Origin of the sequence: uncultured Microscilla sp. (assembly GCF_947493425.1) — a bacterium.
In the GTDB taxonomy this organism is placed as follows: domain Bacteria; phylum Bacteroidota; class Bacteroidia; order Cytophagales; family Microscillaceae; genus Microscilla.
This window is the reverse complement of the sequence record NZ_CANLRP010000002.1, coordinates 1-57,671: the sequence shown is the minus strand read 5'-3', so window position 1 is coordinate 57,671 and position 57,671 is coordinate 1. Positions and strand designations below refer to the sequence as shown.

46 protein-coding genes (1 of these 46 running past the window's edge) are annotated in these 57,671 nt (G+C 39.2%); 21 read left to right on the top strand and 25 right to left on the bottom strand.

Going from position 1 to position 57,671, the window contains the following annotated elements:
* Window positions 1–3,339 carry the 3' portion of a PAS domain S-box protein gene (locus tag Q0954_RS01085; RefSeq protein ID WP_299452526.1) on the top strand. 771 nt of this gene lie to the left of the window's left edge, so the window shows 3,339 of its 4,110 coding nt (coding positions 772–4,110); its start codon lies off the left edge, out of view; its stop codon occupies window positions 3,337–3,339.
* A 128-nt stretch (window positions 3,340–3,467) separates the two neighbouring features.
* Here Q0954_RS01085 and atpG read toward each other — a convergent pair whose 3' ends face one another.
* The 9 genes from atpG to Q0954_RS01045 all read right to left on the bottom strand — a co-directional run bounded on the left by atpG (window position 3,468) and on the right by Q0954_RS01045 (window position 10,773).
* Complete coding sequence (atpG, locus tag Q0954_RS01080; protein WP_299452525.1) at window positions 3,468–4,400, bottom strand: ATP synthase F1 subunit gamma; 933 nt, start codon at window positions 4,398–4,400, stop codon at window positions 3,468–3,470.
* Between the two features lie 69 nt (window positions 4,401–4,469).
* Window positions 4,470–6,068 carry a F0F1 ATP synthase subunit alpha gene (gene atpA, locus Q0954_RS01075; RefSeq protein ID WP_299452524.1) on the bottom strand — a complete coding sequence of 533 codons (1,599 nt, stop codon included), beginning with the start codon at window positions 6,066–6,068 and terminating at the stop codon, window positions 4,470–4,472.
* 24 nt (window positions 6,069–6,092) lie between these two features.
* Entirely contained in the window at window positions 6,093–6,632 is a 540-nt protein-coding gene (atpH, locus tag Q0954_RS01070) for an ATP synthase F1 subunit delta (protein WP_299452522.1), read from the bottom strand.
* Between the two features lie 66 nt (window positions 6,633–6,698).
* The gene (gene atpF / locus Q0954_RS01065) at window positions 6,699–7,193 is read right to left on the bottom strand and encodes a F0F1 ATP synthase subunit B (RefSeq protein WP_299452520.1); all 495 of its coding nucleotides are present in this window, start codon (window positions 7,191–7,193) and stop codon (window positions 6,699–6,701) included.
* 143 nt (window positions 7,194–7,336) lie between these two features.
* Entirely contained in the window at window positions 7,337–7,612 is a 276-nt protein-coding gene (gene atpE / locus Q0954_RS01060) for an ATP synthase F0 subunit C (protein WP_045113507.1), read from the bottom strand.
* A 134-nt stretch (window positions 7,613–7,746) separates the two neighbouring features.
* Window positions 7,747–8,823, bottom strand: coding sequence for a F0F1 ATP synthase subunit A (gene atpB, locus Q0954_RS01055; protein WP_299452517.1), 1,077 nt, complete (start codon window positions 8,821–8,823; stop codon window positions 7,747–7,749).
* 425 nt (window positions 8,824–9,248) lie between these two features.
* A complete protein-coding gene (locus tag Q0954_RS35035) occupies window positions 9,249–9,461 on the bottom strand; it encodes an AtpZ/AtpI family protein (RefSeq protein ID WP_366916702.1) in 213 nt (70 codons plus the stop codon).
* Entirely contained in the window at window positions 9,433–9,879 is a 447-nt protein-coding gene (locus tag Q0954_RS01050) for a polymer-forming cytoskeletal protein (RefSeq protein ID WP_299452515.1), read from the bottom strand. Before Q0954_RS01050 ends, Q0954_RS35035 begins: the two co-directional genes overlap by 29 nt.
* A 24-nt stretch (window positions 9,880–9,903) precedes the next feature.
* Window positions 9,904–10,773: a murein hydrolase activator EnvC gene (locus Q0954_RS01045; protein WP_299452513.1), complete on the bottom strand. Its 870-nt coding sequence runs from the start codon at window positions 10,771–10,773 to the stop codon at window positions 9,904–9,906.
* 456 nt (window positions 10,774–11,229) lie between these two features.
* Between Q0954_RS01045 and Q0954_RS01040 the strand changes: the two genes are divergently transcribed.
* The 4 genes from Q0954_RS01040 to Q0954_RS01025 all read left to right on the top strand — a co-directional run bounded on the left by Q0954_RS01040 (window position 11,230) and on the right by Q0954_RS01025 (window position 17,823).
* A complete protein-coding gene (locus Q0954_RS01040; protein ID WP_299452511.1) occupies window positions 11,230–13,362 on the top strand; it encodes a hypothetical protein in 2,133 nt (710 codons plus the stop codon).
* 197 nt (window positions 13,363–13,559) lie between these two features.
* The gene (locus tag Q0954_RS01035; protein ID WP_299452509.1) at window positions 13,560–15,806 is read left to right on the top strand and encodes a transglycosylase domain-containing protein; all 2,247 of its coding nucleotides are present in this window, start codon (window positions 13,560–13,562) and stop codon (window positions 15,804–15,806) included.
* Between the two features lie 110 nt (window positions 15,807–15,916).
* Complete coding sequence (locus Q0954_RS01030) at window positions 15,917–16,756, top strand: UbiA family prenyltransferase (protein WP_299452507.1); 840 nt, start codon at window positions 15,917–15,919, stop codon at window positions 16,754–16,756.
* A 635-nt stretch (window positions 16,757–17,391) separates the two neighbouring features.
* Complete coding sequence (locus tag Q0954_RS01025; RefSeq protein WP_299452504.1) at window positions 17,392–17,823, top strand: hypothetical protein; 432 nt, start codon at window positions 17,392–17,394, stop codon at window positions 17,821–17,823.
* A 44-nt stretch (window positions 17,824–17,867) separates the two neighbouring features.
* Here Q0954_RS01025 and Q0954_RS01020 read toward each other — a convergent pair whose 3' ends face one another.
* The 4 genes from Q0954_RS01020 to Q0954_RS01005 are packed head-to-tail and all read right to left on the bottom strand — an operon-like array spanning window position 17,868 to window position 21,768.
* Entirely contained in the window at window positions 17,868–18,944 is a 1,077-nt protein-coding gene (locus Q0954_RS01020) for a ChuX/HutX family heme-like substrate-binding protein (RefSeq protein ID WP_299452501.1), read from the bottom strand.
* A 22-nt stretch (window positions 18,945–18,966) separates the two neighbouring features.
* Window positions 18,967–19,803, bottom strand: a complete 837-nt coding sequence (locus Q0954_RS01015) for a heme ABC transporter ATP-binding protein (RefSeq protein ID WP_299452498.1) — start codon at window positions 19,801–19,803, stop codon at window positions 18,967–18,969.
* Window positions 19,803–20,834, bottom strand: coding sequence for an iron ABC transporter permease (locus tag Q0954_RS01010; RefSeq protein WP_299452496.1), 1,032 nt, complete (start codon window positions 20,832–20,834; stop codon window positions 19,803–19,805). Before Q0954_RS01010 ends, Q0954_RS01015 begins: the two co-directional genes overlap by 1 nt.
* On the bottom strand, window positions 20,821–21,768 hold the full coding sequence (locus Q0954_RS01005; protein WP_299452494.1) for a hemin ABC transporter substrate-binding protein: 948 nt from the start codon (window positions 21,766–21,768) through the stop codon (window positions 20,821–20,823). Before Q0954_RS01005 ends, Q0954_RS01010 begins: the two co-directional genes overlap by 14 nt.
* 175 nt (window positions 21,769–21,943) lie before the next feature.
* On the opposite strand from Q0954_RS01005, the gene Q0954_RS01000 reads away from it, so the two are divergent.
* Window positions 21,944–24,052 (top strand): TonB-dependent receptor, encoded by a 2,109-nt coding sequence (locus Q0954_RS01000; protein WP_299452491.1) that lies wholly within the window; start codon window positions 21,944–21,946, stop codon window positions 24,050–24,052.
* A gap of 58 nt (window positions 24,053–24,110) precedes the next feature.
* Window positions 24,111–24,734 (top strand): HmuY family protein, encoded by a 624-nt coding sequence (locus Q0954_RS00995; protein WP_299452488.1) that lies wholly within the window; start codon window positions 24,111–24,113, stop codon window positions 24,732–24,734.
* Between the two features lie 305 nt (window positions 24,735–25,039).
* Here the strand turns inward: Q0954_RS00995 and mnmG are convergent, their stop codons facing one another.
* From mnmG to Q0954_RS00970, 5 genes are all read right to left on the bottom strand, one after another.
* The gene (gene mnmG / locus Q0954_RS00990; protein WP_299452715.1) at window positions 25,040–26,902 is read right to left on the bottom strand and encodes a tRNA uridine-5-carboxymethylaminomethyl(34) synthesis enzyme MnmG; all 1,863 of its coding nucleotides are present in this window, start codon (window positions 26,900–26,902) and stop codon (window positions 25,040–25,042) included.
* 237 nt (window positions 26,903–27,139) lie between these two features.
* Window positions 27,140–27,706 carry an elongation factor P gene (gene efp, locus Q0954_RS00985; RefSeq protein ID WP_299452485.1) on the bottom strand — a complete coding sequence of 189 codons (567 nt, stop codon included), beginning with the start codon at window positions 27,704–27,706 and terminating at the stop codon, window positions 27,140–27,142.
* Window positions 27,707–27,914: 208 nt separating this feature from the next.
* The gene (gene hslU, locus Q0954_RS00980; RefSeq protein ID WP_299452482.1) at window positions 27,915–29,327 is read right to left on the bottom strand and encodes an ATP-dependent protease ATPase subunit HslU; all 1,413 of its coding nucleotides are present in this window, start codon (window positions 29,325–29,327) and stop codon (window positions 27,915–27,917) included.
* A 252-nt stretch (window positions 29,328–29,579) separates the two neighbouring features.
* Window positions 29,580–30,449, bottom strand: a complete 870-nt coding sequence (locus Q0954_RS00975) for a hypothetical protein (RefSeq protein WP_299452479.1) — start codon at window positions 30,447–30,449, stop codon at window positions 29,580–29,582.
* Window positions 30,450–31,736: 1,287 nt separating this feature from the next.
* Window positions 31,737–32,453: a hypothetical protein gene (locus tag Q0954_RS00970; RefSeq protein WP_299452476.1), complete on the bottom strand. Its 717-nt coding sequence runs from the start codon at window positions 32,451–32,453 to the stop codon at window positions 31,737–31,739.
* 404 nt (window positions 32,454–32,857) lie between these two features.
* Between Q0954_RS00970 and Q0954_RS00965 the strand changes: the two genes are divergently transcribed.
* The 3 genes from Q0954_RS00965 (at window position 32,858) to Q0954_RS00955 (ending at window position 35,530) form a co-directional block, all read left to right on the top strand.
* On the top strand, window positions 32,858–33,133 hold the full coding sequence (locus Q0954_RS00965; protein WP_045113505.1) for a co-chaperone GroES: 276 nt from the start codon (window positions 32,858–32,860) through the stop codon (window positions 33,131–33,133).
* 94 nt (window positions 33,134–33,227) lie between these two features.
* Complete coding sequence (groL, locus tag Q0954_RS00960; RefSeq protein WP_299452470.1) at window positions 33,228–34,880, top strand: chaperonin GroEL; 1,653 nt, start codon at window positions 33,228–33,230, stop codon at window positions 34,878–34,880.
* A gap of 194 nt (window positions 34,881–35,074) precedes the next feature.
* The gene (locus tag Q0954_RS00955; RefSeq protein WP_299452468.1) at window positions 35,075–35,530 is read left to right on the top strand and encodes a hypothetical protein; all 456 of its coding nucleotides are present in this window, start codon (window positions 35,075–35,077) and stop codon (window positions 35,528–35,530) included.
* A 4-nt stretch (window positions 35,531–35,534) separates the two neighbouring features.
* Here Q0954_RS00955 and Q0954_RS00950 read toward each other — a convergent pair whose 3' ends face one another.
* Window positions 35,535–36,644 (bottom strand): helix-turn-helix domain-containing protein, encoded by a 1,110-nt coding sequence (locus tag Q0954_RS00950; RefSeq protein ID WP_299452466.1) that lies wholly within the window; start codon window positions 36,642–36,644, stop codon window positions 35,535–35,537.
* A 67-nt stretch (window positions 36,645–36,711) separates the two neighbouring features.
* Window positions 36,712–37,404 (bottom strand): hypothetical protein, encoded by a 693-nt coding sequence (locus Q0954_RS00945; RefSeq protein WP_299452463.1) that lies wholly within the window; start codon window positions 37,402–37,404, stop codon window positions 36,712–36,714.
* A gap of 522 nt (window positions 37,405–37,926) precedes the next feature.
* Between Q0954_RS00945 and Q0954_RS00940 the strand changes: the two genes are divergently transcribed.
* The gene (locus tag Q0954_RS00940) at window positions 37,927–38,625 is read left to right on the top strand and encodes a hypothetical protein (RefSeq protein WP_299452461.1); all 699 of its coding nucleotides are present in this window, start codon (window positions 37,927–37,929) and stop codon (window positions 38,623–38,625) included.
* A gap of 337 nt (window positions 38,626–38,962) precedes the next feature.
* Here the strand turns inward: Q0954_RS00940 and Q0954_RS00935 are convergent, their stop codons facing one another.
* Window positions 38,963–42,454, bottom strand: a complete 3,492-nt coding sequence (locus tag Q0954_RS00935; RefSeq protein WP_299452459.1) for a M43 family zinc metalloprotease — start codon at window positions 42,452–42,454, stop codon at window positions 38,963–38,965.
* A 1,152-nt stretch (window positions 42,455–43,606) separates the two neighbouring features.
* Here Q0954_RS00935 and Q0954_RS00930 point away from each other — a divergent pair.
* Window positions 43,607–44,635 (top strand): hypothetical protein, encoded by a 1,029-nt coding sequence (locus Q0954_RS00930; RefSeq protein WP_299452458.1) that lies wholly within the window; start codon window positions 43,607–43,609, stop codon window positions 44,633–44,635.
* A 67-nt stretch (window positions 44,636–44,702) separates the two neighbouring features.
* Here the strand turns inward: Q0954_RS00930 and Q0954_RS00925 are convergent, their stop codons facing one another.
* Both Q0954_RS00925 and Q0954_RS00920 read right to left on the bottom strand, forming a co-directional pair.
* A complete protein-coding gene (locus tag Q0954_RS00925; RefSeq protein ID WP_299452456.1) occupies window positions 44,703–45,419 on the bottom strand; it encodes a DUF4328 domain-containing protein in 717 nt (238 codons plus the stop codon).
* Window positions 45,420–45,729: 310 nt separating this feature from the next.
* Window positions 45,730–46,545, bottom strand: coding sequence for a 2,3,4,5-tetrahydropyridine-2,6-dicarboxylate N-succinyltransferase (locus Q0954_RS00920; protein ID WP_299452454.1), 816 nt, complete (start codon window positions 46,543–46,545; stop codon window positions 45,730–45,732).
* A gap of 304 nt (window positions 46,546–46,849) precedes the next feature.
* On the opposite strand from Q0954_RS00920, the gene Q0954_RS00915 reads away from it, so the two are divergent.
* Window positions 46,850–47,260 (top strand): hypothetical protein, encoded by a 411-nt coding sequence (locus tag Q0954_RS00915; protein WP_299452452.1) that lies wholly within the window; start codon window positions 46,850–46,852, stop codon window positions 47,258–47,260.
* Between the two features lie 272 nt (window positions 47,261–47,532).
* Window positions 47,533–48,504, top strand: a complete 972-nt coding sequence (pfkA, locus tag Q0954_RS00910; protein ID WP_299452450.1) for a 6-phosphofructokinase — start codon at window positions 47,533–47,535, stop codon at window positions 48,502–48,504.
* Between the two features lie 275 nt (window positions 48,505–48,779).
* Here the strand turns inward: pfkA and Q0954_RS00905 are convergent, their stop codons facing one another.
* A complete protein-coding gene (locus Q0954_RS00905) occupies window positions 48,780–49,718 on the bottom strand; it encodes a bestrophin family protein (RefSeq protein ID WP_299452448.1) in 939 nt (312 codons plus the stop codon).
* 722 nt (window positions 49,719–50,440) lie between these two features.
* Here Q0954_RS00905 and Q0954_RS00900 point away from each other — a divergent pair.
* The 6 genes from Q0954_RS00900 to Q0954_RS00875 all read left to right on the top strand — a co-directional run bounded on the left by Q0954_RS00900 (window position 50,441) and on the right by Q0954_RS00875 (window position 56,059).
* Entirely contained in the window at window positions 50,441–52,087 is a 1,647-nt protein-coding gene (locus Q0954_RS00900) for a GMC oxidoreductase (protein WP_299452447.1), read from the top strand.
* A gap of 180 nt (window positions 52,088–52,267) precedes the next feature.
* The gene (locus tag Q0954_RS00895) at window positions 52,268–52,543 is read left to right on the top strand and encodes a hypothetical protein (RefSeq protein ID WP_299452445.1); all 276 of its coding nucleotides are present in this window, start codon (window positions 52,268–52,270) and stop codon (window positions 52,541–52,543) included.
* Between the two features lie 112 nt (window positions 52,544–52,655).
* Window positions 52,656–53,633, top strand: a complete 978-nt coding sequence (locus Q0954_RS00890; protein WP_299452444.1) for a bestrophin family protein — start codon at window positions 52,656–52,658, stop codon at window positions 53,631–53,633.
* A 194-nt stretch (window positions 53,634–53,827) separates the two neighbouring features.
* Window positions 53,828–54,262: an ABA4-like family protein gene (locus Q0954_RS00885; protein ID WP_299452442.1), complete on the top strand. Its 435-nt coding sequence runs from the start codon at window positions 53,828–53,830 to the stop codon at window positions 54,260–54,262.
* Between the two features lie 194 nt (window positions 54,263–54,456).
* Window positions 54,457–54,693, top strand: coding sequence for a hypothetical protein (locus Q0954_RS00880; protein WP_299452440.1), 237 nt, complete (start codon window positions 54,457–54,459; stop codon window positions 54,691–54,693).
* A gap of 283 nt (window positions 54,694–54,976) precedes the next feature.
* Window positions 54,977–56,059 carry an acyltransferase gene (locus Q0954_RS00875; protein ID WP_299452439.1) on the top strand — a complete coding sequence of 361 codons (1,083 nt, stop codon included), beginning with the start codon at window positions 54,977–54,979 and terminating at the stop codon, window positions 56,057–56,059.
* A 184-nt stretch (window positions 56,060–56,243) separates the two neighbouring features.
* On the opposite strand, the gene Q0954_RS00870 is transcribed toward Q0954_RS00875, so the two are convergent.
* A complete protein-coding gene (locus tag Q0954_RS00870; RefSeq protein WP_299452437.1) occupies window positions 56,244–56,708 on the bottom strand; it encodes a MarR family transcriptional regulator in 465 nt (154 codons plus the stop codon).
* A 708-nt stretch (window positions 56,709–57,416) separates the two neighbouring features.
* Here Q0954_RS00870 and Q0954_RS00865 point away from each other — a divergent pair.
* The coding region (locus Q0954_RS00865) for a hypothetical protein (protein WP_299452436.1) at window positions 57,417–57,671 on the top strand (255 nt) is incomplete at its 3' end.

Sequence of the window (57,671 nt, the reverse complement as noted above, 5' to 3'; positions counted from 1 at the left end):
CTCGACGCACGCAACCACTTCAGGGGATACATCGCGTCAGCGGTAGATATTACAGAACAAAAAATGGCAGAAGAAGAAGCCAAACGTATCCAACTGATCAAGGAGACTAAGACTCGGTTTCAGGAAGCTTTGGAAGGGGTAAACCTGATGGGGATTAGTGTAACCACTGATGGTACAGTGACGATGTGCAATAACTACTGGCAAAAAGTAACGGGGTATGCTAAAGAGGAAATTGTAGGCAAAAATTACTTTGACCTGTTTGTGCAGGAAAGCGAGCGCCCCGAACGATGGAATGAATTTGACAAGACCCTGCAAAACGGGGGTTTTTGGGAAACCTCAGAACGTACCATTCTTACCAAAACTGGTGATGTACGCTATATTCAGTTTAACTCGGTAATACTGAACAATGAAAAAGGAGAACTGGGTGGTTTGACTAAGGTGGGTAAAGACATTACTGAAAACCGCAAAGTAATGAAAGCCCTCAAACAAAGTAATGAGGCGTTGCAGGACTTGTTTGACAATTCTAACGACTTAATTTTTATTTGCTCTATGCGGGGTAAGTTTTTGTTTGTTAACAAGACTTTCAAGAAAAAAACCGGGTATACCAATAAGGAGCTTAAAAAGATGAATATTCTTGATTTACTCCATCAAGACACCAAAAAATCTACCCTTAGCACAGTCAAAAGCATTATACAGGGCGAAACAGTATATAATTTTATCACCATTTTGTCGCACAAAGAAGGGGGTAATTTATATTTAGAAGGCAGCGTTACTTGTCGTTTCGAAGAGGGCAAGCCTACCGCCATGCGAGGTATATTACACGATACCACAGATAAGATACGCGCCGAAAAAGCCCAAACGCTGTACTACAGTATTGCTAACCTGACAGTGCGCAGTAAAAATATGAACCAGTTTTACCAAAGCATTCACCGGGAACTGGGCAATGTGATTCAAGCCAAAAACTTTTATATCAAACTGTATGACTCTGACCATCGCCAAATGAGTTATCACTATTATGTAGATGAGGCTTTCGCCAGCGGAGGGTTAGAAATACGCCAAAACAAAACCGATAAAGGGCTGGCTGAGTATGTGGTGGAGTCTAAAAAAGCTTTGTTTCTTTATGAAGAAGAAATACAGGCATTGGCTGAGGCTGAAGGCTTGATTTTGTCGGGTCCTGCTCCTAAAATATGGATTGGGGTGCCGCTCAAGTTTGAAAATGAGGTAATAGGGTTAATTTCGGTCAAATCTTACCGCGATCGTAACATTTATACCATTAAAGACCTTGAATTGCTCGACTTTGTGTCAGGACAAATTGCACTGGCAATTCAGCGAAAGCGTAATGAAGCCAAGTTGAGTAGCAAAACGGCTCAACTTCAGGCTATTTTTGAGAGCAGTTCACACGTGATGTGGTCTATTAACCGTAATTGGAAGCTTACTTCGTTTAACCATAACTACGCCGAAACCCTGCAACGCCAGTATGGAGTATCGCCTACGCTCAACCGGGGGTTAATTCAATTGAGTGCCAAGCTACGTAAAACCAATAACTATAAGGTATGGCAACAAATGTATGAGAATGCGTTCAAGGGGGAAACTCAGTATTTTGAGATAGAATCGGAAACTCAAGATGGTGAAACCTGGTGGCGCGAAGTGTACCTGAACCCTATCAGGTTAGAAGATGGGCGGATAGAAGAAGTTTCGGCAATATCGCACGACATTACCCAAAAGAAATTGGTAGAGCAAGAGGTGATCAGGGCTAAAGAAATTGCTGAGAAATCGCTCAAAGTAAAAGAACGTTTTCTTGCCAATATGAGCCACGAGATACGCACGCCTATGAACGGAATTATAGGAATGATTGACCTCATGATGGATACTCCACTGGAAAACAAGCAGCAGGAATATATGTACACGATCAAAAAGTCGTCAGAAACCTTGCTCAATATTCTCAACGATATTTTGGACTTGTCGAAACTAGAAGCGGGTAAAATGGCGCTACACCCTAAGCCAATGGACATCCGCTTTATGGTAGAAAAGGTTTACACCTTATTTTTGCAACAAGCCAAAGCCAAAAACAATTTTTTGAGCTATCAGGTAGACCCTAAAATCCCTTATTTTTTGGAGGCTGACGAAACCCGTTTAATTCAGATTATATCTAACCTGATGTCGAACGCCATTAAATTTACCGAAGACGGACAAGTAGCCATCAAGTTTACGCTTGCCTCTAAGGGCGAACTGTCTGTACACTTATTGGTGGAGGTAACTGATAGCGGCTTGGGTATATCGCCCGAAGATCAAAACCGATTGTTTAGTACATTTACTCAACTCGACAACTCTTCGTCTAAGTCTTACTCTGGCACTGGGTTGGGGCTTGCCATTTCTAAGGAACTTTGTCGCCTGATGAATGGAGATATTGGGGTAATTTCGGAGATTGGGCACGGCAGTACTTTTTGGTTTACATTTGAGGCACAACCTACCGATGAAAAACCTGAGGGGTATTTAATGGATGATTGGGATTTTTCGTCTAAAGATCATTTTGGCGATTACCGCCCACGAATTCTTATTGTTGATGACAACATCGTGAACCGTAAGGTAGCCAGTGAGATTCTAAACAATGCCGGGTGTGTTATTTCGCTTGCCGAAAGTGGTTATCAGGCATTAGATAAGGTACAGGCACACAGCTATGACCTCATTTTTATGGATATTCAAATGCCTGGTATGGATGGGGTAGAAACTACCCGCGCAATTAAAGGTTTGGGGATTGAACAGCTTCCTCCTATTGTTGCCATGACTGCCTACTCAATGAAAGAAGATCGAGAACGTTTTATGGAAGAAGGCCTGGACGACTACGTGTCTAAACCTGTCAAAGCCCAGACATTGATCCAAAAAGTGCAAGAGTATATTTTGGGTAAAAGTCATGTACCTCAACATTCGGCTACTCAACTACAAGAAAGTGAAACGATTACGCTAAAACCTGCTGATACAGAAGTAGACGCAGATGCACAACCCATGATTTTGGATATGTCGGTACTGGGACAACTCAAAAAATATGGTGGCAACGATTTGGTCATAGAGTCGCTGCAAGATTTTGAAAATGAAACCGATCAGTTACTCACTGATGCAATGGAGGCTTTTCAGCAAAGCGACTACGAACAGGTACGCAAACATTTGCACACCATCAAGGGTTCGGCAGGTACTTTAGGCATAGTACAAGTAGCCGAATTATCGGAAAGAATGGAAGACCAACTTAAGGCAAAGGATAGGACTGATCTGGAAACTAATTTGCAAAAACTACTGCAATACTTCCGCGATTTTCAGGCAAATTATCAGGAGTTGGTGAAATAGCAGAGACAAGCTTTAAGCAACAAGTTGCAAGTCCTTAGATGCCGATGCGACGAATTAAAAAAACAAAAAAATACCTGGCAGGTTGTAGCAACTTGCCAGGTATAAATATTTAGTAAACAATGCTCGTATTATGCGTTCAACGCTTCGGCACCACCTACAATCTCTAGGATTTCTTTGGTAATGGCCGCTTGACGAGACTTGTTATATGTCAGTTTCAATTCTTTTACTAATTCCTCAGCATTTTCTGTTGCCTGATCCATTGCTGCCATACGGGCACCGTGTTCAGCAGCGTTTGAGTCCAAAATACTACTATACAACTGAATCTTAAGGCTTTTAGGAATCAACTCTTCCATAATTTCTTCTTCCGAAGGTTCGAACAAGTAATCTACAGAACTACTGTTTTTTTCCTTGATCTCAGAAGAATCCTCTATACTGTCAGCCGAAATAGGTAAAAACTGCTTACAACGCACCGCTTGGGTAATCACATTGATAAATTCGTTGTATATAATCTCTACTCTGTCTATTTCGCCAGATTTAAACTGATCCAAAACCACCTCTGCGGTATCTTTGATATTGGCAAAGCTTAGGTTTTGAAATACTTCTACTCTTTCCAGTTCACCTTGAGCATTTCTCTTTTGAGGAAAAATGGTTTTGTACTCACGACGGGCCAAACCTTCGCTTGCTTTTTTACCAATAGTTAAAAAACTCAAGTTACCTTTAGCCAACTGGTCAGCGTATTTATCTTCAGCCAAAGCTACAGCAGCTTTGATAATATTACCGTTAAAAGCTCCACAAAGACCACGATCAGAAGTAATGGCAATGATCAATACTTTCTCTGGTGAGCGATCTTCCATGAACTCACTTGTAAGGTCTTCGCTGCTCATATTCCTGGACAGATTATCGATGATTCCCTTAAGCATAGAAGCATAAGGTCTCATTCCCTCAATCGCGTCCTGCGCACGGCGAAGTTTTGCCGCAGCTACCATCTTCATTGCCTTGGTAATCTGCTGGGTAGACTTTACCGTACTTATTCTGGTTCTGATTTCTTTTAAGTTTGCCATTGTCTTTTCAGAGGTTCATAGAATAAACAAGCCGCTTGCTGCAAACTGCAGTAAGCGGTTGTTAATCAATTATTTATATCTTTTAGCAATCATTTTGGCAGTTTCCTCAAGGGTATCGGTAATTTTTTTCCAATCATCTCCCTTAGGCTTGGTTTTCTTGTTACCCAAAGTTACCATCATTTCTTTATGGTTCAACTGCAATGACTGAAGATATTCTTTTTCAAACTCTTTTACCTTATCAGTAGGCACATCGTTCAACAAACCATTGGTAGAAGCATAAATAATGGCTACTTGCTCTTCTACTCTCACTGGCGAATATTGACCTTGTTTCAATACTTCCAGGTTTTTACGTCCTTTTTCAATGGTCAACTGAGTTGCTGCATCCAGGTCAGAACCAAACTTAGCAAACGCTTCCAGTTCACGGAATTGTGCTTGGTCTAGTTTCAAAGTACCCGCTACTTTTTTCATTGTTTTGATCTGAGCTGCACCACCCACACGAGATACTGAGATACCTACGTTAATGGCAGGGCGAATACCAGAGTTAAACAAGTTAGTTTCAAGGAATATCTGACCATCAGTAATAGAAATCACATTGGTAGGAATATAAGCAGAAACGTCACCTGCCTGCGTTTCAATGATAGGCAATGCAGTCAAAGAACCACCGCCTTTTACCTTACCTTTCAAAGATGGAGGCACATCGTTCATTTGTTGTGCAATGTCATCAGACTCACTTATTTTAGCGGCACGCTCTAGCAAACGACTGTGCAAGTAAAATACGTCACCAGGATAAGCTTCACGCCCTGGAGGACGACGTAGTAGCAAAGACACTTCACGGTATGCTACTGCTTGTTTAGACAAGTCATCATAGATTACCAACGCAGGGCGACCAGTGTCGCGGAAGTACTCACCAATAGCAGCACCAGTAAATGGAGCAAAGAACTGCATAGGAGCAGGGTCAGAAGCAGAAGCAGAAACCACAGTAGTATAGCTCATTGCACCAGCATCGGTCAATGCTTTTACTACTTGTGCTACAGTACTTGCTTTTTGCCCAATGGCAACATAAATACAGTAAACAGGTTCTCCCCTGTCATAAAATTCTTTTTGGTTGATAATGGTGTCAATCGCTACGGCTGTTTTACCAGTTTGGCGGTCACCAATGATCAATTCACGTTGACCACGACCAATAGGAATCATCGAGTCAATCGCTTTGATACCAGTTTGTAGAGGTTCATCTACAGGCTGACGATAAATAACACCAGGGGCTTTTCGTTCCAAGGGCATATCATAAAGCTCGCCTTCTATAGGTCGCTCTCTATCATCAATAGGATTGGCAAGTGTGTCTACTACACGACCAACAATGCCTTCACCTACTTTAATAGATGCAATCTCTTTGGTACGTTTTACGGTGTCGCCTTCTTTAATATCAGAAGAATCACCAAACAATACAACCCCAACGTTATCTTCTTCAAGGTTCAATACCAATCCACGTAGTCCGTTAGCAAACACTACTAATTCTCCCGCCTGAACTTTAGATAGTCCATACACGCGGGCAACACCGTCACCAATCTGCAATACGGTACCTACTTCTTCTAGTTCGGCCTCGGTTTGAAAGTTAGAAAGCTGTTCTCTTAGAATAGCAGAAACTTCATCGGGTCTAATTTGAGCCATAATTAGTATATTTAAAATCGCCTGTTAAGAACGAAAATCTTGTTTTATTTTTTGTAGTTGACTTTTGATAGAGTTATCTAATTGAGTATCGCCAATGCGAATGGTCATGCCTCCAATTAAGCTTTCATCGATTTCCTCTTCAATCTTAATTGTCTTACCAGTTTTTTGCGACAATGCCGCCCTCAACTCTTCTTTCAAAGGATCAGGAAGTGTAAGCGTGCTAGTGACGTATACTTCTTGAATATTTTTATAAATATTGAACTGCTCGCGAAATGCAACACTAATAGAATACAATACTTCTTCGCGGCTACGACGGGCAAGAATCTCAAAAAGAAGTATCATTACATCTGATACCTTACCTTCAAAGATAGCCTTCAATACTGCCAGCTTTTTGTGTGCACGAATAATAGGATTGTGCATGACGGCAAAAAACTGTCGGTTTTCTTCGTTCACTGTCTGGAAAAGCTCCATGTCTTTGTCCACTTGATCCAACGTACCTCTCTCGATGGCCAAATCCATGACAGCCTTGGCATATCGTTGTGCAATTCTGTTATCAGACACCATTATTAATAATTTTGATAGTTTCGCCTAAAAAATTGAATAGAAAATCAAAGAAATAGAATGCGTGAATTAGTTAACCTTTAAGTCGTTAATCAATTCTTGCATCAAGTTTTCTTGTTTATTACTATCTGACAATTCACGTTTTAGTAACGTTTCAGCTACTTGTACCGAAAGTGTACTGATTTGATTTTTGATATCAGCTATGGCAGCTTGTCTTTCTTTATCAATAGCCTGCTTTGCTGCTTCTTCAGCATCACCAATGATCTTAGATGCTTTGGTAGTTGCTTCTTCCAGGTTTTTGTCAGCAATTAGTTTTGCTTCCTTAAGTATCCTGTCTTTTTCTATGCGGGCGGCCTCTTCCATATTGGCTTGAGACTTTTTAAGCTCGTCTACCTCTTTGCGGGCAGTCGCGGCTTCATCCAATGCATTTTGGATAGAATCTTCACGATCTCTCAAAGCCTTCATAATAGGCTTCCAGGCATATCGGCTTAAAATGAAAAGTACTACCAGGAAGGTAATCCCTTGCCAGAATATCAGACCAATGTCGGGCGTAACTAAATTCATTTTTATATAAAAGTTTTAGTAATAGACTTATGTAAATAGCAAAATAGCTTAATTAAATGCACTTTTTATAAAAGCTCAATTGTGTAGAATTAAATAAAACCCACTCGTTGACCTAGCGTCAACAAGTAGGCTTATTTTGTAAATTATCCTTTGAAAGAAATCAACAAACAGATTACAACACCAAAAAGAGCAACACCTTCAATCAAGGCAGCTGCAATAATCATGTTACGTTGAATGTCTCCAGAAGCACTTGGGTTGCGAGCGATACCTTCAACAGCACCACCACCAATACGTCCGATACCAACACCTGCGCCTAACGCTACAAGTCCGGCTCCGATACCAGCACCCATAATTGCCATACCAGATCCCATATCCATCATGAAGATAGATGAAATAATAGATAATAATTGAGCTAACATAATATTGAACTTATGTAATAATGAATAAAAAGAAAATATTAATTAACAGGAGTGCTAACCACTCTTGCATAATTAATGCGTTTAACAGTTTCACCACAAACTGATTTACCAATTTGTTGTGTCACGTAATATTTTTAGTGAGCGTGTGCGTGTGCTTCATCATGGTGATGCTCCTCTACTGCCGTTGAGAAATAAGAAGCAGAAAGCAAGGTAAACACATACGCTTGAATAAATGCTACCAATAACTCCAGAAAGTTCATAAAGGTGGCAAAAGCAGTACTTACTACCCCTACAGCAAGACTTTGGAAAATAAAGATCAAACCAAACAAACTCAACATAATAATGTGACCTGCTGTAATGTTAGCAAACAATCGGATCATTAGAGAGAATGGCTTGGTGAACATTCCTATAATTTCAATAGGAACCAGGATAATGTAAAGTAGTTTGGGTACAGGAGGGGTAAATATGTGTGCCCAGTAGTTTTTGTTAGCACTTAGAGTTGTGATTACAAAAGTAATTACAGAAAGCACCAAAGTTACGGCAATGTTTCCGGTAAGGTTGGCTGCACCAGGCAATAACCCCAACATGTTGTTAAACCAGATAAAGAAAAATACGGTAAGAAGATAAGGAGTAAACCTTTCATACTTAGGTCCAATGTTTTCTTTGGCTATATCATCTCTCACAAAAATGATGATAGGCTCAAAAAATGATTGTATGCCTCTCGGAGCCTTACCTGCTCGTTTTTTATATCCTTTAGAAACACTAAAAAACACGAAAAACAATAAGGCTACACTTACAAACAAAGAAGCTACGTTTTTGGTAATAGAAAAATCCATTACGTGTCCTCCGTTTGCCAGGGCGAAATGTCCATGAGCATATACATATTTGTTGCCTCCGTGCTCAAAGGTTATGGCTCCGTCGTGAGCTTTAGCTCCCTCTTTATGCCCTTCTTTTTTGATGTCCTCATGTTTTCCATCTCCGTGAGGAATGGCAGAAGACATGAAAATATCAAGACCTTTGTCGGTGTATAAGATTACAGGCAATGGGATGGTAAAGCCTTTGAAAAACTCCCAACCATGCGAATCGGCAATGTGGTGAGTGATGAGTTCACTGAAGTCTTTTGCTTCAAACTTGTCATCTCCTCCTCCTTTGGCTTGTGCAAATTGAAAAAGACAAAGAAGTCCAACCAATAATAGCGTTTTTTTAAGCATTTTATTATCTATGATAGTCTCGTTTTTCGTATATATTTAATCCGATCATTCAGATTTTGCGCGCAAATTACCCAACAGGAAATAAATTTCAAAAACAAAGTACAAGAAATAAAAAACAAAGAAGGTTATTACAAACGAGTAAATGCCTTCCATTCTGAGAATAATACAAACAAATACAAATATAACACTTAAAAATAACCTTATACCCATTGATAAAAAGTAGTATACATGGAATGCTTTTTCATCTTTTTTTAGCCCGTAGCTTGTTACAAGCGAGGTTATCAAGGCTATAGCAATAAAAAATCCCCATAAGCCCCACTTGGTAAAATGAAATAAATTAATTTGTTTAATAAATGTATCAGCAATAATAAAAATTGCAATAATTAATGAAGGGATGCCAATCTGTCGTAAATGTTGCTGCATCTTTAACGAGATGTAAGGGTTCGAATTAAAAGAAAAATAGCGACAATTACAGAAGTAAGTGATAAGATGAGTGTCATGATGGGGTTTTCTAACCCCCAGTATTCATCTAACCACCTACCTCCTAAAACTGCCGCCAAAATTAAGGCAAACATTTCAAAAGCAAGTGCTGAATAACGAACGTAATCGTTAGACGACTTGTTTTTGTTTTTGGTCATGAGAAGTTTTCTTAGTACTATCGTTTATTTTTATTTCTTTTACCATGTTGCCCATCTTACAGCTTCCGTTAAATACAGCCCCTGCTTCCACAATCAATTTGTTACAAACAATATCACCATTAATCACTGCTGTAGATTTAAGGGTCAATAAGTCTGCGATCTCAACCAAGCCTTTTACTTCACCTGAGATTTCAGCATTTTGGGCTAAAATACTTCCCTGCAACCCTGATGTTTCTCCAAGTACAACTCTTGATTTACTTTTAATATTACCGACAATCTTACCGTCTAAGCGTACTGGTCCGTAAGTCTCGATATTACCATCTAAAACAGCTCCTTTACCAATGCGGGTTTCTGCATTGCTAAGTTCTGTGATATCTTTTTTGGTTTCTTTGCTAGTGTTATTTCCAAATACAGCCATGAACATGTTATTTTGGGATTTAATTTAAAATGAAACAAATGCTTCGGGGTTAACTGGCGTACCTTTGTACCATAATTCAAAATGCAAATACGGCTTATTTTTTGAATTTTTACCTAAAAGAGCTACTGCTTCTCCTGCTTTCAAAAAACTTCCTACTCTTTTGTTCTGAAACAAAGTAGCACAATGCGTATACACCGAAATGAGATTAGATTGGTGTTGTATTGCTACAACATACCCTTTATCACTTGTCCAAGAAGTCATAATAATTGTGCCATCTGCAATAGAAGACACAGTACTGCCGTGCGTAGACACAATGTCCACCCCGTAATTTTGTTGACGAGGATTATATTTTTTAGAGATTACTCCTTTTAAGGGAGCAAACAAATAGAGTGATTTCAGGCTTTTGATTCCTTGCCCACCCATGAGTGGGTTTCCTGAACCTCCCTCAAATTCTTCACGCAATAACTTATCGTTAGGATCTATATAATCTGGATTGATTGAGTCAGAAACTTTGCGAATGACAGGTATTTTTGATTTGGCACTGTCTTCATTATTAAAATACTTTACCTTCCCTCCTACCACATTTCTAAAGTTTTTGATAAAAAATTCCCGTCCTTGTACCTGGCTTGATATTGAATCGATTTTTTGATTCAAAGTTTTTACACTTCGCACAAACTCAGCTCCATTATCAGTAGTTAAGGTACTTTCACTGAAAAATTTTTGAGAGATGAAAAAGCCCAAAGTAAAGACCAATCCGGAAAATAGCGTAGCAATAAATATAACAATGGAGTAGGTATAAGGGATTTGTTTTTTCTCCTCTAAACTTTCTTCGTTTCTTATAATTAACTTATATCGGGTAGTAAGCCAATTAGACAATGTTTTTTTTACTTTCAATGTGGTATATTTTTGTTACACATCTGGACAAACCCACAAAATCGGTGCAAATTAACGTATTTTTATTGATATTGATCGTTAATTTGCCTAAAAATATGCTGAAATATGGGTTTTTTATGTAATTTTGATACTGTTTTTGGTATTTATAGTACATTCTACTGCAAATACAGGCAATTTATCTGCCAAAAAACACTTAGTTAAACACTTGAAAATCAATGTTTCATATACAAAACCTGTATTAATTAAAATCAACCAAACACAATAGTGTTTTATTTAGGTATTGTAACTTGCCAATATACTATTTTAATTTGGCTTTTTAATCTCCATTTTTTGAAAGCAAAAGCAGTATAGTGGCGTAGGTTTTTACCATATAGTATAAAACTCTTTTTTGTGAGACAGGTTTATTTTAATGTCCTTTCATTTAAAATTAGCCACAAAAAAATAAACTGGAAAATTTTGAAGTATTTTAAAGTCATACCTCTGCTTGCAATCGCAATAGTGGCCATTTTACAAGCCTGTAAGCCTTACCATAATATTACAGCTCATTATAATGCTTATTTTCTTGCCAATGAGCGAATGCAAGAGATAGAAAGAAAACTGTTTCTGAAACGTATCGAAGATTACAATAAGATATTGGATGTGCAGCCTTTTATAGATACCAATACTATGAAGGCACACGATCAGGATATTAAGTATAGTTTAGAGAAAGCTTCTATTATATATCACAAACACGATGAAAGCAACTGGATGGATGATGCCTACCATGTGATTGCTAAAGCCAGGTTTTACGCACGTAACTTTGACCAGGCAATCGTAGGGTTTAAGTTTGTGAATACCCAAAGTGAAGACGATGACCTCCGACATAAATCACTTATATTTCTTATTAGAACTTTTCTACGCACTGATCAGGACAGAAATGCATTGACGGTAATTAATTATTTGAAAAAACAGGCAATGAGTAAACAAAACCTGCGTGATTTTTTGATTATGCGGGCGCACTATTACCGAACAAAACTTAACTATAAAAGAACTGGAAGGTATTTGGTAAAAGCAGTAGATATGATGCGTCGCGGGGAACGTAAAGGACGCATTCATTTTATCATAGGGCAAATATACCAAAGGTTTGAGCAGTACGATAAGGCGTATACTCACTACCGTTCTGTGCTTAGAAACAACCCTCCTTATGAGTTGGCTTTTTATGCCCGACTCAAAATGACCCAGGTATCTAACATAAAAACGGATAAAGACATACGTAAAGCCCGACGTTATTTCAGAAGGCTACTACGTGATGTAAAGAACAAAGAGTACCATGATAAAATTTATTATGAATTGGCGCTTTTTGAGCTACGGCAAGACAGCACCAATCGGGCAGTTACTATGCTCAAAAAGTCTATTGATGCCAGTGCAGGTAATAAGGTACAAAAAGCCTACTCTTACCTTAAACTAGGTGAAGTGCACTATGCCCCACTAGAAAAATATGAACTTGCCAAAAAGTATTATGATAGCTCGATGGTATCACTGCCCAAAAATGTAGAAAACTATAAGATGATTAAGCGAAGGGCGCGTATCTTGGGCGACTTTGTAAAATACCTGAATAGTGTAAGACTGGAAGATAGTCTGCAAAGAATGGCTAAAATGGATACCTTGCAATTGTCGGCTTACCTGGATAAAAACCTGAAAGCTAAAATTGAAAAAGAATACGACGAGGAACAGCGTCTTATACAAGCTGCCAAAGACAAAGCCAAACGAAGCAATAATACCAGCACTTTGAAAGAACTGCAAAGTAATGTATGGTACTTTTATAATCCTCAATTAGTGGCACGAGGCAGGGTAAAGTTTCAACAGAAATGGGGCACAAGGGTACTTGAAGATAACTGGCGCCGGAGCAACAAAGATCCTGAGCCACCTGATTCTTTGTTTATAGGGGGAGACAAAAAGCCTGACAAAGGAAAAATTGTAGCAGACAGAGTAAAAAAGGCTAAAGAAGAACTCTATAAAATTATACCTTTTACTCCAGAAGCTATCAAGGCCTCTAACAAAAAACTGGAGGATGGTTTTTATGAGTTAGGTAAAATTTATAACCTCCATTTGAATGAAAACAAAAAGGCTATTGGGTCATTTGAAGAGTTGCTCCAAAGGTTTTCTAAGACAAAGTATGAGGCAGAGGTACTTTATTTTTTGTATCTCATTAACAAAAACTTACCAAATGCTTCCAGGGCGGAATATTATAAGCAGCAAGTGCTGAAAAAATACCCTAACTCGGTATACAAAAATATGATTATCAACCCTAATTGGTTAAAAGAGGCCAAGAAACACGAAAAAGAAGTAAAAGAGGCTTATAAAAAAGCTTATGAGGCTTATAAAAATCTCCAGTATGAAAAGTCACAGCAAATCATGGATGCTACACTTAAAAAGTATCCACAAAACCTTATTCAGGATAAGTTTTCGTTTCTGAAGGTGCTCATTATTAGTCGCACACAAAATAAAGAAGTAAGGGAAAAAGCCTTGTTAAAGTTTATTAAAGACTATCCGGGTAGCAACCTTAAAAAGTTTGCCAACAACTTGCTTAAAAAGTCTAAAGCAATGTAGCCACTTCCTGTTTCAAAGTAACCTAAGCGGTAAGTTTCAAGTTTGTAATTTTAATACTTGACTTATCGCTTTTTGCCTGAAGCTTGTAGGCTAAAAAAGGTTACTTTTGATTTTTTTTTGTATAAACTTCACTATGATTAATTAACTATATCAAAAATCACTAATTTTGAAACACTAAATTAAAAACAGTCTCAACAATGGGTAAAAAAGACAGACCATTTTACAGAAAAGGATATTGGCGGCTGATTATGCTTATTTGGATCGGTTTTTTGGCAACTATTACCGGAGCCGTTCTTTATTTTACCGCACTAGAGAACGACTTTATGGGATTTTTTGGTCCTATACCAAGTCTGGAAAGCTTAGAAAATCCCAAAACAGAACTTGCCTCTGAAATTTATTCTGCAGATGGCAAACTGATGGGTAAATATTACCGGGAAAACCGAAGCCCGGTAGAATATGAAGAAATTTCTCCCTACATGATCAATGCCCTCATAGCTACTGAAGATATTCGTTATGAGAGTCATTCTGGCATTGACCTCAAAGGTTTGACCCGTGCCATTGTAAGGCTGGGTAAAGATGGGGGGGCAAGTACCATTACCCAACAACTTGCAAAAAACCTTTACCGTACCCGTGGAGCAGCCAGTAAAGGTAAACTTCACGACTACCCATTGGTGGGCACTATTGTATCAAAAACCAAAGAGTGGGTCACTGCCATTAAAATTGAGCGGAATTATACAAAAAAAGAAATTATTACGATGTACCTCAACACCGTAGAGTTTGGTAGTAATGCTTTTGGTATTCAAACTGCTGCCCGTACCTTTTTTGACAAACACCCTAGCCAATTAAATGTGCCTGAATCGGCAGTGTTGGTAGGCTTGTTAAAAGCTCCTACCCGTTATAGTCCCGTATCTAACCCTGAGCGATCGAAAGCCCGCCGAAACACGGTGCTTGAGCAAATGGAGAAATATAAATTTATTACTTCGTCACAAGCAAGTTATTTCAAATCTCAGTCTATTAAGCTTAAATTTGGAGTAGATGACCATGTAGGTGGAATTGCTCCTTATTTTAGAGAAGAAGCCAAAAAGTTTCTGAAAAAATGGGCCAAAGAGTCAGGGCGTGACTTGTATACAGATGGCTTACGCATTTATACTACCATAGATTCTCGTATGCAAGCCTACGCCGAGAAGGTGGTAGAAAAACAAATGAAAGCACAACAAAAAATCTTCTACAAACACTGGGAAAACAGGAATCCGTGGGTAGATGCTTACAATGTGGAGTTACCCAATTTTATTGAAGATTTGGCAAAAACTACTACTCAATACCGTATTTTTAGAAAAAAATATGGAAAAGATACTGCCAGCATCAAGAAAGCAATGAATACTCCTGTAAAAACAAGGGTCTTTTCGTGGGCTGGTGAAAAAGACACCTTATTGAGTCCTATGGATTCTTTACGCTATTACAAACACTTTTTGCATACTGGTTTCATGTCTATGGAACCACAAAGTGGTCACGTAAAAACCTGGGTAGGAGGTATTAATTACAAATATTTCCAGTATGATCACGTAAAACAAGGACGCAGACAACCTGGGTCTACATTTAAACCCATTGTGTATGCCTCTGCCATTGACCTGGGGTATACTCCATGTCACCAATTTGTTGATCAGCCAGTAGTGTTTAATGCCGGAGGAGGCCCTTGGGTAGCACGTAATGCTACTTTATCGTATACGGGTGTGCCCATGACTTTGCGCCGGGCACTAGGGCAATCAATCAACTCAGTTACAGCTGGGCTTACCAAAGCCATTGGGGTAAGAACGATAGTAGAACACGCCAGAGAGTTGGGTATATCGTCTCCATTACGCTCTGTACCTTCGTTGTGTTTAGGATCAAGTGAGGTATCGCTATTTGAGATGTTGGGAGCTTACAGTACTTTTGCCAACAAAGGGAAACATACGGTACCTATATTTATATCGCGCATAGAAGACCGTAACGGAAATGTTGTAAAAGAGTTTATACCCAAGGTAACCAAGGTGTTGGACGAAGAGACTGCTTATATTATGTTGCACATGCTTAAGGCTGCTTTGGAGCCTGGTGGTACATCTACCCGACTATGGAGTTATGGTGTAGCTACTAAAAATGAAATTGGGGGGAAAACAGGAACTACTCAAAATAACTCGGATGCCTGGTTTATTGGTGTAACCAAAGATCTTGTATCGGGTGCTTGGGTTGGTGGCGATAACCGTAGTATTCGTTTTAGGAGCATTGTATATGGACAAGGTGCAGTGCTTGCTTTGCCAATGTGGGGTGAGTATATGAAAAAAGTATACGCCAACAAGGATTTGCCTTACACCCGTGGTTCGTTTGAACGCCCCGATAAAGTAGACATAGAGTTGAATTGTGCCAAGATGCGACAAAAACGAGCGCAGATGTTACTGAATGATGAATAAATAATATACACTATAAATTAATCTCGCCTGCAAGAGTCAAATTCTTGCAGGTTTTTTTGTTTTTATAGCCAACCTGTCGTACTAATGATATACGCGGATACAAGTGAACAATGAAGGCAGTAAAAGACACATTCTATCAATACTTAAAAATACCTAATCGGGGGCTTGAATGGCTCATTTACCACAACTTATACATAGCATTGGGGGCTATAGCGCTTACCTTTACTACCTACCTTTTGCTTGACACATCTTCAACTCAAATCAACTGGGCACTACTTTTATTTATTTTTTGTGCTACCATATTCACTTACAACATAGACCGCGTTCCTTTCTATTTTAATCACTGGTTTACTATCACGCTCCAGTTGGCGGCCACCATCGGAATAATTACCTGTAGCTTTTGGCTTTCCTGGCAGTTGCTTTTATTCATAGTACACTTGGGGTTTATTGCAGTTTTTTATTCTATCCCTAAAGGTTTAGGGTGGTTGTCGTGGCTTTCGTTGCGGCGTATACCTTTACTCAAAATATTTTTGATTGCTTATGGCTGGGCAGCAGTTACGGTGATTCTTCCTGTCATTACATTACACACAGACTGGCAAGCTCCTCAGGTGTTATATCTATTTACCGAAAGGTTTTTATTCATTTTTATTATTACGCTGCCTTTTGATATAGGTGATGTAAAAAATGATCAAAACCATCGTATTCTTACTATTCCCGTATGGTTGGGTATCAAGCGGACTCGTCAAATAGGTTACTTGCTCATTATGGTTTATATGGCTACAGCAATAGGACATTTTCAACAAGTTATATTTGTAATAATGGCAGGTGTGCTGATGTTCAGTTGTGGGGTGTTTTTGAGGCAAGTAAACGCACAAACTCCCCGAATTTACTACAAAAAATATGTAGATGGTGCTATGTTTTTATATTTTGCATTATTTAGTTTTGTATAAGTCCATAGCCCCGACAGGGGCAAGTCCTTAGATGCCGATGCATATCGGTGCTTCAAGCGACAAGTCGCAAGTCCTTAGATACCGATGAATATCGGTGCTACACCCTGTTCCACAAGTAACCACGCTTTTGTATTATACTGATTTTCAGCTATTTACAAAAAGCGTAGTTAGAAGTATTTAGTCGATAGTCCATAGCTGATTCGAGTAAACATTTGCCTTGTTAAGTACTGTAAACCAGTGCTTTATATTGATATTGCTTACTCACTTTATTTTTAAAAGTGTTTCGGTTTTACGCCTAAACACCCAATTAAATAGTTTTTAAATTCATCAATAACTGATAACCAGCAACCGACTTTGACGAAAATCACTGCGGAGTATTGATAAGTAGTAAGCAATTATACTTTGAACGGCAGAATTAACCAAAAAACTGGTTTTTCTAATGGTTGCGCAAAGCGACATAAAATAGAGGTTATATTCTCGGTTTTTTATTCCGTTTACAGCATAGCTATAAGCTACAAGTAAATATAACTCTCTCATAATATGATAGTTATACTTGCATATTAGGTATATTTAATTTTGTCTTGGTACATACTTAAACCCAATTAGTCTTACCCAAAACCAAAACACCTTGAATTATGAAAGAAGATTTTATCAAAAAATTAAACATCATCTGGTTTGCACTCATCTTTGGCCAAATCATTTTTTTATGTGTCATTCTGCTCGTATTTCAAGATGTTGGGGTTGATGAAGGTTCACAAGGTTTGTTTGAATATGTAGCGGTGGGGGCTTTGTTGCCTATGGTAATGATGAGCCAGGTTTTATATAAAAAGCAAATACAAAGAGCACAAGCATCTGAGGTTCCGGAAGAAGAAAAACTCATGATGTATCAGACAGCTACCATTGTTAAAGCAGGGCTCATGGAAGGGGGCAATATTTTTTGTTTAATCGTCTACCTGATTACTGGTGTACAATGGCTACTTATACCTATTGTAGCTGTGTTGGGCTTATTTTTTATGCAACGTCCCTCTGTACAAAAGTATGATCTTGAAGTAGGGAGCAGATTTTAAAGAATAAATACCGGATGACAAGTGGTCATCCGGTATTACCATCTTTATACATTGACACTTTCCTGTAAGGTAGTCTCTTTCTCTACTTCGGCTATAATCTCTTGCCAGGCAGCGAGTTCAGGAATTCCTGGCTTTCGTTTGCCAAACAACTGTACAATTTGGTTCCCTTGAGCATCAAAACATTCCAAAGCAGTGACTACCCCATCTTTAGTAGGCTTGCGTACTACCCACACATCTTTTAAGTGAGGTTCTTTCACGTGTAAGTTAAAATCAGGATCCATTATGTTGAACCAGTCTTGGTGATCCAAGAGTTTTTTTACCGGACCAGTATGAATTTGAATCATTCCTTTGTTACCCACAAATACCATGATAGGCGTATTACGCTCAGCGGCAAGGGTGACTACTTTACGAAAAGCTTGTGGGTTTACTTTTATGGCATAATTTCCGGCAGGAGCTAATCTCAATGCTTGAGTTCTGGTCAATTTATGTTTTCTTATCAACCCAAAAAAATCGTGGGTATCTTCTAAATTAACCCATCCTTCTTGAAAAGCAGCTACATCAATATTTTCGTCTGGATGCTCTTCTACAGTTTCGTCCCAGGCATGTACAGTCTGTAGGTCAGCTTGATCCTCATGGCGGTATTTGCTTACCAATGCCTGGTATTTATCCAGGTTACTCTTGGCAGTAAGGTATATTTTGTGGATGGCTTCACCATCTTTGGCAAAAAACTGAAGACTATGTCGGTCTTTACCCCTGACTGTATCGGTTACGGCAAAAGCTGAATCCCACGACTTGAAAAAGATACGTAAATCTATGTCTTCGCCTACAAACAAACCTACGTGAGGGTTATCTAACGATGCATTCAAATATACCCCTTTACGTTCGTGTACTACATCATTGTTGCGGGTCAAGGCCATCACTTTGCCCAAAGATTCAACTTCTTGTAATATTTCTTTAAAAGCAGGTAACAATCGGGTAACCTCATCGCTTCCACAACGAGTGGCCAACAGTTCGGCTTCGCTTACTTTCAAAGAGTCAGCGGCATTGCGAATGCGTAAATGAGGTTGAGCTTGTTTTAATTCTTCCCAACGGGCTTTGAGATTTTTTGGAGTGCTTTCCATATTTTTTGGTAATTTTTAATTCTTATATAATGGTCTGGGGTTGATGGATAGATGACTGGCAGGATACTTTATCGAAATCGCCAAAGTACACTACCGGACAATGGTGATATGGGTGGGTAGCCACCTTCACCGAAAACTGATAACATTTGTTTAAACATTGTTCAGTCAATACTTCTTTTGGTGTTCCATAAGCCTCTAATTGTCCTTGATTCAATAGTAAAATTTTATCGGCATACAATGCCGCCAGGTTCAAGTCATGAATCACCAGTAATACTACATTTCCATTGCGGGCAAAACCTTTAGTCAGCTGTAAACAACGGTGTTGATAACGAATATCTAAGTTATTCAAAGGCTCATCCAGCAACAATAGTTTGGAGATGGTGGTACCTGTCTGTTGATGCAATTGTGCTAAAGCCCTTGCCAATTGAACCCTTTGCTTTTCACCTCCCGACAGTGACGCATAATTACGTTTTGCCAGCGGTTGTATGCCGGTTTGCTCACTCACTTTTTGAACCACTTCCCAATCGTATTTACCAGGTCGATGTTTAAAATGAGGATAACGCCCCATGAGCACAACTTCCTCTACGGGGAAATCTTGGCTCATGTGAATATTTTGGGTCAATATTGCCCGTTCATAAGCCATTTGCTTAATGGTAGCTTTGGCAAAAGGGGTTCCTTTCCAGGCAATTTTCCCTTGGGTAGGCAAGTACTCCTGACTGATCAACTTCATCAATGTAGATTTACCCGCCCCGTTAGCACCTACCACGGCAATTAGTTCACCTTTGATTGTATCAAAAGAAATATTTTTAAGAATATCTTGCGACTTGATGCGATAGTCTACCTGGCGTAGTTGTAACATTAATTTAGTGCATTTTTTTGTCGATACAAAATTATTAAAAATACAGGTGCCCCCAATAAAGCAGTGATTACCCCAATGGGTATTTCAGCAGGAGCCACTACAGTACGGGCAAGCGTATCTGCCCAACAAAGCAATAAGGCACCCGCAAGCACTGATGCAGGCAATAAAAACCGATAGTTGCCTCCTCCGATCAAACGAAGAACATGAGGTACTACCAAGCCAACAAAACCAATCATCCCACAAAATGCTACGGCAGTACCTATTGCCAATGCCGTAAGTATTACTACTTGAACCTTAAGACGCTCAATGGGCATTCCTATGTATTTGGCTTCTTGTTCGCCCAGTGTCAAAGCGTTGAAAACTTTTGCCAAACGAAACAAAAATACTGTAGCAAGCCCAGTAGCAAGTGCTAACAACCCCACGGTTGTCCAGTTGGCACCACCCAAGCTGCCCAAGGTCCAAAAGGTAATACTGCGTAATTGGGCATCATCGGCTACAAAAATAAGTACCCCAGTGCAAGCACTTGCCAAAGCATTGAGCGCGATACCCGCCAACAACATCATAGTAACATTGGTGCGGTGTTTTTGACGTGCCAAAGCAAAAACCAGGAAAGTAGACCCCACTGCTCCCAAAAAAGTAACCAAAGAGAGTAGGGTGCCTGCCCACCAACCAGACGCCAACAATGAACTGGCTAACACAATGACCAATGCTGCTGAAAAAGCGGCTCCGGCAGAAATGCCAATAATGGAAGGGTCTGCCAGCGGGTTGCGAAACAAACCCTGCAATGCAGCACCACACAACGCCAACGATGCCCCTACCAATAAACTTGTGATTACTCTGGGCAAACGAATGACCCATAAAACGGCCGTTTTTTGTGCATCAGGTACTTCCTCTACCCACCCAGCCTTGGCAAGCAGTATTTGCCACCACTCGCTAAAGCCAATATGAATAGCCCCCATACCCGATGTTGCCACCAATGATAGTAAGACAATGACTGATAATACAATGAGTATGTAGCTATTGCGTTGCAAGAGTGGCTTTCAGTTTTTGATTCAAAGTATACACTGCTTGCCCCAAACGCGGGCTAAATCCAGTAAGCAACTGACCATCCATTGCGACATAAGCTTTGTTACGTCCAGCGTTGGTATTGGCTACCCCTGGTACTTTCAACAACCCTTTGCCCTCATCCAGGCTTTTTAGCCCACTTTCAAACATCAAAATCACCTCAGGGTTGGCTTTTACTAATGCCTCAGCGGTCAATGGCTTGAAGTTGTCAAAATCATTGATGGCATTTTGTCCACCTGCCATCTCAATTATTTTTTGTACGGGGGTATTTTTACCAGCTACCATCAAAGTGCCTGCACCTCTGGCATAAATAAATAACACTTTAGGGGTATTCGGCAATTTTTCCAACTTTGCAAGTGACTGGTCTATTTGTTTTATGAGCGTCTCTATAGCTACACCATTGGTTGGAGGTAGTTTTTGAGCGATGTCTTTAATCAACTGCTTGGCTCCCTGAACAGAATAGTCTAACTTAAAAAGCTCTAGATCGACCTTAGTGGCTTTTAATTGCTGGATTAGCTCAGGTTTAAGCTCTTCGGTTTTACCCAAAATCAACGAGGGCTTCAAAGATATAATGCCTTCTGCCTGCATATTACGGGTGTGCCCTATTTTAGGCAACTTGTTGATTGCCCTTGGGTAGGTGCTTGTTACATCTACCCCTACTATGTTTTGCTCATAGCCCAGTGCACATAGTACTTCGGTAATGGTTCCGTTCAATGATACAATTCTGAGCGGCGACTCAGTTGTTTTCTTTACCTTATCCGTACTCTGTTGTTGGCTTTCCTCAGAGGCTTTACTCTGACAACCACTTATCATCAAGCTATATAGCAGTAAGCTTGCCCAAGCCACAATTAAACCCCATTGAGTAATTACGCTTTTTTGATGTATTGCAGATTGTTCCATGTCTATTCAGTTTTGTCTATTTGATTATAAACTCCTGTTGTTGTGTTATTTTGATAAGACAAACTTATAGCTTATTTAGACTAAATAAAAATAAATCTTTTAAATTATTTGGAATCATTCTAAATAGTCGGTTTGTTTGCAACGTCTTTCTGACAAACACAAACTCAGAATTACTATGAAAAATGCTGCCACCTTATTTATAATCACTTGTATAACAGTGAGCTACGGCTATAGTCAAGCTAGATTGACAGACAGTATAGCTGCAGTCAAACTGGAAGAAGTAGTAGTAACTGCTACTCGTACCGAAAAACAATTGGGTACGCTTACTACCCCTGTCACCCTGATTACTCAGAAACAAATCAAGGCTTTAGGGGCAGTAAGACTTACTGAAGTATTGCAAGAACAAACTGGGCTTGCTATTAACAATGACCACGGTCAAGGAATACAAATGCAAGGGTTTGATGCTGACTATACCTTGATTATGATAGATGGGGAACCATTGATTGGACGGACAGCGGGTACTTTGGCTCTTTCGAGGATTGCAGTAAATAATATCAAACAAATAGAGATTGTCAAAGGACCTAGTTCAAGTTTGTATGGTTCGGAAGCTTTGGCTGGGGTGATTAATATTATTACTCACCAACCCAAAGATGATTTGAACGGAGGAGTCAATGTACAATACGGAGCAAACCAAACCTTTAATGTCAATGGTAAAGTAGGCTTTCGCCACAAAAAATTGGCGGTTTCTTTATTTGCTGATAGCTACCAAAGTGCAGGCTATGACCTTACACCTACTATGGAGGGGGCTACTGTGGAACCTTTTCGCAATCATACCTTTCAGGCAAAGTTGCAATACAAACTCAACCCAAAGTTTAAGTTCTCTTTGTCGGGTAGATATTTTGGCGAAAGCCAACAGCAAAAAGCCAATATAGGTAGCAACTCACCTGTGATAGTAAGTGGGGATGGGACACAAACAGATATGAATATACATGCAGTGGCAGAACATAAGCTTACACCGAATGTACAGTTCAAATATAAGCTTTACCACACCCAATACTCTACTCGCTCACTGCTACGCTACGAGCAAGACCAAAGTGTGTATGATGAAAGCTTTTTTAAACAGAAATTTAGCCGCCCTGAAGTGGTCGCCAATTATTATATCAACAAACAGCATTTTTTAACGCTGGGCATAGGCAGCACCTTGGAGTCGGTAGAGGCTACCCGCTACACCACCCAACAACGCTTTAGTACATTGTATGCCTTTGGGCAACACGAGTGGACACCAATAAAAAAGCTGTCAGTGATTACAGGGCTTAGGTTTGATCAGCATTCGGTTTATGGCAACCAAGTCAGTCCCAAACTTTCGGCAAGGTTTCAAGCCCTGCCCTGGTTGGCAGTGCGGGGTTCGGCAGGGGTAGGATTTAAAGCACCTGACTTTAGACAATTGTACTTAAATTTTAGCAACGCAGTAGCGGGTTATAGTGTATTTGGTACCCAGGCATTGGCTACAGGAATAGAACAACTCAATAGTGCTGGACAGATATCGGCAGTATTTGCTGATATATCTCAGTTTCAAGATTTAAAACCTGAAAGTTCTATAGCCTACAATATTGGGATTGAAACCCGGTGGAAAAGCGGGCTAAACACAAGTATCAATTTTTTTAGGAATGATGTACAAAATCTGATTGAAACCCAAATTGTTGCCCGCAAAACCAATAGCCAATCGGTATTTAGCTACGCCAATTTACGCGAGGTATTTACTCAAGGGGTAGAATTTAATGGTAGTTATCGGTTGTTCAAAAATGTAAAGTTAATGGCGGGTTATCAATATTTAATTGCCAAAGATAAATCCGTGGTTGACCAATTAAACAATGGGGAAGTGTTTAAACGTGATCCTCAAACATTGGTCACTACCAGGGTGCGCCCCGCTGAGTATGGAGGCTTATTTAACCGCTCGCGTCATATGTGGAATGTACGCCTGTTTTATGAGCACCTACGCAAAGGTTTCAACGCCAGCTTACGAGGTATTTACCGGGGACGCTATGGGTTGGCTGATATGAACAACAATCAAATATTAGACACTGACAATGAGTATGTTGCGGGGTATTGGCTTTGGAATGCCTCCTTGAGTCAACGATTGTATAAGGAACTAAGGGCACAAATAGGTGTTGACAACCTCTTTGGGTTTAAAAACGCCACTGAAATACCCGGCATTGCAGGTAGACTGTGGTACATACGGGTGAGCTATCAATGGCAAAAAAGTGCCCCAGGCAAAACTTTATAAATGGTACACAAGTGCCTTGGATTAGAATCAATTTTTAATAACAAATAGTGTAGAAACAATGACTAGATTTAGCCTTATTTTTCTGATGGTGGCAGGTGTTCTGCTCACTTGTACCGCTTGTAAGAAAGAAGCCTCTGAAACTGTAATTCCTCCTTTAGAAACCAAAACACATAAAAACCTGGCAGCCCCTGGCGATGTGGTTGACCGCGCTACAGGCAAGGTAATTCAGGAAAATCCTTATGTATATTTTAGCCTTGAAAAAGGCACTACTGTAAGCAAAAGCGAAAACTGGGACATTGGTTTTAAAGGCACCAGCATCATTTTTAATAGTGGAATTAGCGGGAGTGGACAAGCGGGTGCAGTAATCAAAACTGGTGTGTTTGAAGAACTCACTACAGCTCCAGAAAGCGAGGAATTTCGTCAAGACAGTAACGAGGGCTTGGCAGTACCTGCCGGAAGCAACAATGGATGGTACAATTACGCTGGACCTCCTTCGCACTTGATTACCCCCATTGCTGGTAAGGTAATTATGGTAAAAACCTTTGATGGCAAGTATGCTAAGGTAGAGATACTAAGCTATTATAAAGATGCTCCGGCTACGCCTGATGCTTTTAAAGATCAATCGGCCACTTATACTTTCAGGTATATGTACCAGGCTGATGGAAGTAAAAACCTAAAGTAATTCTACAATACATAAATATCATACTTACACTTGGCCGCTGGTATCAGCGGCAATGAAAACAAACATTTACTTAACCTTTTATTGAGTTTTTGAATCCAATAGCAATTATTCTCTGGCCAGCTAGGAACACAAAAGCCAACTATATCAATAATAGATTATTTAAACAGTTGTCTTGATTTTCAACTCAACTGTTTTCCTTATAAACAGGCAAAAGGGATATTATTACTGTATCGTAATGCCTTACATTGGTTTACAAAAAAGCGGAGGTGATACTTCCGCTTTTTGTTTATGTATATCTTTTTGAATTAACGCCCCAGGTACACCATTAAAATAGAAATGTCTGATGGTGATACACCACTAATGCGTGAAGCTTGCCCTATAGTATCAGGGCGAATAGTTTTGAGTTTTTCACGTCCTTCAGACGAAATGGCTTTGAGGTTGTCATAGTCAAAGCTTACCGGAATCCGAAAACCTTCCAGTTCATAAAGCTTTTGCGCCATTTTTTCTTCTTTGTCAATATAAGAAGCATATTTAGTCAAAATCTCTACTTGCTCTACTACTTCGTGATCAAACTGGTTTAAAAATTCTGCTACGCTTCCTTCCAAACTTCTCAGCTTTTCAAAACTTACTTCAGGTCGTTTTACCAGGTTGATCAAGGCCGATTTTTCTTTGATAGAGGCAGTACCCAAGGTTTGTAAATGATCGTTAATCTCGTTGGGTTTGTATTTGATCTTTGCCAACTCTTCAGACATTTGCTTGATTTGCCCTCTTTTTTCCCGCACGCGTTGCATGCGCTTTTCTGAAGCAAGCCCTAATTTGTAAGACTTCTCGGTCAATCGCAAATCAGCATTGTCTTGACGCAATAAAATACGGTATTCAGCCCTTGAAGTAAACATACGGTAGGGTTCATCTGTGCCCTTATTGATCAAGTCATCTATCAATACCCCAATGTATGCCTCAGAACGACTCAAAATAAATGGATTTTCTTCTTTTACCTTCAAGTGAGCGTTGATTCCTGCCATCATTCCCTGACAAGCCGCTTCTTCGTAGCCAGTGGTTCCATTGATTTGCCCAGCAAAAAATAAGTTTTCAACCAGCTTGGTTTCAAGCGTCATTTTCAATTGGGTAGGCGGAAAATAATCATACTCAATGGCATATCCAGGGCGAAACATTTTGGCATTTTCGAAACCTACAATACTGTGCAAGGCTTCATACTGTACCTCTTCGGGCAACGAAGTAGAAAAACCATTGACATATACTTCTACTGTATTCCAGCCTTCGGGTTCCACAAATATTTGATGGCGTTCGCGCTCGGCAAAACGATTGATTTTATCTTCGATAGAGGGGCAATAACGAGGACCTATGCCTTTGATACGCCCTGCAAACATAGGAGATTTGTCAAAACCTTTCTCCAGTATGGCGTGCACTTTTTTATTGGTATAAGTAATATGACAACTCCGTTGTTCTTTGAGCTTAGGAGTATCAGTATAAGAAAACTTGCCAGGATCTACGTCTCCGGCTTGTTCTTCCATTACGTCATAGTTGATCGAACGGGCATCAATGCGTGGGGGAGTTCCAGTTTTCATTCGCCCTGCCTCGAAACCCAACTGCACCAACTGCTCGGTAATACCTTTAGAAGCTCGTTCCCCAGCTCTGCCTCCTCCAAACTGTTTTTCTCCTATATGGATCAAGCCATTCATAAAAGTGCCACTGGTGAGAATCACTGAGTTACTTAAAATCTCAAGCCCCATAGAAGTCACTACTCCACTTACCCGGTTGTCTTTCACGACCATACCCACCACCATGTCTTGCCAAAAATCTACATTGAGGTTTTGCTCCAAGGTAATTCTCCATTCTTCGGCAAAGCGCATTCTATCGCTTTGGCAACGTGGGCTCCACATAGCGGCTCCTTTGGATCGGTTCAACATTCGGAACTGAATCATTGTTTTATCAGTGACAATGCCGCTCATACCGCCCAATGCATCTATCTCTCTCACAATCTGTCCTTTAGCTACGCCACCCATGGCCGGATTACAAGACATTTGAGCGATCTTGTTCATATCCATGGTAATCAACAAAACTTTAGAACCCAGATTGGCAGCAGCAGAAGCTGCTTCGCACCCTGCGTGCCCCCCTCCTACTACTATAACATCATACTTTGGAAACATGGCATTCAATAATTTCAACCTAAACGCTTTGCATCTTCGTTTAGGTCAGTTATGATCTAAAAATTTTACAAATATAACAAAAATCAATGGATAAGGTTCAAAAGTAGATTTCGGGCATTGAGGCGAAGCTTTGCTTACTATAATGACCATAAGGCGATGACACAAAACCACCTAAAAACAACAACCCTATGCAACAGATAGTTACACAGGGTTATTCAGGACTTGATAATTGTTTGTTTATTTTTTTACCCGTTCTACATACTCTCCAGTGCGAGTATCTATCTTTACTATCTCGCCAGTGTCTACAAACAAAGGTATTCTTATTTCGGCACCTGTTTCTAAAGTGGCAGGTTTTAGAGTGTTGGTAGCCGTATCGCCCTTGAGCCCTGGCTCGGTATAGGTTATTTCTAGCTCAACAAAGGTAGGAGCCTCAGCAAAAATAGGATTTTCGTTAGAGTCAAATCCTACACTGATCATCATCTCCTCTTTTACAAACTTAAGGGTATCGCCTACCAATGAACTATCAATCATCGTTTGCTCAAAAGTAGTAGGGTCCATACACACCAAAGCATCACCTTCCTTATAAATATACTGTAGCTCTTTAGTTTCTACCCGTTCTATATCTACAGTTTCACCTGAGCGATAACGGTGTTCGATGATTTTGCTAGTGCGGATATTACGGAGCTTTACATGGTACATTGCGCGGGTTTTGTTAGGAGTTACGTGTTCGTATTCCATCACCACGCCCAACTCACCGTTTAGTCGGATAAATGCACCTCTTGAAATATCTGAAGTAGTCGCCATAAATTCTATGTTTTGATTCTTATGAGTGGCAAAATTAAGATTTTTCTTTTTAGCAACAAGCGATCAGCTACAGGCAACAAGCTTCAAACTCAGGCATTTTACGCTTTCACCCTTCATAGGCATAAAAAAACCTTGAGTATTATCATTGAAAATAACACTCAAGGCTTACTCTACCAAAGCTATAAGCTTGTAACTAACAACTTATGGCTTAAAGTATAAACTGACTTAAATCTTTATCTTGTATCAGACTAGAAAGTTTTTCTTGTACCATATCTTTGGTAACCAAAATCTTGGCATTGGGTCCAATCACATCAGGTACATCAAACAAGAAGTCGTTCAGCAGATGACTCATAACAGTATGTAGACGACGTGCACCTATATTTTCTACCTCAAGGTTGATCTGGTAAGCCATTTCGGCAAGTTGCTCTAGCGCATCATCCTCAAAAGCAAGTGATACTCCTTCGGCATGTAACATTGCTTCGTACTGCTTAGTCAAAGCGTTTTTAGGCTCTTTCAAAATTTGGTAGAAATCTTCTTTGGTCAAACTGCTGAGCTCTACCCTGATTGGGAAACGCCCTTGCAATTCAGGGATCAAATCAGAGGGTTTAGACACATGAAATGCTCCAGCTGCAACGAATAAAATATGGTCAGACTTAAGTACTCCGTATTTGGTATTGATAGAACTACCTTCTACTATAGGGAGCAGATCACGTTGTACACCTTCACGACTTACATCAGGTCCACTGCCTCCGCTTGAACCACGGGCAATTTTATCGATCTCATCTATAAAGATCATCCCGGTATTTTCGGCTTTCTTTAAGGCTTCTTCTTTTACCTCATCCATGTCGATGAGTTTGTTTACCTCTTCTTCCAACAATATCTTGCGGGCTTCGGCAATTGTTACCTTTCGTTTTTTACTTTTCTTAGGCAACATTCCATTAATCATCTCTTGGATATTCATCATTGCCATTTCATCCATACCAGGACCTACCATGCCTACATTGCCCATGCCATTTTGCGAAATGTTGATTTCAATTTTTCGTTCATCCATTTCGCCATTTCGAATTTTCTCGCGGAAACGGTCACGGGTTTTTTCGTTCAACTCCTGATCAACCTTACTCATCGACGAGGTTTCGTCAGGGGTAACATCCATTGTAAAACCAGTAAACGAATTTTGAGCGGAGGCATCACGCACTGGAGGAATAAGGGCATCTAATATAATTTCTTCTACAATTTCGGTGGCACGTTCTTGTACTGTTTCTCGCTTAGACGCCTTCACCATATTAATGGCTTGTTCTACAAGGTCGCGTACCATGCTTTCTACATCACGACCAACATATCCAACTTCGGTAAATTTAGAGGCTTCTACTTTGGTAAAGGGGGCATCAGCTATTTTAGCTAAACGGCGGGCTATTTCGGTTTTACCTACCCCAGTAGCACCAATCATCAAAATATTGTTGGGTACTATTTCTTGCCGCATATCATCAGTACTATTCATTCGTCTCCAACGGTTACGCAAAGCAATAGCTACTTGTTTTTTTGCGTCATTTTGTCCTATGATATATTTGTCAAGCTCGGCTACGATTTCTCTTGGAGTAAGATGTTTTTGATTATCTGCCATATTGTTTTGTTGAAATTGTCTTCGTTTTATCTGGTAGTTTGCAAGATTTGTGAATATAACTCAAAATAAGATTTGTTATTGGCTGATCAATCCAATATTTAGATTGTGTTAAAATATAAATTACAATGACCGGATTTGTTGAGTTCACAAAATCAAAAATTACTACACGCAACTACCTTGAAAAGTTTGCCAAACTAATAAAGTATGACAAAATGTCTTTACGATAGTAAGGCAAAAGCTCAACTATATACTTTAAAACCTATGTTTACCTTGAGGGAATAATCGTTTGTAGTAATTTTTCCAATGTAGCGCTTCTTCGGGTGTATCAGCCTCCTTGTACAACTCGCGACAAGCTTCCCATACATTGAAATCAATCATGTCTTCACTTTCTCCTGCATCACGTGCTTTTACATAATACTCGATGGCTTGCTCATAGTTTGTCAAAAAAAACCAATTCGCACCAATCAAGTTCAAGCTACTGGCTTTTTCTTCTGGATATTGCTCTATAATTTTCACCAAAAGTGTATTACTATCCTCGTATTGCCCCTGGTTAGATAAACGCGCTGCTAAGTTAATCATTTGTTGGTAGTTGGAACCAGTATCCATAATTTGCAAAAATGCATCTTGAAGCTGTTGTGCCTCTACAGAGTTTAACCCAGACGGGCTATTGGATATTTTACCATATAAGTGTACATTAATTTTACCATGTTCGAGAAAAAAGCCCAACTTGATGTGAGGATCTTGATTTACCCCTATAGGCACTCCCTGTTCTTTGAGTAGTCTTAACCCTTGATAAAAAGCATCTACCAAATGTCGCGTATTATATATGGCTTGTTCAAACACCTCCGTACTATTTTGATGGGTAGTCTCTAGTACTTCTTGCATTTGTTGTATAATTCTATGCACAAAATCTTGTACTTCGATTTCGGGCAATTCAATCAAACGAGTGATAATCTCCAGAGAATTGCTCAAGCTTTCTGAGGGAGCCTGAAACTCTCCTGCTTGACTCCACAAATTTTCGTCGGTATACGCCATGGCCAATGCCACTATTGAGTCATAGTATGCTTGTTTGGCAAATGCAATCATTGCAAGGTTTACCTGGCTGGTAAATTCATTGTTCATAAGTAAAATAGCGTTAGACTTGTTCGTACCTTAAATAGAGCTACTCTTAACAAATCAAATAATCTTTAATTACTAACTGTAGTTACACAGACTTACTTATTTTGATGGTTATATGACTTTATTGCTAAGTAACCTGTTCGCCCCGTGAACGGGATTTCGAGCATAACCCTCAACAATAACCCCGATAAGAAATCGGGACTTTGAAGGATGTCCGGTTTAGAACATATTAGTTTCGCTGAGCTTGAACTTCGTTCTGCGGTTCGCTTTACTGCCTTTCGTTACCCCGGCAGTTCCGCCGGGACTGTAAGTTTTTATTGCCCGTAGCGCTGCCAAAGGCTAAATGCTTCAGCCAGTTACGCGTATTTGTCCTAAAAATCAAAAGCTTATTTTGAGCACGTTACTAAATGATTGGGCTACCATCAAACAATATAAATAAGCAAACTTGGAAATTACTGCGTAACATTAGTTAATAAAATTTATGAGCAACTTATTTGATTGATTTGTAGATACTTTAAACTTACTAAAATTTCTCTTCAACAAAGGTGATTTTTCAAGTCTTTTCAATACATGTATTATAAAATCGCTCTTTTGCGGAAAAACAGGAGTAAAACAACACAAAACCTGTATTTTTCAAGCACTTTATAACGCTAAGCCTTGATAGAATCAATGAACTATTCGAGCATTGTGAATGTCACCTATGAAAGTGGTTTTCAACACTGTATAGCCTGTTTCCTTAACAAAGCCTTTGCCAAGCAGCGGAGTTGAGTAAAGCTCTTATTAGCTTGAGGTTGGTTTGCAAGCATACTGGTTCGCAAAAATTGAGGAAATGCCTGATGAAAGATTTAGAGGGGAGATGAAAAAAATAATTGGAATATGTAGAAAAGCTTACTATCAAAAATTATCTGATTAACTTTTCAATTGTAGATTTATAATCAAGCCCAACGTATAAACTTGAGCTAATATAAAGCTAGACAAGTTAAGTACCAAGGCAGCATTAAACATGCCTAATGAGTAGGCTTAACCTTATAATGAGCAACCTGCTCTTACTTGTAGCATCGGTATCTAAGGGCTTATAGCTAATTACTTGCTGCTACTTAGGGCTAAAAAAACTTGCCTACACAATCAGACAAGGTTACATACATTGTTTGGTTGTCTATTACACAAACGATGTATGAATGTGTGAAACAACATTAGCCAATCTGCTTTATTGCTTTAGCAAAAGAGACAGAAACATGGTTATCTGAACACCCCTGTTTCTGCCTCTTCTATTCATCAATATTTAAATCATTAATGTACCGTTGCCAGGTATTTCATGAGCATTCGCTTAGATACGGGCAACAATGTAGCGTTTACCGGACAAACCACTTGCGAGTTGATGAGGTAAGTAGCCGGGTTAGGCAGTTTTTTGTATTTGCGTATCAATTCTAACTTTAAGCTCTCAAAGGTGCGTCCAATGCCTCGGGTAATGCTCTCAACAAAAGAAGTATGAATACCCCGGTATTTTTCGTTGGCATTTTCAAATATAGAGACCTGATATTCATATACCTGTGTATCTTTTTTTCCTTGTTGTTGTAAAAAGAAATATCCTTCTTGAAAATGTAATGGTGTAATGCCCACTGGCAAAATTTCAATGTTTTCCTCTATATATTCAAAAATATCTTTGCCTTCGCTCAACATTGTCTTAAACTGAGGAGCGGCATACTCTATAATCGCCTCCAACTCATCTATAATATCATCGCTTTCTACAATTTTTTTATAATGCAAACTCAATGTTTCAAAGTCAGCTTTCGACACTGTCTCAGGGAAACTTTGAAAGAGTACTTCTTTGTTTTCTTTAATTGCCAGTAAGTTTTTATAATGAAATACCATGTCTGACAAATACGGGTATAAAGCCACCCTGTCGAACTGTTGTCTGATGTCTTTTAGATAGGCTAACAAAATGTACTTTTTGTACTCAAAGTCGATCAAATGAGAAGTTAGCCAGTCTTTATCTAATGCTTTCATATATCTTATTTATTGTTGGTAAATTTTGTCAGTACTTGAACTCCGACGGTTGTTTTATAAAAAACAACATTTACAATTTATTATTATAAACAACAACAATAAACACAATTTTTAAATGTAATAAACAAACATTTTAACGAATTATATTCTGCACAACACCCAATTTACAGAGACTACAGGAATGTCATAGTTTGGCTGTATCATGTAAGAAAACAGTAAAAATGGCAGACTATTACCCACTCAAACTGTCAAAAAAACGATTGGCATAGGAAATGATAAAACAGTAGGTAAACTAATCTTAGTGATAGGGTAAGTGTGCATATCTCATTACCTTGCCTCTGTCAATCATTAGTTTTTAATACACCTTTGTTTCAATATTTTTAGTAAACTCAAATTATAATAAAATGGCTTTGAATATTAAACCGTTAGCTGACCGAGTGCTTGTAGAGCCTGCAGAAGCTGAAGAAAAAACTGCTTCTGGTATCATCATTCCTGATACTGCTAAAGAAAAACCTCAAAGAGGTAAAATTGTAGCAGTTGGTAACGGTAAAAAGGACGAACCTTTGACTGTACAAGCAGGTGACCAAGTATTGTATGGTAAATATGCTGGTACAGAAATTACCGTGGAAGGCAAAGAGTATTTGATCATGCGTGAAGCTGACATCTTTGCTATTGTTTAGGTTTTCTTGACAAACCAGATTTAGGCAGTAACCATTACTGCCACACTATCAACTTTACTATTTTACAAAACGAATATAATAATCATTTTTAGTTATGGCTAAAGAGATATTTTTTGATACTGACGCTCGTGATAAATTAAAAAAAGGATTGGATACTTTGGCAAACGCCGTAAAAGTAACCTTGGGTCCTAAAGGAAGAAATGTAATCATCGACAAGAAATTTGGTGCTCCTTCTATTACCAAAGATGGGGTAAGCGTTGCCAAAGAAATTGATTTGAAAGACGCGATTGAGAACATGGGTGCTCAATTGGTAAAAGAAGTAGCTTCTAAAACAGCAGACACTGCTGGTGATGGTACTACTACTGCTACTGTATTGGCTCAGGCTATTTTCTCTGCGGGTATCAAAAACGTTGCTGCTGGTGCTAATCCAATGGATTTGAAGCGCGGTATTGACAAAGCTGTTGATGTTGTTGTAAAAGACTTGCGTAACAACCAGTCTAAAGCTGTAGAAAACAACGACCAAATCACTCAGGTTGCTACTATCTCGGCTAACAACGACAAAGAGATCGGTACAATGATAGCTCAGGCTATGGAAAAAGTTGGTAAAGATGGTGTAATCACTGTTGAAGAAGCTAAAGGTACTGAGACTGAAGTAAAAGTAGTGGAAGGTATGCAGTTTGACCGTGGTTACCTTTCTCCTTACTTTGTAACCGATACTGAAAAAATGGAAGCTGACTTAGAGACTCCTTATATCTTGATCTCTGAGAAGAAAGTTTCTAACATGAAAGAATTATTGCCTGTTTTGGAAGCTGTTGCACAAACTGGCAGACCTTTGTTGATCATTGCTGAAGATGTTGATGGTGAAGCATTGGCTACTTTGGTAGTAAACAAAATCCGTGGTTCTTTGAAAATTGCTGCTGTTAAAGCTCCTGGCTTTGGCGATCGTCGTAAGGCTATGTTGCAAGACATTGCTATCCTTACTGGTGGTACAGTGATTTCTGAAGAGCAAGGTTACAAACTAGAAAACGCTGGTATCGATCACTTAGGTACTTGCGAAAAGATCATCGTAGACAAAGACAATACTACTATTGTAAATGGTAGCGGTGAGGCTGGTCGTATTGAAGGACGTGTAAACGAGATAAAATCTCAAATCGAAAACACTACTTCTGACTATGACAAAGAAAAGCTACAAGAGCGTTTGGCTAAATTATCTGGTGGTGTAGCTATCTTGTACATTGGTGCAGCTACCGAAGTAGAAATGAAAGAAAAGAAAGACCGTGTAGATGATGCATTGCACGCTACCCGTGCTGCGGTACAAGAAGGTACTGTAACTGGTGGTGGTATTGCTTTGATCCGTGCTTTGGATGCATTAGACAAAGTTGAATTTGTTAATGAAGACGAAGAAACTGGTGTAAACATTATCCGCACTGCTTTGGAATCTCCTCTACGTACCATCGTTTCTAACGCTGGTTTAGAAGGTAGCGTAATTGTACACAAAGTACGTGAAGGTGAAGGTTCTTTTGGTTACAATGCCCGTTCTAACAAGTTTGAAGACTTGATCGCAGCTGGGGTAATTGACCCAACTAAAGTAACTCGCTTGGCGCTTGAAAACGCTGCTTCTATCTCTGGACTATTGCTTACTACTGAGGCAGTAATTGCTGACGAGCCAGAAGAAGCTGGTGCTGCTGGTGGCGGAATGCCTGCCGGAATGCCAGGTGGCATGGGCGGAATGGGTGGAATGATGTAAGCCTCCCTTTTGTCTTAGACAAAAATAACAAAGCTATAAAAACTAACCTCCTAAGATTTGTTTCTCAGGAGGTTTTTTTTGTCCCAAAAAATTGGTGGCAAATAATGGCTATTCATTGAAAATAGCCAAAGAAAATAGTGATTGTACGATTGTTGCTAATTTTTGAGTAGCATCAAAAAATCAGAACATTCACTATGAACTATATAAAATCATCAGATAACATCTTTTTTCAAAACAAAAATTATAGACTGTACCATATTGCTGAACTCAACTTGTTGATTGTAGAAGCCAGGGGGCTGGTACAATTAGAGTTTGCTCAGGAAGCCTGGTACAAGGCGATTGAGAAAGCAGTAGAATTTAAAGCATTAAAATGGCTCATAGATGGATCAGCCATCGAGCTTGTAGACCTCAAAGCCAGCGAATGGCTCAGTAAAGAATTGTTTCCTGTTTTGGGCGAAAAACTTAACTACCCAGGGCAACGCATTACCGCAAATGTGCTTCCAGCACGCTTTTATGCTGAGATGAACTCAAAAGACTTGATGAAGAAAAAATTGGCGCATGACGCCACCACTGGCGAAGAAGGTATACAAAGGGTATTTCAAAATTTTAAAACTTTTGACGAGGCGTATGAATGGGTAATTGGGCATTAACTACTCATGACGCTTGCTTGGCAAAGTACTCGGACGGTGAAGCGCCCATTAGTTTTTTAAAGGACTTGTTAAAGGTAGTTTTAGAGTTGAAGCCTGCTTCTTGTGCAATACCAAACATCGTAAACTTTTGTGCTTCTTCGGTTTGAGCCAATGTGATAAACTCTTTGATACGGTAATAATTGACATACTCAAAAAAGGTCATACCGATTCGTTCATTTAACAAACGGGCAATCTCAGGATTGCTCACCCCTAGCAAATCGGCAAGCTCTGACTTCAACAGTTTACGGTTGAGGTAAGGTTTCTTGTTTTCCATTAATTGTTCCAGCTTATGTTTTAGCTGATCAAGGTCTTTTTGCGACAATCGAGAATGTGCATATTTTTTGGTTTTTACTACTGATGCCAACCTAAACAAGTCGGGCGCTGTCATACCATAATAAGCAATCAAAAGAATAATGAGGGCAATGCTCAACCAAAGGGCTTGTCGAGTGGTTTGGGCAATAAACTTATTTCCATAAATACTCATCAAATAAACCACCACCCAGCACAATAAACAGGCTCCTATGGCTATCAAAAAATTCAGGAAAAACCGCGTTTTGATCACATAGCTCAACTCATCTTGTAGTTTTTTCTTAAAGGCAAAAAACAAACGAAAACTAAGCGCCCAATACGTAATGTTGAACAACAAACCCACTCCGGCAAACCAAATAGACATTTGAAGTAGTTGTCCGCTCTTATACTTGGCTATATAGGCTTCTTTGGTAGGTATGATAAAAAATACCGTAATCAGGATGATATACACCACCCCTGGAATATAATGCACCAAATCGCGATAACTAAAGCGTTTGTCAAACAAAGACGAACGAGTAAACAAATATATGGTAGCTCCAAACAACAAAATGGCAAACTCGGAAATGGTAATGAGTTTGAAGTTTTTGCCAAAAGCACCTGACAAATACAACACCCGCCCCGTAAGCCCTACAGTTAACACCAACACCAACACAATCAAATATTGATTCAGGGTTTTTCTACGTGTGGGCGAAAAAAGGTAAATAAATAGTAAAAACAGGCTTTGTAAGTAGCCAAAATATACCAATTGATTCAAAAATTTTTGCATACGCTCTAAAACCAATAAACAAAGTAGGCATTGTACGCAATACCTACTTCTGACTCAAACAATAAAATTAAAAAATTTTAAACTGATGTACTTGTTTTACGGCTTGATGGTTCATTTTTAGATTGGCGCGATAAAACTGCTCAAATGCTGCTTTACTTTCCCACTGGGTAATGGTAAAATAATCAGGGTTATAATCATAACCAAAAGGTGAAATTCCTTGGGTGAGTTCCAGCTTAATCACTCCTTTTGACTGACGCACTTTTTTGCGCCAAGCTTGCTTAAACTCACGAAACCCTTGTGTATCTTTTTGCCAATAAGCAGTCAATACCGTGTATTTTTTCTTATATATCTCAAAAGATATGTCTTTTTTTAATTCATAATAGGTGAGGTCAAACCTAGACCAGATGTTTCTTCTCTTCTGGTGAAAATCGGGGTAATTTGCCTCTACATGTGCCAAAAACTTCTTACGAAGGGCAAGGTTGTCCCAATAAGCCAATATTACACTCTGTGGGTGGTAGTTTCCCTGAGTAGGGCTTTCTTTTACAGGAAATCCTTTGAGGGAGTGATAACCAAATTTTTTACCTATGGGGATAAATGTTTGAATATAATTTTTAGTTTTTTCTTGTACACCTGGCTTCATCCTCAACAACAAAAGATCAAACACTTGCCCTTTTTTTAGATGATAAGTGAGTTTGTCAGACTGAGCTGATAAAGTAAAGGTATGCACCCACATAAAGCACAATAACAATAATATTCTCATAAGTTTTTTTGTTTATATGATTTGTAATGCCCCAAACCTATGAGATTGGTTGGATAACGAGAAATAAAACAAAGGCATAGAGGTACATATACGGTATATGTACTTGATTGCTATTGGTAAACAAAGGAAAAAAACAGTATTTAAGCACCTGGCAAGCACCCATTGACTCAATGGAGAGCCACCGCATCATTGCCAAATGTTTACTATACATATCACTGATAATTAGCGCTTTGCAAAATTGTTGTTTACTCAAAAACAAGTGAGCTTGAATCCAAAAAAATCTCCTTAACCAGAAATTGACTACATCAAAGTTGCTTCTTTTTGCATAAAGCCTCTGATGATTAATTCACAAAAAATTGTTAATGAAAAATATTCCTTGAACTATCTCTTTTAGGTTAGTGTTTTGACGGTGGTAGTATTAAAAAATAATGACTTTAGTAAGCTTGATGACAGTTTATAAAAATTAAATTGCTCAAGTTTGCATGACTGTTTTTTTATTTCATTCAAAAACCCTTTAATAAAATGATGAACAGACTCCTATCCACTCTTTTACTGGTATTGATTGCCAGTGGTTTAACTTATGCTCAAGACTCTCCGGCAAAATCGCGGTTCAGTGCCGACTTGGGCTTAAGTGTTGGTGCGCAACAATACGGCGGGCATGCCTGGTTATCTAACATGCACTTTTTGGGAGCCAAAAGAAAAATAGGCATTGGTTATGGTATTCGCTGGAGTTCTTACTTTGGTACAGATCAGAACTTTACCAGTGCTCCTCCCGAATTTGCCGGAAAAGCAGAAAAAGAAGGGACACTAACCGTAGCCAATGCACAAATTAACTCTTTGAACCTTGCCATATTTTTGCAATATAACATTACCTCAAAACTAGAAGCTGGATTTAACATTGACGCCATTGGGTTTAGTTTTGGCGATGAACAAGCCAGTGCTTTTGCCCCTCCAGGTACAGGTACCAGCAATACGGCTGCTTATTTGGCCAATCCAACCTCTACCAACCTTTTACTGGTAGGAGCCAATGATCGTGGTTCGCTCTATTCTGAGTTTTTTGTTCGTTATAAGCTCAATGACCGCCTCGCAATTAAGGCTGCTTTTAGTTACTACTTCTTAGAATATACCACCAGTCAACCTATAGCTGCCAACGATGATAACGACCGTTTTCGTAATAGCGCCTCTATGGTAGGGCTTGGGGTCAGTTATACAATTAAGTAATTGCCTAAATTAAGCGGCGTGTTCGCTCCTGAGAAAAATACCGATAAAACCCTCAACAATAATGGCCTGGTTTGGCTTCAAGCCTTATTGCCATATTTTGTTGAAAAATAGCCAAATTAATTGCCCTGCTCACTGTATCACAGGGCGGGCTCCAAGCTTTTTTCTCAATTAACTTTGTAGGGTTTGGACTTTGTTCTACGGTTTCGAACACCTATTTCAGAACATGCCGCTAAGCATTACATTGTTATACAGCCACAAGTGAAGTGATATATAAAAAAGCAGACCTTTGTATGTTCAAAGGTCTGCTTTTTTATTTCAAAATTTCACTCTCAGAGTATCACTTCACTACAAACCTCATAGTATGTACAGTCTCTCCCAAAGTCGTTCTCAATATGTATATTCCAGCTTTGTAATTAGCCGTATTGATTTTGATCAATTTTTCATGCTTCTCTTCTTTACTATCTCCACTGTTTATGATATTACCCAATAAGTCAATCACTTTTACATTTACAACTCCCTTTTGAGTTGTATTTGGGTTTATTTTTAAGCATAACGTGCCTCCTTTTTTCACTGGGTTTGGATAAGCAAATACTGTCAAGTCGTTACCTTGTGCACGGTTGGCTACCCTTGTATTGGCAGTAGCCCTTGGTGCTACATTTAGCGTATAGTCTTCTACTTCGCCATAACTAAAGCTGCCACAAGCAGTTGTACTTCGGTAAGATACCTTGATCCTCATACTGGTACTACCAAGTACCGCATTTGCAGGAACAGTTACTGTAGCTACTGCCACTAGGTTGCCGGTTTTATTCATTGTTATAGTTTCACCACTATCATCAAAATCACCATCCTGATTCCAGTCTACCCACGCATATATTTCATCATCGCTACCATCTCTATACCCTATTATTTCTACTCTTAGGTTATGACTACCATTTCTGGCAACTGTAGTAGAAATATGTCTATAGTTATGATAACCAACCGCATCTCGGTTAGATGAATTATTAATGGTTCCTAATTGAACTTTAGTAATGGCTTCTGGACCATTATTTCCTTTAGCAGTACAATAAACCTTGTCATCGGCAGATAATAATGTACCTGCAACAATAGACTGATCAGGAATAGCTGAAACTGCACAAGATAAAAACTGTAATACCTTTCCATCTGAACTTACCTTCATTTCTATCCAGCCATAATGCATCCTGCCCGAACGTTGAAAACGAATGCCAATATATTGCCTTTTGCCTCTCCACGCTCGATAAACATCAGAATCAATCAGATGTTGTCCTCTGCCTAAATGGTACTGTCTACCTTTTTTCCAAGAACTGCCTGGACCTATTTTTATGCCATAACCCAATGGAGTTAGTTCATAGTTGGCGTTGGCGATGGCGTCTTTTCGCCAGGAAATGAACTTGAGACCAGGCACTGACGATTGTCCTGTTTTATAAAGCTGCAATTGGTAAGTGACTTGCGCACGTGAAAGGCTCTGGTGAGAGGTTAACAATGAAAAACTGGCTGAATTGGGCGACCCTTGATTTAAATCCATGACCTCATTTTCTAGTGTTTTGATAAAACTTTGCCCTAAAAACTCCATATTAAGCGTATATTTTGAGGCAATTATTGTCGCCGCATTACCAGAAGCAAAAGCCGCAGTCAAAAACTCTAGGTCAATATTGTTCAAGTAGTCCCAGCCTTGGTTGGCACTATGCCCTTGATAGGTAGACCTCCCCTTCATTTTCAAGCGGGCATGCTTAGAATCAAGTACGTTTACCTCAAAAATAAGCCCGGCAGGTACATTTTTAATAGTATAATGAGTCCCTGACGTCAATACTCCCCTGTTAGCAAACGATGCATTCTTAAGCTCTACCAAAATGTCGTTTGCCATTGTTCCATCGTTGGTTTTAGCTTCTACAAACCTGTCATTATAATACACTACCATAGGTTTGGTGATGGTAGTTGTCATAGAAGCTCCAGGTTTCTCTCTCAAACCATAAGCAATTCCTTTGACATGCGAACCATCTGCTGATACCTCCAAAAGCAGCCAGCCATAAAGATAAGAATTATTGATAGTAGGAATACGAATGGCTGCATAAGCGGTTTTACCTCTCCAGGTAGTATACCCAGGGCTTGTAATAATGGGCAACTGATCGGTCACACCCGCCCGACTTTGCCAGGTACCAGCTGAGTTTGCCGAAATGGTGGCATTTTCTGACAACATCCGTACTTGTTTGGTATTGGCATTGCACAATACTTCCAGGTTAGTTTCATAATTATCCAACGTAACTTGGTCACCATCAAAGTTTCTTAATAAAACACTGAACTTACCCCCAATGGCAAATGACTCAAACGAGCTATTTTGTGGCAGTCTATTTGGAGTAGTGTACCCCATTTCTAAGTGTTTAGAAAACACCTCATAGTATCTGCCATAAGCCTCAAGAAAATCTATAGTATAAGTTCCTGTGGTATGGGTGAGTTGCCCCACTCCCCCAATAATTGCAGGATTTAATAAAGTCACAGTAAAATCGGTCGAGTTGGCTTTGTTGTGCTGATTTGCTTTTCCTGCCAAGGAAATTTCTGCCATTGTTTGATCAATCACATTGATATTGACTGTTAAACCCGTTGGAACCCCACTTACTGCGTAGTGCACTCCCTGCCGCAATGCTCCCAATCTGGCAAACTGTACTCCTTCAGCTTTGATTTTTCTTTTGTTTAGTATTTTGCCGTCATTATCAAAATGTTCAACCAAACTGAGGTATTTATCCTGATCACTGTCAGTGATTTGCTGATAAGTAAAAACAACCCTGCGATTTGCAGGTGTAGTTACCGTGCCGGTAGCTATCAGATTGTTATTTGTCCATAGTGTTTTCCTAGCCTCATGCAAATCAAGGAATCCCTCCATACGTGTAACTTGCCCTTGGGTAAACATGGCTTCACAAGGGTTATAATCCATGTGGTTTTGTACATTGATAAATTCATTAAAGCAGTTCTGTAAGCTAGTATTTACCTGACAATCCCTTGGTGCTTCACCTCCTGTGGTGGCGGGTGTATCGCTTACTTTATCTCCTTCACCTCTGGTACACCCTCCTCTAAAAGTGTGATATAAACCCAAAAAATGCCCAAACTCGTGAGTTAAAGAAGAAGCAGGAGGAGTATACAACAAGTATTTGCCATTATACACTACTCTAGCAGTGCCTTCTTCAGACATACCAGTAGCCGGCAACCAAGCAGTACCTGAATTGGTAGTGCTACCCGATTTTAAAATCAATTGAATGTGCACATTCATATATTTAAAGTTGTCCCAGGCATAGCGGGCAATGTCCTTATCTCTGGTACCATTCAGGGCAAAACCTTCTTGGTACTCATGATAAATAATGCCAGTAGTTGTATTGCCTTTGGGGTCAATTTGAGCCAACCGAAACTCTACGTCCATCCTCCCCTCAATGCTTTGAAAACGAGGGTTTACAGGGTCATTGCCTCCTTTAAAGTTGGCATTGACGGCTTCTAGGGCTTCTTTTACAATGGCATCGTTTACAGGATATACTTGTCCACTGTTTCCTTTCCATTCTGTGCCATATATATGAAAAACTACAGGAATGACATACCTCGGATTTCCTGCTGCTTTTTGCTGTTTGGTTACTCTACGGGTGTCATTGGTTCGGCTACGAAAATATTGCTGAAGAGCTCCCTCAAATGCCTTAGAGCTTGGGGTAACTGCTTGCTGATACAAGCAACTTTCGTTGTTTTGATGTTGGTTTTGTGCCTGTACAGCCGTGGCAACAAAGAGGTAAGACAGCAATGTAGCTGCCCACAATTTCACAATAAATGTTTTCATTATTAATACATTAAAGACGTGTAATACAAATTGGAATATTACAGAAGTACCTCATACTGATGACTCCTGAATTGGTTTTCTGACTTTTGTCAGTACATAAAGTTCGAGTGAACTCTCACAACTACCTGAAGAATAACCTGTGAAAATAAAGTGGTTCGATGGTGTAAGCTTTGAGTTGTTGGGTTACAAAAAATCAAGCCTGCAAATGTTTGAATACCAGTAAGCTTTGAAGCGATTTTTTGCCATGACAACAGTCAGAAACTATTCACTGCATTGGGTTTGATGCAAGTGGTTGTAAGGCTGTTTTTTCAAAAAGAACACAACAACTAAAAGTTACATTTTTTGAATTAGATTATTTTGTTGGGTTATTAAGCAAGTACAAACCAGGTTATTGTGCCTCACATTAAAACAAGGATATAAATAAAATGGCCTTGGACAACACCTTGGAGCTACAAACAATTACTGAGTGATGCTCCATTATTGGGACAATACAAAACTTGAGGCAATGATCAAGTTTAAAGAGGGGGGCTTAATTGGTTAATTAAACTTTTGAGCGCAATTGTTTGATGTCTCATAAGTTGTTTTTGGCATAAGGTCAACTGATAAAAAATTAACATGATGATATTATTAAAGGTGTGTAATATAATTTTACTATGAGCCCAATGTAATAATTCAATATATTGAGCCATCACTCAAGCATAGATTTTTCAGACACATGTTAATAAAGTACAAATAACTGGCAATTTAGTATAACCTCATACTACTTATTCAATTGCCTTTACATAAAATTATATGCTATATACCTTCAGATAAAGGGGCTAAAAAAGGTGAAAAAACACACAAAACAGTATCTATCCAAACTTTATACTGTACAAGTTTTTATTTGACTTATGTTTATTATTATTTGTTTTTTACAGCAAAATATAAATTGAACCATACAGTATTTTACAATTTTTTTAAAAACACCTCACCGCCTACTTATATACACCATCAGGAAAAGTAAATCACACTCTACTCACCTAATATGCAAATCGAAAAACCCGATTTAATCCAAATAATATTTTATTAAAAATTATATAACATATATTTTATTCTTTTCCATCATTTTCCCACTACATTCACGCCTTTCTTTACTTAACCCAATCAAATACAATGAAAAATTACACGCTAATCTTGGCTGTTTTGATGCTTGCAATAGTAGGTTGTCAAAACAGTGAAACACCCACACCCAATCATCAAACAATTGCTCAAATACCAGGCAATGCACTTTCTGTACGACAGTCAGCTGCTTTTTATGCTAACCTGGCTTTTCAGCATGCACCTGTGCACTATCAAGATATTGATCGTACTGGATCGCACAGCTTGAGCGGTAAGGCTGACTACATTACAGCAGTAGATTTTGATGATGACCTCAACTCTAGCAACAACTGGAACAACATTGCCAATAATGCTTATAAGGCTCAAGCACATGCGTATTATTCGGTGGTAGAGACTTCTACCCATTATTTTATCATTTATGCGTTTTTTCACCCCCGTGACTGGACTGATAATTGGTTTTTGTATCGTTTTGATGAGCACGAAAATGATTTGGAAGGTTTGTTAACCATTGTAAAAAAAGATGGCAGTACTTATGGCAAAGCCGAAGGAGCCATTACGGTTTTTCACCGCGATTTTTACTCTTACAAAGCGCCTGGATCATCACTTACTAATGGTGATGAAGACATTGACGGCACTTTTACTACCCAATATTATGGAGGAGTGTATCGTTTTAAAACTTCGCAAGAGGCCAAAGGACATGGTTTAAAGGCATACGCCAAGCAAAAGCCAGGGGGCAGTGATTATGTGGTATATTACCCAAGCAAAACCACCAGTGAGGTGCCTTCAAGTATTTACGATCGAAATGTAAAATATAAATTGGTGAATATGTTTGGGGCAGATGGAATATGGACACACCGCTTCAACACTGCTTTTTTGACCAATGCCAAGAGTTTTCCAAGTACTTATGGAAATGGTTCGGCAAATACTCCCTGGAACTGGGACGACCATAACGATGGTGGTGGGCAAGGTTTATCACATGGAGGAATGGCTTATTACCCTGCCGAATTGGTAGATGCTTATTTCAATGGCTTGGGTTCGTTTAGCAAACAATACATTTATAACCCCTATTTGGGGATTGAATAAAAGTTTAGCATAAAAAAATCCTGAGATGGTTTAATCTCAGGATTTTTTTATTTTGATTATCTATGTATTAAAAATTTTCATGCATATCTTCATCTGAACGGTCAATACCTATGTTGTTGATCTGGTCTTCGTAAGAGAACTCCATTAAGGCAGGTTCCACCTTGGCATACTCTCTAATTACTTGTACTACCAAAAAAGCGGCTATGATGCCTAATACGTGTTGCACTATACTCATGATGGTGACCACTTGTATTTCAGCGATTTCTTTGGCGTTCATTGCCATTCGCAAGCTCACCTGCCCCAAGACACTCTTAAATATCCAGGCAGCCCACCAAACCCCTAAAACAGAAGTAGAAAGTTGCCCTTTGTCTTTGAACTCGTAGGTTGCCAAAAGCTCGGCTGTTTCTTCATACAATTCTTTCATTATTTGAAAAGGACGAAACAGGTTTAAAAATGGCACAAACCAAGCACCAGCTGCCCAACCTTCCGAATGGTTCAAATGATCAACTCTTTGGTGCAGGTTGTAGTAGGCGCGGCGAAACCATTGGATAAAAGTAATACCCGAAATAGTGAGTACAATCAAATACACTATAGCTACCAAACGTTCGCGGGCATCATTGGCGTTGGCTTCTTCAATTGTAATAGATGCTCCCGCCACAGCTGACTGAATAAGGTCATACTGTAAGTAACTGGAAATTAAAGCTATAACTTCAACCACCATCACTACCCAGATTAAAGTAATGGCTGTTTTTGCCCGTTGATCATTGGGTTTTAAATTATTCATAAATCTCTTATTTTAAGTTTAATGCACTTGTTAAAAAACATAGAGGTTAATTATTTTTGTTGGATAAAACTTTAGTGAAGAACAACTACTCACTATTTTATTTTTTAAACTTATTCAATTTATATTTTGAACGTACCCCACAGCAATTTAGTTATTTAAAGTTTTTAGTCCTGTTACCAACATATTTTATAGCCAATGACCGCCAAACTACAAAAGTAACCTTTGTGAAAAATTGGTGTAAGCCACAAAAAAAAGCGACAAGTCATACATAATGACTTGTCGCTTATTGCTTCTTCCCTTCTGTCTTTGCTTAAACAGCTACATTGTTCTCACGCAATGCATCGTTTAACGAGGTTTTGAGGTCGGTACTGGCTTTGCGTTGACCAATAATCAAAGCAGTAGGAACCTGGAACTCTCCAGCAGGGAACTTTTTAGTATAAGTCCCAGGAATCACTACTGATCTTTCGGGTACATACCCCTTATATTCTACGGGCTGGTCGCCAGTTACGTCTATTACTTTGGTGCTCCCGGTAATGGTTACATTGGCACCCAGTACAGCTTCTTTGCCTACTCGTACTCCTTCTACTATGATGCAACGTGAACCAATAAAAGCGCCATCTTCTATAATAACAGGGGCCGCCTGCACAGGTTCTAACACTCCACCCAAACCTACACCTCCACTTAGGTGTACATTTTTGCCCACTTGAGCACAACTGCCCACAGTAGCCCAGGTATCTACCATAGTACCAGAGTCCACATAAGCTCCAATGTTTACATAAGAAGGCATCATCACTACACCTTTGGCTACATAAGCTCCATGACGCGCCAATGCATGGGGTACTACACGTACTCCTAGCCCAGCATAGTCGCTTTTCAAAGGAATTTTGTCGTGAAACTCAAAAGGGCCTACCTTGATGGTTTCCATTTTGCGCGTAGGGAAATACATAATAACAGCCTTTTTGATCCATTCGTTTACCTTCCAACCGTCAGAGGTTGGTTCGGCTACCCTCAACGCTCCTTTATCCAGTTTTTCAATAATGGTGTTGATAGTTTCTACAGTGTCGGCTTGTTGCAAAAGACTACGGTCTTCCCACGCCTTTTCTATCAAAGTTTGAATATCGTTCATGATTTGTTTTTATTACAGCGACAAGGCATAAGCTTCAAGCAGCAAGGTTTGCCATGTTATACCAAAACCCCTTGTGTACACTTGTAGCTTGTCGCTTGAGTCTTATAGCTATTATGGTTTTAAAATTAGCACATTCGCCTATAAGTTTCTAACAGAATAGGTATTTTTCTGAAAAACAGATTTTTTATTTTTTTTTATTTTCACGTCAAATATTTTACCTTGTAATAGAGTTGGATCAGATGCCAATTTCATTTATTCAATTCATCTAATATAATTGTAAATCTTCACTTAACTTTCAAACATTATGGTTGATCAATTAGCCAAAGAAATTGCCGCACACGCAAGTATCAATGAGGAACAAGGTAAAATTGCCGCAGAAATAGCTATCGAGTTTATTAAAAAAAGAGTTGCCGATAAGGTAGACCAAAAGGTAAACGAAGTACTCACCCTTACCTCAGCCACTATAAAAGCCGAAGTATATGAGGCTGTAACTGGGGAACCTAAAGAAACTTTCATGGAAAAAGCTTCTGATATTGCCGGAGATGCTAAAGATAAAATAGGAGAATTTGCTGGCGATGCCAAAGAAAAGATAGGAGAATTTGCTGACACTGCCCGCAACTTTTTTTCTAACCGTTTTGGCGGCAAAAAAGAAGAAGAAGGAAAGAAAGACGATGACAAAAAAACAGACGATAAGATTGCAGAGAAAAAAGACTAATCCTAATAGTCTATAGCATTCAGTCGATAGTCGATAGCAGTTTCTTGTGAGTATCAACAACTAACATTGCATCAAGAAGCAATGTAAAGCTTTTTAGATTAAAGTTTTGTTTTTTTACAAAACTATCGAGTACAAGGCACCAGGCACTCCCTGGTGCCTTTTTGTTATATAGGGCAATTGTTTTAATTTCGTATTTCCATAACTTTGGCGAGCGTTGCTGTAGAGTTGCGCAATAAAAAGTGAAATAGGCAATTTGTATAAAGTTTATTTTTATGAAACGAATAGCAGTATTTACCTCAGGAGGCGATGCCCCAGGAATGAACGCTTGTATAAGGGCAGTGGTGCGTACCGCCATTTATAACAACATAGAAGTATATGGCATTATGCGTGGTTACGAAGGAATGATCAAAGGGCGCATTCATCGGATGGAGTCTAAATCGGTAAGTAATATTATACAACAAGGTGGCACTATCTTAAAGTCTGCCCGTAGTGCTGAGTTTCGTACTTATGAAGGGCGCAAACAAGCTTATCAACAACTAAAACATTTTGATATTGACGGTTTGGTGGCTGTTGGTGGTGATGGTACTTTTACTGGTGCCAAGGTGTTTCACGAAGAGTTTGGAATGCCCACGGTGGGTTGTCCTGGTACTATAGACAACGATATTTATGGTACCGACTATACCATTGGCTACGATACAGCAGTAAATACTGCCCTGGAAGCTATAGATAAAATTCGCGATACTGCTGACTCACATAACCGGGTGTTTTTTGTGGAGGTAATGGGGCGTGATTCAGGCTATATTGCCATTCAATCGGGGATTGGGGGTGGCGCCGAAATAGTGATGGTACCCGAAACCGAAACTACCATTGCCCAGGTAATAGAAACCTTACAAAAAGGCAGACTCAATCATAAATCTTCTTCTATTGTAATTGTAGCTGAAGGTGATGAAGAGGGCAACGCAGCCGATATTGCCGCCAAAGTAATGGATGCAACCGAAGGGTTAGACATTAAAGTAACTACGTTAGGGCACATTCAACGGGGAGGCTCACCTACAGCTCAAGATCGAATTCTTGCGAGTAGAACGGGCATTGGCGCAGTAGAAGGGCTACTTGCGGGCAAAAGTAGTGTAATGGCTGGGGTAAAAAACAACAAATTGGTATACACGCCTTTTGAAGATGCCATTGATAAAAACAAACCTATTGAAGACGAACTTATTAAATTGGTAGATGTGCTAAGCATTTGATGTGTGATGTACTATTATTGTTTTCTTCTAGCCTTCTAAGTTTTACAGGGTTGTGAGTACAACCTACTCTTCAATCCATCAATCGCCTACTTTTAATGTTTTCCCAAACACTGACTCGCTTCTTGTAGTTGGTGTTTGGGAAATGTGTTTTAGCCTCCCTTATCATTGATTACCAGTAATACAAAAGGGGAACGTTTACGCGAATCGTCTTCTCCTAATTCACAAGTTTATAAGTAACACAAGGTGTATCTAAAACCCGGTGAACGCTGTATTGCTTACATCAACACTCCATTGACTGCTCTGAGTGGTTTGGGTAGTTCAGTTTCTTTGAGTTGCTCTCGTAGGTCTATTTCTATAGTGCGACACATCGAAGTCATAGGAATATCATTGATTCCGTTCGAGAAAGGGTCTTCGGTATAATGCCCTACTTGCTCAAGTACTGTAAATATCCAAGAAACCAATACCGCCAAAGGAATCGTCATCCAGTGTAATATATCTACAAACCCAAAAGGCAACAAACACACAAAAATCCAGACAAATACTTTGGTAAAAAAAGCGTATTGACGAGGCAAAGGGGTGTTCTTGATGCGTTCGCACTTGCCTTGTAAGTCATACATGACATTGAGCGAGCGGTCTAGTTCCATGTGTCTAAAATCGTCAATCAACCCCACGCTTCGGGCATACTGTAGACGCTCTCCCTGAAGCTGGTTCAACTGGGTAGGTTTATTTTGCTTGAGGTTTATTTCTTTGAGTTCTTCTTCTGAAATAAAGTGGATTAACTCATACCAACAGGTTTCGTTGAGCAAGTCTTCGCGACGCAAATGCAAACGCAAGGCATTGAGCCAGGCAAGGTGTCGATATACCAGTTCTTTCTGAAGTGTTTCCGCGTTTTCTTCAGTAATATCGCCTTGGGTAAACTGGGTAGTAACAAATGTAGTCACCTGACGGGCAAACGAGCGACTAGTGTTTACAATGCCTCCCCAAATCTTGCGAGCTTCCCAAAAACGATCATAGGCTGAGTTGTTGCGAAAACCCAATAAAATAGCCACGGCTGTACCTAAGGTACCCAACGGCAAGAAAGGTATGGCAATTTGCTTGATTCCATAATGCAGGTAAGCTATACAAACCAAAGTAGCCAAAATGGTAAAGATGAAGAGGTTTTTCCAGGCAAAGCCCAAAATCACCCTTAATGAGATAGTTTTATTGATATACATTCTATTGTGTGAGTTACAATGTAAAAGCCACAAAGTACAATTTGTAAAGAGTGAGAGACAGGCAAAGCTACACTATACTACTACTACTCTTTTATAAGCAACACTATACAACCAAAATTAACAGAACATTTCGTAAAACCCAAGCCGAAGCTTACGATCCTCTGTATCAAGGCTTATGACCATCCTGACACATACAGGTAATAAATTTCGTAGTGGATAAAATTGGATAAACACTATTAAAAAACTGAAAATCAAATAATTACAATTTAGCTAAAGAATACGCTTGAATATATTCACTTAACTTCACCTTTTAATGTCGCACCGCAACATGCCAAATTCCAGAAATTTATTCCCAACATAAAAATTATAGATTAAAAATAGTGGAGGCCTGAAAAATAGCATTAAACTTATGACCCACTGAGGCTACACCTTTAGCCAAGCTTTATTGGAAACAATCCAGGTTGCTTTGAATAAACAAACGCATATAAATCCAGTTAAAGAAAGGTACATCAATGAATAAAATATACTACTTTCTCTCTCAAGCCTTTAAGAAAAATCAGATATAAACATTGAATAAAACATTAAAAAACAAACCCAACCGCAGAACGAAGTTCAAAATCTGCACAACTAATCTATGAAACTTTGTTTCTGATCATTGTGTGTCTGTCAGATTACTTTGTTTTTTCCATTTTACTAAACAATTTTATAAATAAAATTCTATCATGCCAAAATTATCACGCCGACGATTTCTCGGTTTATCAGCTATGGGAAGTGCCTCTCTACTAGGTTTGACCACCGTTAGCCTTGCCAGCCACCTTACCGACGATTTAACTACCTTACCCAAAAGAGAAAAAAAACATAATGAAACTACTCACTTTACCTCCATTGTTGTGGGAACTGGCTATGGTGGGGCAGTATCAGCTTTACGTTTGGGAGAGGCTGGGGTAGATACCTTAATGCTGGAAATGGGACAACTATGGGACAAACCTGGCAACGATGGACAAGTGTTTTGCAAAATGACCAAACCAGATGGACGAGCCATGTGGTTTAAAAACCGTACAGAAGCTCCCCTGAGTTCTTTCTTGTGGATCGATGCTATCAATCGTCCCATTGACTATTACGCTGGCGTGCTCGACCGCATCAATTACCCCAATATGTCGGTATATGTTGGGCGAGGTGTAGGGGGTGGTTCACTGGTAAACGGTGGCATGGCTGTGACTCCTCCTATGAATTATTTTCAGGAGATTTTGCCCGAAGTAGATGCTAATGAAATGTATAACAAGTATTTTCCTCGTGCCAATCAAAAACTTCAAGTAAACACCATTCCCAGTGCTTTGCTGGAAAACTCTCCCTATTATCGTTTTACCAGAGTGGGGCGTCAACAAGCCGAAAAGGCTGGTTTTAAAACTGTAACAGTGCCTAATATCTACGACTACAATTACATGCAACAGGAAGAAGAAGGCACAGTACGTAAATCAGCTTTTGACAAAGAAGTAATTTATGGCAACAATGGAGGCAAACGTAGTTTGGACAAAACCTACTTGGCTGATGCTCTGGGAACAGGCAAAGTAACTCTTAAGTATTTGCATAGGGTAGATAATATTACCCAAAACTCCCAAGGGTTGTACCAGATAAACGTTTCTGAAATAAACACTTCTGGGGCAACAGTTGCTCAAAAAACATTTACTTGCAAACACTTATTTATGTGTGCTGGATCGGTGGGCTCTACCGAAATGCTGGTACGTGCCCGCGAAACGGGTAAACTAGCATCACTGCCAAGTGAGGTGGGTACCCACTGGGGCAATAATGGCAATGTAATGACTGCCCGTGCCAACCACATGTGGAATCCTACTGGTACCAAACAATCTACTATTCCAGCAATGGGCATCAACGATTGGAATAACAAGAGTAACCCGGTATTTGCCGAAATAGCCCCATTGCCTACTGGATTCGAGACTTGGATCAGTTTGTACTTAGCCATTACCAAAAACCCCGAAAGAGGGCATTTTGAGTACGATTCTAACAAGCAACAAGCTGTATTACGCTGGGGAGCACATCAAAGTCAGCCCTCAGTCAATGCTGCTAAAGCCATGTTTGACAAAATAAATAAGAGCAATAAAACCATATATCGTTACGATTTGTTTGGCAATAACAAGGCTTTTGCTGATGACTTTACTTACCACCCACTGGGAGGCTGCGTGTTGGGCAAAGCTACCGATTTGTATGGTCGAATAAAGGGATACTCAAATCTATATGCAAACGATGGAGCACTTGTTCCAGGTAATACTGGTGTAAACCCATTTATAACCATTACGGCACTGGCCGAACGAAATATAGAAAAGATAATTCAGGAGGACGTGCTTAAATAACGGTTGCAAGCAATTAGCAACAAGTAGTAAGTAGCTTTGGTTGCCTTTTCAAATAAATACTTGTACTACTTTGGTTACAAAACATACACTTACTCCTTTTGTTTTTAGTGGGATTCTATCTATTCATTTTAATGCGTAACTTTGTACTTGATAACAAACAGAACATAAAATTTAATAAAAATGATAGGAGCACTGGGAATTTTGGTGGCTATTGGAGGCTTTTTGTTTTTGTGGACTATGCTGAGCTACCACACAATGAATAAGATAAAACACCAACTAGATGAACTCAAAGAAAATATGGAACAACTGAGCCAGGCAAATGATACAGCCAGCATAGAACAGTTGAAAGTATACCAGAAACGTTACTCAGTAAAAAAATACGACTATAACGAAATGGTAAACGAAATGCCTTCGAAAATGGTAGCCACAATGTTTAGGCTTAAACCAGTTTCTTAACACCAATGGCAACAATTTAATTCGGGAGGTAGTATTATTACATATAGCCTGATGCCTACTGCCAGGTAGCTACGGCTCAACTCACAGTCAACATCAAAAATTAAAGCAAAAGATGCCAGATAAGAGACAAGGAATGTCACGCCTTGAGTGGTATTTCAACAAATTGATTTGGAATACTCACATGCTACACGAGCTATGGCAAGGCTTACTTGTTATTGCCGTGTACACACTCGCTTTAGTATACTTCAAAGTAGACATTTGGGCAAAACCTTCTACAATGGTACACTCTATTTTAGGGCTTGCTTTGGGTTTATTGCTGGTGTTTAGAACCAATACTGCTTATGACCGCTGGTGGGAAGGGCGCAAACTTCTGGGAGCCTTGGTAAACAACTCACGCAATATTGCCATCAAAATAAGTACTTATTTTGACACGGCTGAAGACAAAGAGTATATGAGCAGGATGGCATCGGCTTATGCTTTTGCATTGAAAAGCCACTTACGTGATGGTGACGCTGCCAAACGTATTTTTGGCTTACACTTGATTACCGAAACCGAGTACCAACGCTTTAGAAAGCTCAAGCACGTACCCAATGAAATTGCCCGTTGCATGTATGAACTGGCTACCCAACGTTATAATGAAGGTAGTCTGAAAGAAATGCAGTTTCTGAGCTTTGAAAAGCACTTGGCTGCCCTGACCGATATTATTGGTGGGTGTGAACGAATCAAAAAAACGCCTATGCCATTGGCTTATGGTATTCACTTAAGGCAGTTTCTCAACTTATATATCTTTTCATTGCCATTCAATCTGGTACACGCCCTTGGCTACTGGACAGTACCTTTGCTGGCGGTCACTTATTATGCATTGGCGGGGCTCAAAGAAATTGGAGAAGAAATAGAAGAACCTTTTGGAACAGATAACAACGACTTGCCAGTCAATCAAATAGCCCACACCATTTACAATAATATTTATGAAACTACAGGGGTTACGCAACCCAAGATTTTTGATGAGGTGAGCGAAACTCACGAAAATGAAGTAAATCACGATGCACAAGTACCCCAACTTGACAAACAAGAGGTAATAGATAATTAGCGTTACAAGCACTCTTTTTTAACGAGAGGGTGCTTGCCAGACCAAATAAATCAACAGAGGGCAAGGTTTTAAACAAACTTTGCCCTTTTTTGGTTTATATTTTCCAGTCTTAACAAAAATTTGTTTGGTAGTCTGGGCAGTAATTTTTAGCCCTAAAGACAACGCTTTAAACAAACCCTAAATCAAAAAAACCTATGCTTGAAAATTTATTTACACTTGTAAACACGGTAGCACTTGTTGGTTGGTTGTTGTTGATATTTGCCCCAGGCTGGCAGTGGACCAGGCGTATTGTACTTTCACTGGGCATCTCATTATTTTTTGCGATCATTTATGTCGTAATGTTTGCCCTCAATATTGCCGCTTTTAAGTTAGATAGCTTTAGCACCCTGGCGGGGGTCATGAATTTATTTACCGCCCCTCAAGCAGTACTCATTGGTTGGGTGCATTACCTTGCTTTCGATTTATTTGTGGGTTGTTGGGAGGTAAGCAATGCCCAAAAAACGGGCGTCCCTCATAAATTTGTGATTCCTTGTTTGCTGTTTACTTTTATGTTGGGCCCTACTGGGTTGCTCATGTATTGGGTGGTGCGTCAATTAACCGTCAAACCTAAGATGGAGGCTAATTTTTAAAACTTAACCCCTGACTGGTTGGTTAGGAACGGTGTCAAAATAAATACGCATTTTTAACCTCATCTTTTTTGGACATGCTTCGTTAAAAAAACTTGCCATAGCTATGGCTATGCCGCGTTTTTTGACCTCGCCTGACCAAAAAATATTTCCTTAAACTATAACAACTTTATTTTTACACCATTCCTTAGCATACTATGAGCGAACAAGAAATACAAAACCTGATCAAATTACTGAAAAGCGATGAAACTCAATATTGGGAAATCGCTTTTCAGATAATGAAAGGAGCCGGAGTACCTAACCATCCTGAGGTGTACCGTTATGCCACCAACAATAACCATAAAGTATTGCTGAGTTATCAGCATAACCTGCTGCATCAGTTAAGCCAGCAATACCCTTCGCGTAAGCCTAGAAGAAACAAAAAAAAGTGGTAGGTAGTTTTTATCTCCTACTACTTTTTTTGTGTATATTCTGGTTCCTTCACCCTTCCTTTTTGTGTTTTCCCTATCAAAACCATTTTCTTACCCTTTACTTCACAGAACAAACCTAATTTTATAACAACCTGTTTTACAATATTTTAAGAAAAGCACATTGTACTTCCCAATAAGCTCGCACATCGTACTTATAGGCAGATTACTCATCAATATACAGGTTTGTCTACTTTTGGAATATCCTCACTAAAGAGGAAGTGAATAAATCAAAATTTAGTAGATAACCATGCAAAAGAATAAACAAACATCGGCTCAGAAAGAACGCCGCTATGATATTGACTGGTTGCGTATTTTGTTGATTTTTAGTGTGCTCTTGTTTCATGTAGGAATGGTATACCGAGGAGGCAATGAAAACTGGCACATAAAAAGCCCTCAAACCAGCGAATGGCTTCACCACCTCATGGTACAATTGCATATTTGGCGAATGCCTCTACTGTTTTTTATATCGGGGGTGGGCACTTACTTTGCCTTGGGCATAAAAAATAGCCGCAAGTATTTGGCAGAACGAACCAAACGCTTATTCATACCATTGCTGGCCGGGATGTTTGGCATTATAGTACCTATTCAAATATATATAGAGTACCTTGTGAAGGGGAAAGTTCAAGGAAGTTTTTGGGACTTTTATCCCACCGTATTCGAGTTGGTACCCTACCCTCAAGGAAGTCTCAGTTGGCATCACCTCTGGTTTATTTTATACCTTTTTATTTACTCATTACTTGCCCTTCCTTTATTTTTACAATTGCGTACAACCAGAGGAAAAGCTTTTATTAAGCGACTCACACGTATTGCCAGCGGCAAGGGAGCGCTGTTGCTGGGTGTACTGCCAATTTTGCTTGTCAAAGTTTTACTTAAACCCCACTTTCCAAAAGAGACGCACGCCTTGTACAACGATTGGGAATATTTTACTTTTGGCTGGATGTTTTTTATTGCGGGATATATGATTGCCTCCCATCAACGTTTTTGGGACATTTTGAAAGAGCAACGCCGTATCTTTTTGATAGCTTGGGTACTTGCTTCAGCATTTTTGTATTATAACTACTTGGCTACACCCAAAACCTGGATTTTCCCCAAGTTGCCTTTTGACATTCGTTATTGGTGGATTTCTCAAACAATGGTTGCATGGTTTAGCATGTTGGCGGTGATGGGCTATGGCTATCGTTATTTAAATATTTGGCACCGTTGGCTCGAGCCACTCAATCAAGGTATATACCCTTTTTACATATTACACCAGCCTGTCATCATTGGTATTGGTTTTTTCTCAGTGCATTGGGGGCTGGCTTTGTGGTACTTATGGCTCTTTCTACAGTAGTTTCTATAGGCATTTACTGGTGGCTTGTTCATCCATTTGCCCTGATGCGGACATTGTTTGGAATGAAACCCAAATCTACCCTCAAAAAAGAAAGTGAGCCAATACCAATAAATCAACTTGCCTAAAGCCACAAAGCGTGAACAAGTTGCCTTGTTCACGCTTTGAACTAAAAAAGAAGCATTGATTATGCCCCTACTGCCACTGGACGTTTATAAATCACATTGAACGCATCGAGTAGCATGTCTATTGACTCTACTACCTGCAAATGTTTATTTTGAGGTATTTGTTCCAGCACTTTTCTTATTGATTTAAAAGAGCGGGTGCGGGCGTTTTCGTATACCTCTTCGCCCAATTTAGTAATCACTACATAACTGGCTCGTTTGTCGTGCTCAGCTTTCATTTTTTCGAGCAAACCTCTCTTTAACAAAGGCTCAATCAAACGTGTAGTAGTACTTTTGTCTATGCCCAATCGCTCGTGCAAATCAGACAAAGGCATGATCTTGTTTTCCCGGATAAGATCAAGCATGTAGCATTGATTTAATGTAACCCCTGTATTGTTTTGCGACTTTCGGTCAAAAAAACGCAGGGTTTTAGATAATTCCCTTACAGTATCAATGATTTTTTCCTCGATGTTAATGTCGTTTTTCATAATAACTCTCAAGTATTTTCAGCCAATGGCATGCCTTACATACCTTCAAACCTGAATTGTTTTTTAATGCAAACATTTAGAATCCTAAATGCCTGTTGTTAGAAATTATTAACCTGATAAAATTTATATTAATATACTTCCAGTATGTGCTTGTTTGTTCCATCAATTGGAGTATACAATCACCCTTTTGTTTTGAACACAGTGCATAAGTGTGCTTAATCAAAAGTATCTGGTAGAATATCAGCTGGTTGAAAAGTATTCTAAAGTAAATGTTTAACGAAGTTATGTGGTAGCAGGAGTGTTTAAAGCAAAAATACAATGCTTAAAATATGTTGAGTGGTGGCTAGGAAAAGCTGGATTATAGTTTTTTTCTTTATGTTTTTTGCTGGTGCAAAGTTAATCTATTTTCATATTCTTTAGTATTTCAATCTGTATTTTATCTTGTTTTAATCGAATTATTTTAGCCTACTTAATGCTTCGATAACGACATAAGTTGTATTATAGTTTTTTTAAGACAAAAAAAGAGTGATTTTACCTAAAAATAATATAGCTTGAATACCCACTTAGACAATGGAATTGTACAAATTGACTGTTTTTTGCCACAACAGTTGTATAGCCAGACTACTCTACCCGACGGTTTTGATAAAAAAAGGAAAAGGTTGCATATTGTGCTTGCGACACATCAATATCACCTTTTCCTTAAAAAAATTGAAAAGCAATTTATACAAATTGATCCGAAAATCGGAGATAATTAAGCACAAAAAACGTCAGGAGTTTCTTGTAGACATGATTGAAGGTTTAATCAAAAGCCGCTCTGTTCATTTTAGCGAGATTGCAGATAAAATAGCTAAACCTATTAAGGTCAGCTCATTAGAGCGCAGAATACAAGATTTTTTTGCTAAGGTTAGCTTTGATTATCTAAAGTTAATGCCTTTTTTCCTTAGCTTTATCCATAAACAGAAG

Bases quoted from the DNA above. Each gene is read 5' to 3' on its own strand.
- Q0954_RS01020 (WP_299452501.1), bottom strand. From the start codon at position 18,944: ATGGAAAGCACTCCAAAAAATCTCAAAGCCCGTTGGGAAGAATTAAAA.
- Q0954_RS01005 (WP_299452494.1), bottom strand. From the start codon at position 21,768: ATGGAACAATCTGCAATACATCAAAAAAGCGTAATTACTCAATGGGGT.
- Q0954_RS01000 (WP_299452491.1), top strand. From the start codon at position 21,944: ATGAAAAATGCTGCCACCTTATTTATAATCACTTGTATAACAGTGAGC.
- Q0954_RS35035 (WP_366916702.1), bottom strand. From the start codon at position 9,461: ATGACCAAAAACAAAAACAAGTCGTCTAACGATTACGTTCGTTATTCA.
- Q0954_RS00940 (WP_299452461.1), top strand. From the start codon at position 37,927: ATGATGAACAGACTCCTATCCACTCTTTTACTGGTATTGATTGCCAGT.
- atpE (WP_045113507.1), bottom strand. From the start codon at position 7,612: ATGTTAGCTCAATTATTATCTATTATTTCATCTATCTTCATGATGGAT.
- pfkA (WP_299452450.1), top strand. From the start codon at position 47,533: ATGAAACGAATAGCAGTATTTACCTCAGGAGGCGATGCCCCAGGAATG.
- atpF (WP_299452520.1), bottom strand. From the start codon at position 7,193: ATGAATTTAGTTACGCCCGACATTGGTCTGATATTCTGGCAAGGGATT.
- Q0954_RS00945 (WP_299452463.1), bottom strand. From the start codon at position 37,404: ATGAGAATATTATTGTTATTGTGCTTTATGTGGGTGCATACCTTTACT.
- Q0954_RS01035 (WP_299452509.1), top strand. From the start codon at position 13,560: ATGGGTAAAAAAGACAGACCATTTTACAGAAAAGGATATTGGCGGCTG.
- atpB (WP_299452517.1), bottom strand. From the start codon at position 8,823: ATGCTTAAAAAAACGCTATTATTGGTTGGACTTCTTTGTCTTTTTCAA.
- Q0954_RS01050 (WP_299452515.1), bottom strand. From the start codon at position 9,879: ATGGCTGTATTTGGAAATAACACTAGCAAAGAAACCAAAAAAGATATC.
- Q0954_RS00970 (WP_299452476.1), bottom strand. From the start codon at position 32,453: ATGAAAGCATTAGATAAAGACTGGCTAACTTCTCATTTGATCGACTTT.
- Q0954_RS00900 (WP_299452447.1), top strand. From the start codon at position 50,441: ATGCCAAAATTATCACGCCGACGATTTCTCGGTTTATCAGCTATGGGA.
- Q0954_RS01030 (WP_299452507.1), top strand. From the start codon at position 15,917: ATGAAGGCAGTAAAAGACACATTCTATCAATACTTAAAAATACCTAAT.
- Q0954_RS00935 (WP_299452459.1), bottom strand. From the start codon at position 42,454: ATGAAAACATTTATTGTGAAATTGTGGGCAGCTACATTGCTGTCTTAC.
- Q0954_RS00955 (WP_299452468.1), top strand. From the start codon at position 35,075: ATGAACTATATAAAATCATCAGATAACATCTTTTTTCAAAACAAAAAT.
- atpA (WP_299452524.1), bottom strand. From the start codon at position 6,068: ATGGCTCAAATTAGACCCGATGAAGTTTCTGCTATTCTAAGAGAACAG.
- Q0954_RS00885 (WP_299452442.1), top strand. From the start codon at position 53,828: ATGCTTGAAAATTTATTTACACTTGTAAACACGGTAGCACTTGTTGGT.
- Q0954_RS00950 (WP_299452466.1), bottom strand. From the start codon at position 36,644: ATGCAAAAATTTTTGAATCAATTGGTATATTTTGGCTACTTACAAAGC.
- mnmG (WP_299452715.1), bottom strand. From the start codon at position 26,902: ATGTTTCCAAAGTATGATGTTATAGTAGTAGGAGGGGGGCACGCAGGG.
- Q0954_RS00995 (WP_299452488.1), top strand. From the start codon at position 24,111: ATGACTAGATTTAGCCTTATTTTTCTGATGGTGGCAGGTGTTCTGCTC.
- Q0954_RS00915 (WP_299452452.1), top strand. From the start codon at position 46,850: ATGGTTGATCAATTAGCCAAAGAAATTGCCGCACACGCAAGTATCAAT.
- Q0954_RS00975 (WP_299452479.1), bottom strand. From the start codon at position 30,449: ATGAACAATGAATTTACCAGCCAGGTAAACCTTGCAATGATTGCATTT.
- Q0954_RS00905 (WP_299452448.1), bottom strand. From the start codon at position 49,718: ATGTATATCAATAAAACTATCTCATTAAGGGTGATTTTGGGCTTTGCC.
- Q0954_RS00925 (WP_299452456.1), bottom strand. From the start codon at position 45,419: ATGAATAATTTAAAACCCAATGATCAACGGGCAAAAACAGCCATTACT.
- Q0954_RS00890 (WP_299452444.1), top strand. From the start codon at position 52,656: ATGCCAGATAAGAGACAAGGAATGTCACGCCTTGAGTGGTATTTCAAC.
- Q0954_RS00875 (WP_299452439.1), top strand. From the start codon at position 54,977: ATGCAAAAGAATAAACAAACATCGGCTCAGAAAGAACGCCGCTATGAT.
- groL (WP_299452470.1), top strand. From the start codon at position 33,228: ATGGCTAAAGAGATATTTTTTGATACTGACGCTCGTGATAAATTAAAA.
- Q0954_RS01025 (WP_299452504.1), top strand. From the start codon at position 17,392: ATGAAAGAAGATTTTATCAAAAAATTAAACATCATCTGGTTTGCACTC.
- atpG (WP_299452525.1), bottom strand. From the start codon at position 4,400: ATGGCAAACTTAAAAGAAATCAGAACCAGAATAAGTACGGTAAAGTCT.
- Q0954_RS00895 (WP_299452445.1), top strand. From the start codon at position 52,268: ATGATAGGAGCACTGGGAATTTTGGTGGCTATTGGAGGCTTTTTGTTT.
- Q0954_RS00965 (WP_045113505.1), top strand. From the start codon at position 32,858: ATGGCTTTGAATATTAAACCGTTAGCTGACCGAGTGCTTGTAGAGCCT.
- hslU (WP_299452482.1), bottom strand. From the start codon at position 29,327: ATGGCAGATAATCAAAAACATCTTACTCCAAGAGAAATCGTAGCCGAG.
- Q0954_RS00930 (WP_299452458.1), top strand. From the start codon at position 43,607: ATGAAAAATTACACGCTAATCTTGGCTGTTTTGATGCTTGCAATAGTA.
- efp (WP_299452485.1), bottom strand. From the start codon at position 27,706: ATGGCGACTACTTCAGATATTTCAAGAGGTGCATTTATCCGACTAAAC.
- Q0954_RS00880 (WP_299452440.1), top strand. From the start codon at position 54,457: ATGAGCGAACAAGAAATACAAAACCTGATCAAATTACTGAAAAGCGAT.
- Q0954_RS00870 (WP_299452437.1), bottom strand. From the start codon at position 56,708: ATGAAAAACGACATTAACATCGAGGAAAAAATCATTGATACTGTAAGG.
- Q0954_RS01015 (WP_299452498.1), bottom strand. From the start codon at position 19,803: ATGTTACAACTACGCCAGGTAGACTATCGCATCAAGTCGCAAGATATT.
- atpH (WP_299452522.1), bottom strand. From the start codon at position 6,632: ATGGTGTCTGATAACAGAATTGCACAACGATATGCCAAGGCTGTCATG.
- Q0954_RS00920 (WP_299452454.1), bottom strand. From the start codon at position 46,545: ATGAACGATATTCAAACTTTGATAGAAAAGGCGTGGGAAGACCGTAGT.